51 protein-coding genes and 4 pseudogenes are annotated in these 47814 nt (G+C 69.4%); 27 read left to right on the forward strand and 28 right to left on the reverse strand.

What is annotated here, in order from left to right; all coding sequences use genetic code 11:
• From ABZV91_RS05465 to ABZV91_RS05490, 6 genes and pseudogenes are all read right to left on the reverse strand, one after another.
• Positions 1-201, reverse strand: a pseudogene (locus ABZV91_RS05465) (hypothetical protein); the annotation flags it as partial.
• 244 nt (positions 202-445) lie between these two features.
• The gene (locus ABZV91_RS05470; RefSeq protein ID WP_355235818.1) at positions 446-1768 is read right to left on the reverse strand and encodes a hypothetical protein; all 1323 of its coding nucleotides are present in this window, start codon (positions 1766-1768) and stop codon (positions 446-448) included.
• Entirely contained in the window at positions 1765-2154 is a 390-nt protein-coding gene (locus tag ABZV91_RS05475) for a hypothetical protein (protein ID WP_355235821.1), read from the reverse strand. Before ABZV91_RS05475 ends, ABZV91_RS05470 begins: the two co-directional genes overlap by 4 nt.
• A complete protein-coding gene (locus tag ABZV91_RS05480) occupies positions 2154-2333 on the reverse strand; it encodes a hypothetical protein (RefSeq protein WP_355235823.1) in 180 nt (59 codons plus the stop codon). The genes ABZV91_RS05475 and ABZV91_RS05480 overlap by 1 nt, the downstream gene beginning before the upstream one ends.
• Positions 2330-4102 carry a hypothetical protein gene (locus tag ABZV91_RS05485; protein WP_355236194.1) on the reverse strand — a complete coding sequence of 591 codons (1773 nt, stop codon included), beginning with the start codon at positions 4100-4102 and terminating at the stop codon, positions 2330-2332. The genes ABZV91_RS05480 and ABZV91_RS05485 overlap by 4 nt, the downstream gene beginning before the upstream one ends.
• Before the next feature lie 321 nt (positions 4103-4423).
• On the reverse strand, positions 4424-5362 hold the full coding sequence (locus tag ABZV91_RS05490) for an undecaprenyl-diphosphate phosphatase (RefSeq protein WP_355235826.1): 939 nt from the start codon (positions 5360-5362) through the stop codon (positions 4424-4426).
• A gap of 184 nt (positions 5363-5546) precedes the next feature.
• Between ABZV91_RS05490 and ABZV91_RS05495 the strand changes: the two genes are divergently transcribed.
• From ABZV91_RS05495 to ABZV91_RS05505, 3 genes are read left to right on the forward strand one after another with little or no spacing between them, the layout of a single operon-like run.
• The gene (locus tag ABZV91_RS05495) at positions 5547-5972 is read left to right on the forward strand and encodes a hypothetical protein (protein ID WP_355235829.1); all 426 of its coding nucleotides are present in this window, start codon (positions 5547-5549) and stop codon (positions 5970-5972) included.
• Between the two features lie 6 nt (positions 5973-5978).
• Positions 5979-6689, forward strand: coding sequence for an HAD family hydrolase (locus ABZV91_RS05500; protein ID WP_355235832.1), 711 nt, complete (start codon positions 5979-5981; stop codon positions 6687-6689).
• A gap of 41 nt (positions 6690-6730) precedes the next feature.
• Positions 6731-7906 carry a pyridoxal phosphate-dependent aminotransferase gene (locus ABZV91_RS05505; RefSeq protein WP_355235835.1) on the forward strand — a complete coding sequence of 392 codons (1176 nt, stop codon included), beginning with the start codon at positions 6731-6733 and terminating at the stop codon, positions 7904-7906.
• Between the two features lie 27 nt (positions 7907-7933).
• On the opposite strand, the pseudogene ABZV91_RS05510 reads toward ABZV91_RS05505, so the two are convergent.
• Positions 7934-9640, reverse strand: a pseudogene (locus ABZV91_RS05510) (penicillin-binding transpeptidase domain-containing protein).
• A 185-nt stretch (positions 9641-9825) separates the two neighbouring features.
• On the opposite strand from ABZV91_RS05510, the gene ABZV91_RS05515 reads away from it, so the two are divergent.
• Complete coding sequence (locus ABZV91_RS05515) at positions 9826-10071, forward strand: hypothetical protein (protein WP_355235838.1); 246 nt, start codon at positions 9826-9828, stop codon at positions 10069-10071.
• Positions 10072-10087: 16 nt separating this feature from the next.
• On the opposite strand, the gene ABZV91_RS05520 is transcribed toward ABZV91_RS05515, so the two are convergent.
• The 4 genes from ABZV91_RS05520 to ABZV91_RS05535 form a co-directional block, all read right to left on the reverse strand.
• A complete protein-coding gene (locus tag ABZV91_RS05520) occupies positions 10088-10828 on the reverse strand; it encodes a dienelactone hydrolase family protein (protein WP_355235841.1) in 741 nt (246 codons plus the stop codon).
• Between the two features lie 63 nt (positions 10829-10891).
• A complete protein-coding gene (locus tag ABZV91_RS05525; RefSeq protein ID WP_355235843.1) occupies positions 10892-11377 on the reverse strand; it encodes a CinA family protein in 486 nt (161 codons plus the stop codon).
• A gap of 298 nt (positions 11378-11675) precedes the next feature.
• Positions 11676-12311, reverse strand: coding sequence for an NUDIX domain-containing protein (locus ABZV91_RS05530; RefSeq protein WP_355235846.1), 636 nt, complete (start codon positions 12309-12311; stop codon positions 11676-11678).
• A 47-nt stretch (positions 12312-12358) separates the two neighbouring features.
• Positions 12359-14107, reverse strand: coding sequence for a DUF3556 domain-containing protein (locus tag ABZV91_RS05535; RefSeq protein WP_355235849.1), 1749 nt, complete (start codon positions 14105-14107; stop codon positions 12359-12361).
• A 433-nt stretch (positions 14108-14540) separates the two neighbouring features.
• Between ABZV91_RS05535 and ABZV91_RS05540 the strand changes: the two genes are divergently transcribed.
• The 4 genes from ABZV91_RS05540 to ABZV91_RS05555 all read left to right on the forward strand — a co-directional run bounded on the left by ABZV91_RS05540 (position 14541) and on the right by ABZV91_RS05555 (position 19103).
• Entirely contained in the window at positions 14541-15416 is an 876-nt protein-coding gene (locus tag ABZV91_RS05540; RefSeq protein ID WP_355235852.1) for a MerR family transcriptional regulator, read from the forward strand.
• Positions 15417-15492: 76 nt separating this feature from the next.
• A complete protein-coding gene (locus ABZV91_RS05545) occupies positions 15493-16611 on the forward strand; it encodes a polyprenyl synthetase family protein (RefSeq protein ID WP_355235854.1) in 1119 nt (372 codons plus the stop codon).
• 12 nt (positions 16612-16623) lie between these two features.
• Positions 16624-18141, forward strand: a complete 1518-nt coding sequence (gene crtI, locus ABZV91_RS05550) for a phytoene desaturase family protein (protein ID WP_355235857.1) — start codon at positions 16624-16626, stop codon at positions 18139-18141.
• A complete protein-coding gene (locus ABZV91_RS05555; protein ID WP_355235860.1) occupies positions 18141-19103 on the forward strand; it encodes a phytoene/squalene synthase family protein in 963 nt (320 codons plus the stop codon). Before crtI ends, ABZV91_RS05555 begins: the two co-directional genes overlap by 1 nt.
• A gap of 69 nt (positions 19104-19172) precedes the next feature.
• Here the strand turns inward: ABZV91_RS05555 and ABZV91_RS05560 are convergent, their stop codons facing one another.
• On the reverse strand, positions 19173-19367 hold the full coding sequence (locus ABZV91_RS05560; protein WP_355235863.1) for a hypothetical protein: 195 nt from the start codon (positions 19365-19367) through the stop codon (positions 19173-19175).
• Positions 19368-19541: 174 nt separating this feature from the next.
• Here ABZV91_RS05560 and ABZV91_RS05565 point away from each other — a divergent pair, with 174 nt between their 5' ends.
• The 3 genes from ABZV91_RS05565 (at position 19542) to ABZV91_RS05575 (ending at position 22164) form a co-directional block, all read left to right on the forward strand.
• A complete protein-coding gene (locus ABZV91_RS05565; RefSeq protein WP_355235866.1) occupies positions 19542-20333 on the forward strand; it encodes a GTP pyrophosphokinase family protein in 792 nt (263 codons plus the stop codon).
• Positions 20334-20717: 384 nt separating this feature from the next.
• The gene (locus tag ABZV91_RS05570) at positions 20718-20978 is read left to right on the forward strand and encodes a hypothetical protein (protein ID WP_355235868.1); all 261 of its coding nucleotides are present in this window, start codon (positions 20718-20720) and stop codon (positions 20976-20978) included.
• A gap of 49 nt (positions 20979-21027) precedes the next feature.
• Entirely contained in the window at positions 21028-22164 is a 1137-nt protein-coding gene (locus ABZV91_RS05575; RefSeq protein ID WP_355235871.1) for a Rieske 2Fe-2S domain-containing protein, read from the forward strand.
• A 37-nt stretch (positions 22165-22201) separates the two neighbouring features.
• On the opposite strand, the gene ABZV91_RS05580 is transcribed toward ABZV91_RS05575, so the two are convergent.
• Complete coding sequence (locus ABZV91_RS05580) at positions 22202-22789, reverse strand: TetR/AcrR family transcriptional regulator (RefSeq protein WP_355236197.1); 588 nt, start codon at positions 22787-22789, stop codon at positions 22202-22204.
• Between the two features lie 109 nt (positions 22790-22898).
• Here ABZV91_RS05580 and ABZV91_RS05585 point away from each other — a divergent pair, with 109 nt between their 5' ends.
• The 3 genes from ABZV91_RS05585 (at position 22899) to ABZV91_RS05595 (ending at position 23686) form a co-directional block, all read left to right on the forward strand.
• Positions 22899-23123, forward strand: a complete 225-nt coding sequence (locus ABZV91_RS05585; protein WP_355235874.1) for an SDR family NAD(P)-dependent oxidoreductase — start codon at positions 22899-22901, stop codon at positions 23121-23123.
• Between the two features lie 67 nt (positions 23124-23190).
• On the forward strand, positions 23191-23577 hold the full coding sequence (locus ABZV91_RS05590) for an SDR family oxidoreductase (RefSeq protein WP_355235877.1): 387 nt from the start codon (positions 23191-23193) through the stop codon (positions 23575-23577).
• On the forward strand, positions 23564-23686 hold the full coding sequence (locus ABZV91_RS05595) for an SDR family oxidoreductase (RefSeq protein WP_355235880.1): 123 nt from the start codon (positions 23564-23566) through the stop codon (positions 23684-23686). The genes ABZV91_RS05590 and ABZV91_RS05595 overlap by 14 nt, the downstream gene beginning before the upstream one ends.
• On the opposite strand, the gene ABZV91_RS05600 is transcribed toward ABZV91_RS05595, so the two are convergent.
• The 4 genes from ABZV91_RS05600 to ABZV91_RS05615 form a co-directional block, all read right to left on the reverse strand.
• Entirely contained in the window at positions 23637-24458 is an 822-nt protein-coding gene (locus ABZV91_RS05600) for an IclR family transcriptional regulator (protein WP_355235883.1), read from the reverse strand. The two genes, ABZV91_RS05595 and ABZV91_RS05600, sit on opposite strands and share 50 nt — an antisense overlap.
• Entirely contained in the window at positions 24451-25143 is a 693-nt protein-coding gene (locus ABZV91_RS05605; RefSeq protein WP_355235886.1) for a helix-turn-helix domain-containing protein, read from the reverse strand. The genes ABZV91_RS05600 and ABZV91_RS05605 overlap by 8 nt, the downstream gene beginning before the upstream one ends.
• A 157-nt stretch (positions 25144-25300) precedes the next feature.
• Positions 25301-26212, reverse strand: coding sequence for a biphenyl-2,3-diol 1,2-dioxygenase (gene bphC, locus ABZV91_RS05610; RefSeq protein ID WP_355235889.1), 912 nt, complete (start codon positions 26210-26212; stop codon positions 25301-25303).
• A gap of 29 nt (positions 26213-26241) precedes the next feature.
• Positions 26242-27414, reverse strand: a complete 1173-nt coding sequence (locus ABZV91_RS05615; protein WP_355235892.1) for an acyl-CoA dehydrogenase family protein — start codon at positions 27412-27414, stop codon at positions 26242-26244.
• A gap of 241 nt (positions 27415-27655) precedes the next feature.
• Between ABZV91_RS05615 and ABZV91_RS05620 the strand changes: the two genes are divergently transcribed.
• A complete protein-coding gene (locus ABZV91_RS05620) occupies positions 27656-28138 on the forward strand; it encodes a nuclear transport factor 2 family protein (RefSeq protein WP_355235895.1) in 483 nt (160 codons plus the stop codon).
• 46 nt (positions 28139-28184) lie between these two features.
• Here the strand turns inward: ABZV91_RS05620 and ABZV91_RS05625 are convergent, their stop codons facing one another.
• The 3 genes from ABZV91_RS05625 to ABZV91_RS05635 are packed head-to-tail and all read right to left on the reverse strand — an operon-like array spanning position 28185 to position 30378.
• The gene (locus tag ABZV91_RS05625; RefSeq protein WP_355236200.1) at positions 28185-29327 is read right to left on the reverse strand and encodes a 12-oxophytodienoate reductase; all 1143 of its coding nucleotides are present in this window, start codon (positions 29325-29327) and stop codon (positions 28185-28187) included.
• Between the two features lie 5 nt (positions 29328-29332).
• Complete coding sequence (locus tag ABZV91_RS05630) at positions 29333-29854, reverse strand: nuclear transport factor 2 family protein (protein ID WP_355235897.1); 522 nt, start codon at positions 29852-29854, stop codon at positions 29333-29335.
• A gap of 20 nt (positions 29855-29874) precedes the next feature.
• A complete protein-coding gene (locus tag ABZV91_RS05635; protein WP_355235900.1) occupies positions 29875-30378 on the reverse strand; it encodes a flavin reductase family protein in 504 nt (167 codons plus the stop codon).
• A gap of 438 nt (positions 30379-30816) precedes the next feature.
• Here ABZV91_RS05635 and ABZV91_RS05640 point away from each other — a divergent pair.
• Positions 30817-31018 (forward strand): annotated as a pseudogene (locus tag ABZV91_RS05640) (2Fe-2S iron-sulfur cluster-binding protein); the annotation flags it as partial.
• Here ABZV91_RS05640 and ABZV91_RS05645 read toward each other — a convergent pair.
• A complete protein-coding gene (locus ABZV91_RS05645) occupies positions 31002-31568 on the reverse strand; it encodes a TetR family transcriptional regulator (RefSeq protein ID WP_355235903.1) in 567 nt (188 codons plus the stop codon). The pseudogene ABZV91_RS05640 and the gene ABZV91_RS05645 overlap by 17 nt on opposite strands.
• Positions 31569-31728: 160 nt before the next feature.
• Between ABZV91_RS05645 and ABZV91_RS05650 the strand changes: the two genes are divergently transcribed.
• Together ABZV91_RS05650 and ABZV91_RS05655 are read left to right on the forward strand one after the other, a co-directional pair.
• Positions 31729-32307, forward strand: coding sequence for a hypothetical protein (locus ABZV91_RS05650; protein WP_355235905.1), 579 nt, complete (start codon positions 31729-31731; stop codon positions 32305-32307).
• A gap of 225 nt (positions 32308-32532) precedes the next feature.
• Positions 32533-32961, forward strand: coding sequence for an organic hydroperoxide resistance protein (locus ABZV91_RS05655; RefSeq protein WP_355235908.1), 429 nt, complete (start codon positions 32533-32535; stop codon positions 32959-32961).
• Here the strand turns inward: ABZV91_RS05655 and ABZV91_RS05660 are convergent.
• The 3 genes from ABZV91_RS05660 to ABZV91_RS05670 all read right to left on the reverse strand — a co-directional run bounded on the left by ABZV91_RS05660 (position 32948) and on the right by ABZV91_RS05670 (position 34489).
• Positions 32948-33469 (reverse strand): DinB family protein, encoded by a 522-nt coding sequence (locus ABZV91_RS05660; protein WP_355235911.1) that lies wholly within the window; start codon positions 33467-33469, stop codon positions 32948-32950. The genes ABZV91_RS05655 and ABZV91_RS05660 overlap by 14 nt on opposite strands.
• Positions 33470-33720: 251 nt before the next feature.
• Complete coding sequence (locus ABZV91_RS05665) at positions 33721-34182, reverse strand: hypothetical protein (RefSeq protein WP_355235914.1); 462 nt, start codon at positions 34180-34182, stop codon at positions 33721-33723.
• Between the two features lie 67 nt (positions 34183-34249).
• Positions 34250-34489, reverse strand: coding sequence for a hypothetical protein (locus ABZV91_RS05670; protein WP_355235917.1), 240 nt, complete (start codon positions 34487-34489; stop codon positions 34250-34252).
• Positions 34490-34832: 343 nt separating this feature from the next.
• Here ABZV91_RS05670 and ABZV91_RS05675 point away from each other — a divergent pair, with 343 nt between their 5' ends.
• On the forward strand, positions 34833-35153 hold the full coding sequence (locus ABZV91_RS05675; protein WP_355235920.1) for a hypothetical protein: 321 nt from the start codon (positions 34833-34835) through the stop codon (positions 35151-35153).
• 315 nt (positions 35154-35468) lie between these two features.
• Here ABZV91_RS05675 and ABZV91_RS05680 read toward each other — a convergent pair whose 3' ends face one another.
• Entirely contained in the window at positions 35469-35597 is a 129-nt protein-coding gene (locus ABZV91_RS05680) for a hypothetical protein (RefSeq protein WP_355235922.1), read from the reverse strand.
• 540 nt (positions 35598-36137) lie between these two features.
• Between ABZV91_RS05680 and ABZV91_RS05685 the strand changes: the two genes are divergently transcribed.
• The 5 genes and pseudogenes from ABZV91_RS05685 (at position 36138) to ABZV91_RS05705 (ending at position 39885) form a co-directional block, all read left to right on the forward strand.
• On the forward strand, positions 36138-36650 hold the full coding sequence (locus ABZV91_RS05685; protein WP_355235925.1) for a DUF2231 domain-containing protein: 513 nt from the start codon (positions 36138-36140) through the stop codon (positions 36648-36650).
• 36 nt (positions 36651-36686) lie between these two features.
• Complete coding sequence (locus ABZV91_RS05690; protein WP_355235928.1) at positions 36687-37106, forward strand: hypothetical protein; 420 nt, start codon at positions 36687-36689, stop codon at positions 37104-37106.
• A gap of 2 nt (positions 37107-37108) precedes the next feature.
• Positions 37109-37701: pseudogene (folE, locus tag ABZV91_RS05695) on the forward strand (GTP cyclohydrolase I FolE).
• A 1007-nt stretch (positions 37702-38708) separates the two neighbouring features.
• Positions 38709-39206, forward strand: a complete 498-nt coding sequence (locus tag ABZV91_RS05700) for a pyridoxamine 5'-phosphate oxidase family protein (protein ID WP_355235930.1) — start codon at positions 38709-38711, stop codon at positions 39204-39206.
• A gap of 193 nt (positions 39207-39399) precedes the next feature.
• Positions 39400-39885 carry an LOG family protein gene (locus ABZV91_RS05705; RefSeq protein WP_355235933.1) on the forward strand — a complete coding sequence of 162 codons (486 nt, stop codon included), beginning with the start codon at positions 39400-39402 and terminating at the stop codon, positions 39883-39885.
• Here ABZV91_RS05705 and ABZV91_RS05710 read toward each other — a convergent pair.
• Positions 39882-40415 (reverse strand): helix-turn-helix domain-containing protein, encoded by a 534-nt coding sequence (locus ABZV91_RS05710; protein WP_355235936.1) that lies wholly within the window; start codon positions 40413-40415, stop codon positions 39882-39884. The two genes, ABZV91_RS05705 and ABZV91_RS05710, sit on opposite strands and share 4 nt — an antisense overlap.
• A gap of 205 nt (positions 40416-40620) precedes the next feature.
• On the opposite strand from ABZV91_RS05710, the gene ABZV91_RS05715 reads away from it, so the two are divergent.
• Together ABZV91_RS05715 and ABZV91_RS05720 are read left to right on the forward strand one after the other, a co-directional pair.
• On the forward strand, positions 40621-41346 hold the full coding sequence (locus ABZV91_RS05715) for an LLM class flavin-dependent oxidoreductase (protein ID WP_355235939.1): 726 nt from the start codon (positions 40621-40623) through the stop codon (positions 41344-41346).
• 583 nt (positions 41347-41929) lie between these two features.
• Positions 41930-42103, forward strand: a complete 174-nt coding sequence (locus ABZV91_RS05720; RefSeq protein WP_355235942.1) for a hypothetical protein — start codon at positions 41930-41932, stop codon at positions 42101-42103.
• Between the two features lie 51 nt (positions 42104-42154).
• Here the strand turns inward: ABZV91_RS05720 and ABZV91_RS05725 are convergent, their stop codons facing one another.
• On the reverse strand, positions 42155-43465 hold the full coding sequence (locus ABZV91_RS05725; protein ID WP_355235945.1) for an alpha/beta hydrolase-fold protein: 1311 nt from the start codon (positions 43463-43465) through the stop codon (positions 42155-42157).
• Positions 43466-43708: 243 nt separating this feature from the next.
• Between ABZV91_RS05725 and ABZV91_RS05730 the strand changes: the two genes are divergently transcribed.
• A complete protein-coding gene (locus ABZV91_RS05730) occupies positions 43709-44398 on the forward strand; it encodes a rhomboid-like protein (RefSeq protein WP_355235948.1) in 690 nt (229 codons plus the stop codon).
• Positions 44399-44423: 25 nt separating this feature from the next.
• Here the strand turns inward: ABZV91_RS05730 and lysX are convergent, their stop codons facing one another.
• Positions 44424-47741: a bifunctional lysylphosphatidylglycerol synthetase/lysine--tRNA ligase LysX gene (gene lysX / locus ABZV91_RS05735; RefSeq protein ID WP_355235951.1), complete on the reverse strand. Its 3318-nt coding sequence runs from the start codon at positions 47739-47741 to the stop codon at positions 44424-44426.
• Between the last annotated feature and the right edge of the window lie 73 nt (positions 47742-47814).

Raw genomic sequence — 47814 nt, forward strand, 5'->3', positions numbered from 1 at the left:
CGGCTGGCCCGGCTCGGGGGGCCCCGCCCCCCTCTCGCCGGTCTTACCTATGGATTCGTCACGTGCGAGCGAGTCGCGCGGCTCGATGAGGGTGGCGCGGCGCTCGGAGGCGTTCCACGTGAAGATCGCGGCGAGCGCCAGCGGCAAGATCGCCATCGCGGGCTCGCCGGCGATGAACGCCTGGGTCCCGGCGGCGAGCACGGAAAGACTCCCGGTAGCGAGGGCACTCGACCCCGGCACCAGCAGACCGATACCGCCCCGCGACCTCGGCCGATCCGATGAAGGCCGGCATTCCGAGCGGGCTGGCCAGATTCTGGGCCACGTTGTCGGCCAAGGCGTCGGGCATCACGAGCTTCGGCCCGCCGGAGGCGATGACGAAGAACCCGCCCCCGGAGTGCCGCGAACATGGACGACCTACGGGGGCCGGTACACAGCGACGACGCAGCTAGGCGTCGAAGAGCAGGTAGAGCCCGGTGAAGGTGAATCCGACCATGAGCAGCACGAGCGCGAGCTGCCCGGTGAGCCGATGCGCGCGCGGCAGCAGCTGCAGACAACGATCGTGCGCGGCGGCCACACCGAGGATATGGCCCAACACCACCGCGAGCACCTCGAGCGTGCCCAGCACCGCCGGCTGCGCGGAGAGCACATAGGCGACCTCGCGATCGGCCAATCCGCCGAGGTTCCAGCCGTACCCGAACGGGTCCGCGAACAAGATCACCGTCGCCTGGCCCTTCTCCACCAGGAAGCTCAGATAGTGGGCGATCACGTACCCGGCGATGATCGGCGTCAGCGTATAGGCGAGTACACCGGGTAACCGGCGGCGGTCGGCGCGGGAGAGACCTCCGGTGGCTGCCGCGGCGAACCGGAAACTCACTCCGACCACGCCGATGAACGCCAGCAACCCCAGCGTGGACATCAGCGTGGGTGGCGGCCCGGCCTCGGATACCAGGCTCCGCCACCACGGGAACAGAGAGAAACTGTCGAATGCCGTGGAGCCCAGCAGGGTCGCGGCCACCGCCACCGAACCCGCGCCCACCGGTGTTCCCGCGAGATTCGCCAGCGGTGCGCGCAACACCAGTGCGCCCGCATCGCCTCGGCCGATCGGGCTCAACCGCCCGAGCAGGCTGCTGTACACCTCGAGCGGGTCGGCCCGCTCGGCCCAGACGGTGCCGAAGACGAGCAACCCGGCCACGGTGAGAACCAGGTATCCGGCGAGCCACAGGGTCACCGCGGTGACCGAACCGGGATTCGGCGCGGCGAGTTCCAGCCAGACGAAGCCGAACAACCCCAGTGCCGCCGGCCATCTTCCCCACGCGTCGGGGTACCGCAGCAGGCCGGTCCCGGGCCGGCGGCGCGCGACCGCGCAGTACCCGCGATACACCGCCCGCGCCGGGGAGAGCACCTTCCACACCGGCCCTACCACGAGCGAAGCGAGGGGCACCCCGACCCATACGAAGACGTACAGGACACCCGGGACCGGATTCCGGGCCGGATCGGCGGGCCCGAACGCGCCGATCGCCAGGACCGCGCCGAAGGCCGCCACGCTCACCGCCGCGATCCCCGCGCGCACGACCGGCGCGTCCACGATCGACCGCACCGCCTGGGGTATACCGATGCCGGGCGAATCCGGGTCCAGTCGCGGTTCCCGCCAGGCGAAGGCGATCACCGCGAACGAGAAGGTGAGCGCCCAGGCCGCGCCGATCAGCGCATAGGTCAGCGGAATCGGCAGGTCGGTGGCGCCGCCAAGGCCGTGGGCCAGCAGTGTCATTCGCGCACGAGCAGGGTGGCCACCGTACGACCGGCGTGGTGCAGTTCGATCTCCACCCGCCCCGGTATGTCGACGGTGAACCGGAAACGCTCGCCGGTCCCGGGTGTGATCGCGAAGGTGTGGTCCGGCTCGGCGTGCACGTGCAGCTCGTCGGCGGTGTCACTGTCGACGACGATTTCGATCGGCCGGCCCACCCGGACCTCGAGCCTGGCGTCGGCCGGGGTCACCGTGCCGCCGGCGATTCGAACCGGGAGGACCACGGCCGCGGCGCTCGGTGCCGCACTCGCGCTGCTCGCCGCGGGTTGTTCCGGTTCGCTGCTCGCGCAGCCGGCGGCGAGCAGGCCGGCGGCCAGCACCGGAACGCACAGGCGGGAGACGGACGGCATCAGTCCTCCTTGTCGGTATCGGGGTCGGCGGGCGGATCCTCGTCGTCTCCGCGCCGGCGGTCGCGGACGGCGATGACGATGACAACCGCGGCGATGAGGAACGCCGGGAGGAACGCGGGCACCGCGAGCAAGATCGAATGGTCGGCGAGCAGATCCACGCCGTCGTATCGATCGGTCATCGCGCGGGCGCCCGTTCCTTCTCCCCCGCGGGCGTGTCGCGCAGATACCGGTCGTTGATCCGGGCCGCGCCCCACGACAGCGCGGCGACCAGGACAAGGCTGCACCCCAGCACGACCAGCGAGGCCGCCGCGAACAGCCAGGCCGGATGATCGAACGACCGCTCCCGCTGCAGCACCGTGATCTCGGAGACGAAGGGTCGCGTGAACGAGTCGAGCGCCGGGATCTCCGCCGCGCCGATACCGGGGTCGGCGGCCATGAAGATCGGCAGCGCGGTCAGTGTCCGGCCGTCCTGGACCCGTAGCAGCGTTTTCCACGAACCGTGCACCGGTACGGGTTTCGTCGAGACGTAGTGTCCCGCGTCCTCGCGCCGGAGCTGGTCGACCACCAGGCCCCGGCCGGGGCTGTCACTACCCACACCGCCCTGCCAGGACAGGATCTCGACCCATTCCGGGTCGGTGCCGACAAGGTCCGCCGGGGTGATCCGGATATCCGCGTACACCATCCGGCCGCCCTGTCCGGGGGCGTCTCGCAGTTGCACCGCTGCCCGGGCTCCTTCGGGGACATCGATCATCAAGCCGTTGGTGGTGGCCGCGGCCACCACCGCGACCGCCACCGCCACCAGCGTCCGGCGCACCGCGGGCCGCGGCAGCGGTTCCGCGAGCAGCACGACGGCCAGCATGGCCCCGACGACACCGCCCGCGATCCCGGTGGGCACCGCCATGGCCAGCAGTTCCGGCCACATCCCCGCGGGCCACGGGTTCACGAACATCGCCCCGACCCAGAGTGATTCGAGCCAGAGCCCGAGGGTGGCCGCCAGGAGACCGCAGACCGCGCCCCAGACAATCCGGTGCCGGACCCACGGCAGCAGGGCCAGCAGTTCCACCACGACCGCCACGCCGAGATACAGCGGGAACACATTCCGCGGCGCATCGATGATCGGGCCGCCCACCAGGACGGCGACGACGGCCCGCACCACCGCGGCGAACCCGACCACGACCAGCGTGCCGCCCGGGCCGAGAGTCAGTCGCGCGGCCACCAGTGCGATCGTGGCCGCCGCGACGATCAGCATCGGCTGCAGCACCAGCCGGAACTGTTCCACACCGAAGTCGTATTCGACCTGGAACACCGACAATCCGATGAGCAGGCCACCGAAGGCGAAGGCGCGCAGCAGCCACATCCGGCGTGTCTCCGGCTCCTGTGGTTGCGGCCGGTTGTGCCTGCCCTCGAACTCGAGCAGCAGCACACCGATCAGCGAGAATCCGGCGCCGCCGATCAACATCAGGTGCGTGGGTCCCCACAGGGTCACGTCCTGACCGAAGATCCGGTGCCAGACGTCGTCGAGCGGGAAACCGATCAGGGCGTAGAGGCCGGCTCCGGCCAGCAGGATGCCCCCGACGGGCGCGTACCAGGTGCGGGTGATCCGCACCGCCGCGGGACCGGGTTTCTCGTCCCGCGGCAGCACGATGGCCGCCATCCCGGCCGCGAAGAGGAAGAACAGCCCGGCGAGGATGAAATAGTGCGCCGGATTGGCCAGCGGTCCCTCGTCCCGGCCGTTGCCGATGTGCAGGCTCACGTCCCAGATGAAACCCAGGAGCGCGGTCAGGATGGTCGCCAGGAACATCGCCAGTGGCAGCGCCACCCAGCCGGGCCGGTTGAACACCCGGCCCAGCCGATCGGCGAGCCGCTGCAACCAGGTGATCCGGCCGGTGCGGTGCAGGTACCCGACCCAGAGGAGTCCCAGTGCGATGACCCCGGCCGCCCCGGTCATGATCGCGACCTGATCCAGCGCCGCGCCACCGCCTTCGCCGGCGGGCGCCGCCGACCACCCGAACAACTCGTACGTACCGTCCGGCACCGAACCTCCACACCCTGATGGAATATGTGTGACGAAAAGTAGCATGAATTTTTGCCGGAGCGGGCGGGTTACCCGACATGTCCCGATCTCACTGCGACACGCCGATTCCGCTCGTGGCCGACCACAGCGGCCTGTGCCCCGCCGGGCCCGATGATCGACCACGGTCCGGTGGGTGCGAGCGTACGCCCGAAGTGTCCACGCCGACGGCGCCCGGAAGTACCGATCGGATCGCGGTCAGCAGAACCTGATGACCGAAGCGATACCGGCGATCAGCGAATACACGGCGAAGGGCAACAGGGTGCGCGTCTGGAAGTACCGCTCCAGAAACCGGACGGCGAACCAGGACGAAGCGCCTGAGACCAGCGCGCCCACCAGGATCGGCCCGTGGATACCCTCGGCCTCCGGTCCGAGGAGTTCGGGAAGCTCCACCAGGCCCGCACCCAGGATGGCCGGGGTGGCGAGCAGGAAGGCGAATTTGGCCGCGTGCACGTGTTCCAGCCCGCGCCACAGCCCACCGACCATGGTCAGGCCCGCCCTGCTGAAGCCGGTGAGAAGGGCGCCGAGCTGGGCGACACCGATACCGAGGGCGTCGCGCATATCGAGGGCGGCCAGCCGCCGGTCGGCCTGGCGGCGCGCGCTCTCCGTGCCGGCCGCCGGCCGGCGTCCCGATCCCTGCAACGCGAACCGCCGCCCGTACTCCGCGAGCGTGGGCTCGTTACGCCGCCGCAGCCCCTCCCCCAGCAGCAGGACGAGCCCGTTGAGGGTGAGGAAGAAGCCCGCGCAGACCGGTGCGGCGAACAATTCGTGCAGGGTGTGGACCAGCAGCGGGCCCAGGACAGCCACCGGAACGGAAGCGATCACGATCAGCCACGCCAGCCGCTGCGCCACCGTGGCCGCGCGCCTGGTCCGCAGTGTGGTGAGGAAACCGGCGAGGATGGCGTACCAGTCCCGCCGGTAGTGACAGAGCAACGCGACCGCGGTCGCCACGTGCAACGCCACCACGAAGGCCAGGTACGGCGTTTCCGCTTCGGATTCCTGCGCGCCGATCAACGTCCGCCAGTCGCCGCCGAGCCAAGCGGCGATCAGCACCGAGTGGCCGAGGCTCGACACCGGGAACAGTTCGGTGACGCCCTGCACCACACCGATCACCGTCGCTTGAACATAGGTGAGCATCGCGACGATTCTTACACGGTCCCGAGCGAATCCCGCGCGCGACCGAAACGTCCGAAATCGCCCGTTCGCAACATGTTTGGTGCCCGGTAGCCGCGGCCCGAGGAGTGCCCGGCGAGCCGGCGACCGCGGGGACACGGCGCTGCGCGGCACCGTCACCACCACCGCCGCGGGTAGGCTGCGGCGCATGGCCAGTCACGAATCGGGGAGTGCGCCCACCACACCGGCTCGTACGATCGCCCGCTACCTCTTGGCGGCGGCGCTGGTGTTCGCGGGCCTGAGCCATCTGTTCTGGGCCCGGCGGGAGTTCCAGGCCCAGGTGCCCGACTGGGTACCGCTGGACAAGGACGGCGTCGTGATGGCCTCGGGCGGTGTGGAGATCATGCTCGGCGCGGGATTGGCCGTCATGACCCGGGATCGGGTCCGGATGGGGCGGATCGCCGCGCTGTTCTTCGTCGCGGTATTCCCCGGCAATATCGCCCAGTGGCGGGACCACCGACCGGCCTTCCGGCTCGACACCGACGAGAAGCGCTTCGTGCGACTGCTGTTCCAGCCGGTCCTGATCCTGTGGGCGCTGTGGTCCACCGGTGTCCCCCGCGACGCCAGGAGCTGAGCGCCCGTGCCCGAGACCGATTCCGCAGGCGCCGTGCTGTTCGATATCGACGGAACGCTGGTCGATTCGAACTATCTGCACGTCCACGCCTGGACCCGGGCGTTCCGGGAAGTCGGCGCCGAGGTGGACGCCTGGCGGGTGCACCGGAGTATCGGTATGGACGGCTCACTGCTGGTGAGCACCCTGCTGCCCGATGCCGACGACGACACCCGGGACCAGGCGAAGGATCTACATCTGCGCTACTACCTGGATTCCGGGTCGCTCATGCGCCCGGTCGACGGGGCGCGCGAACTGCTCGAACGGGTCGCGGCGGCGGGGCTGACCGTGGTACTGGCGACCTCCGCGCCGGAGGACGAACTGTCGGTACTACGCGAGGTCCTGGGCCCATCGGAGGTGGTATCGGCACAGACCTCCAGCGAGGACGTCGGCACCGCCAAACCGCGCCCCGATATCGTGCGCACCGCGCTCGACCGGGCCGGCACCGGGGCCGGGTCGGCCCTCTTCGTCGGCGACACGGTATGGGACGCCGAAGCGGCCCGGCGAGCGGAACTGGACTTCATCGGCTTCCGGTCCGGCGGCATCAGCCGCGCGGAACTCCACGAGGCGGGCGCGGTCGCGGTCTACGACGACCCTGCCGACCTCCTCACTCGGTTCGAGGGCAGTCCGCTCGCCGAACTGGCCGGATCGACAGGAAGCCGGCCCGGCGGCGAGGCGTGAGCGGGCCCGCCGCGACGGTGTGGGCCGTCTAGGCTCGTGTGATGCGTGACCGAGCCCCCACCGTCGACCGGCTGCGGCCCTTCGCCGCCACGATCTTCGCCGAGATGACCGAACTCGCGGTCCGGCACGAGGCGATCAACCTGGGGCAGGGCTTTCCGGACAGCGACGGGCCCGCGGGCATGCTCGAGGCCGCCCGTGCCGCGATCGCCGAGGGACTCAACCAGTATCCGCCCGGCCGCGGTATGCCGGTGCTGCGGCGGGCTATCGCCGCCGACCGTGCCCGCCGCTACGGGACGCGGTACGACCCGGACACCGAGGTGCTGGTGACCGTCGGCGCCACCGAGGCGATCAGCGCCGCGGTCCTCGGCCTGGTCGAACCCGGCGCCGAAGTGGTGCTGATCGAGCCCTATTACGACTCCTACCCGGCGGCGGTGGCCCTGGCCGGAGCACACCGGCGCACCGCCCGGCTGGTCCCCGACGGGGACCGCTTCGTCCTCGATCACGACAGTCTGCGCGCCGCGATCACCCCGGCCACGCGGATGCTGATCCTGAACTCACCGCACAATCCCACCGGCACGGTCCTCGACCGCGCCGACCTGGCCGCCCTCGCCGAGATCGCCTGCGCACACGACCTGCTGGTATTGACCGACGAGGTGTACGAGCACCTGGTGTACGACGACGCCGAACATCTGAGCATCGCCGGGTTCCCCGGGATGGCCGACCGGACACTGGTGGTGTCGAGTGCCGCGAAGACCTTCAGCGTCACCGGCTGGAAGATCGGCTGGATCTGCGGAGCGGCTCCCCTGATCGACGCGGTCCTCGCCGCCAAACAATTCCTCACCTTCGTGGGCGGCGGGCCGTTCCAGCCCGCCGTGGCGCACGCGCTCACCCAGGAACTCGACTGGGTGGCCCGGCTGCGCGCCAGGCTCTCCGAGCAGCGGCTGCGCCTGTCCGCGGCGCTGACCGAGACGGGGTTCCGGGTGCATCCCAGTGCGGGGAGTTACTTCGTCTGCGCCGATATCCGCCCCACGGGTGAGGACGACGGGATCCGGTTCTGCCGGGAACTGCCCGCACGACTCGGGGTGGCCGCGGTGCCGGTCAGTGTGTTCACCGACGATCCGGCCGCGTGGCGCCATCTCGTCCGCTTCACCTTCTGTAAACGTCCCGAGACCTTGGACGAGGGCGTCCGGCGGCTACGAAAAGCGAGCGCCCGTTGATCGACGGCGGGCCGGAGGCCCCCGCGGTCAGCGCGGTGCCCGCAGCATCCGCCCCGCCGCGTCGACGGCGGGGCCGGAACTACCCGCGTCGGCGACGAACACCGCGAAGGCCAGATCGTCCTGGATTCCGATGAACCAGCCGTGCGCGCTGCTGTTGTCACCGTATTCCGCGGTGCCGGTCTTCCCGAGCAGACCCGGGATATCGGCCAACCGGGTGGCCGTACCCGCCGTGACGGTTTCCCGCATCATGGTTTTCAGATCGCCGGTGACCGTAGCGGGTAGCGGCTGCGGCGTCCGGTCGGGTACGCCCGGCGAACCGGTGACCAGTACCGGAGCCGGGGTGGTCCCGTGGGCCACGGACGCGGCGACCAACGCCATACCGAACGGTGAGGCCGTCACCTGCCCCTGCCCGATACTGGCCTCCACTCGCTCGGCCGGACTCTGCGCGACCGGCACGCCGCCGGTCACGGTGGTCAGCCCGGGCGTCACATAATCCACGCCCAGCCCGAGCCGCTCGGCGGCGCCCTTCAGCGCCTCCGGCGGCAGTGTGACGGCGAGCCCTGCCATGGTGGTGTTGCAGGAGTGCGCGAACGCGGTGTGCAGCGGGACCTGCCCCAGATCGAAACTGTCGTCGTTGGGTATGCGGCGACCCTCGATATCGGCGACCCCGGGACAGGGCAACACGGTGTCGGGGGTCGCTCGGCCCGCGTCCAGCACCGCGGCGGCGGTGACCGTCTTGAAGGTCGAGCCCGGCGGATACAGACCGGTGAGCGCTATCGCCCCTTCTCCGTCGGCGGCGGCGTTCTGCCCGACCGCCAGGACCTCGCCGGTCGAGGGCCGCATCGCGACGATCGCCGCGGGGGTGGCGACCGGGTCCAGTGCGGCTTCCGCGGCCCGTTGCAACCCGATATCGATGGTGGACCGGATATCGGTGCTGGACCCCGGGTCCGCGCCGGCGATCCGCACTGTGCCGTCCGCGGTCTGCGCGCGCACCGCCCAACCGGCGGCGTCGTCGGCCTGCTGTTGCCACAGTTCGCTCAGTCCGGACAGGGTCGGCGCGGATATCGCCTTGTCGGTGGTCAGCAGCCGCGTCTGCGGGGCGAGGGTCACCCCGCGGACAGCGGTCAGCGCGTCCCGGACCGGTGCGATATCGGCTTCGCGCAGACTGATCGCCGTCACCGGTCGGCCCTGCGCGGCGGCCAGTTCGGCATCCAGCGAGGCCGGGGTGATCCCGGCGGCGAGCGGGGCGAGCAGGGCGGCCGCGGCGGCGGTATCGGCGCCGGGCGCCAACTGGACGAGGGTCACCACCTGCTCGGTCATGAGCTCACCGCCCGCGGCGTCCAGGACACGGGCGGGCCGCGGGTACACCGGTGCGTAGCTCAGCGGTCCGGTCTCGAGCCCCGGCGCGACGGTGGCCGGGTTCCAGTGCACTTTCCAGCCGTCGTCGGTCTCGCCGGCGGTCCCGGTGGTCGTGTACTTCCATTCCTTGCCGCCTTCGGCCCCCAGTTTCTAGGTCACCTCGAGGGTGAAGGTGTCCTCGTGTACCCCGGCGACCGCGAAGGTCGCCTCCTTGCCCAATCCGTCGTAGAGGGAGCCGAGCGCTTCCCCCGCTCGTGCCGGATCATCGGTGAGTGCCGCGGCCGCACCGATATCGTCGCTGTTCAGCGCCTCGGTGAAGCGTTCGGCGACGGTGTCCGGTTCGGGCGGTGCGGAGGAGCAACCGGCCAGCGCCAGACCCAGGGCGGCCGTGAGGACGACGAGTTTCCGATCGGTGCGCACCGTTTCGACTGTATCGACCGGGAACGCGGCAGGCGCGGATGGTCCGTGCTCCGGTGTTGCGGACCGCGTCGCCGGGCACGACCGGGACCGCCCAGACAAACCGGTTGCCCGGTGCCCGCCGGTGTCGGGATGACGGCGAGGTGGATACCACCCACCCGCCCGCACTGGCTCCGGGAATCGTTCCGCCGCAGCGGTTCGACCTCGGTGACCTCGTGGTGCGGCGCTGGGAAACCGGTGATCCGGCAGCCCAGTGCGAAGCGGTCAATGCCTCGTTCGATCATCTCTGTCCCTGGATGCCCTGGCTGCCCGCGCCGCGCACCACGGAGGAACAGCGCGCCTTCAACGATGTTGCCTGCATCGGATGGCCGCACGCGACCGGCGGCTGATCCGCGGCCGTCCCGGCTACCGCGGCAGCGTGCGGGCGAACAGCTCGCGCAGTTCGCGATAGTGCCGTTCCGCGCCCGCCTCCTGGTAGGCCGCCGTATCGGCCATGGTGTAGCCGTGTGCCGCGTCCGGGTACACCGCGGTGCGGTAGTCGAGCCCGGCGTCTCGCAGCGCGGCGTCGAACACCGCGATCTGTTCCGGAGTGTTCGACCCGTCCTTGTCGGCATGTCCGGCCAGCACCGCTGCCCGGATGCCGGGGACCTCGAGATGCGGGCTGTCCGGCTCGTCGACGACGATGCCACCGGTGTGGAACAGGCCGATCGCGGCGACCTCGGCGGGCCGGTGCGCGGCCAGCCGCAGCGCGGCCCGTCCGCCGAAGCAGTAGCCCGTCACTCCCACCGCCGACCCGGTCACGCCGGCGAGGCCGTGCAGCGCGGACAGCCAGGCGTCGCCGTCCGCCCGCAGTATCTCCGGCGTCAACCCGGCCACGCGATCCATGACACCGGTGGCCATGAAGGCCTTTCGGCTCTCCGGATCGCTCAGGTCACCCTTCGGCGCCAGCTCCGCGGCCCGCCCGTCGCGCCAGAACACGTTCGGCGCCAGCACCACATAACCCCACGAGGCGATCCGGTCCGCTATCCGCTCGATCTGGGGACGCAGACCGATCGCGTCCTGATAGAGCAGAACACCCGGGCCGGCCGCTCCGGCCACGTACGCTTCGGCGGATCCACCGGGCATCTCGATCTCGACTGTCGCCACGGTCGTTACCCTACCTAATAGTTTCCCGGCGAGTAGAGCGGCGCACGCGGCGGCGCCGGCAGGTCAGCCCTGCAGGTCTCGCGCCGCGTCGAGCAGCAGCTCGACCGCGTGATCGACCACCTGGTCCAGGATTTCGGCGGGTTCGCCCTCGAACAGCCGGAACGTCGCGGTGACCCGCCCCTCGACCGCGACGGCGAACCACACCGACCCCGGCTCCTGTCCGTCCTGCGGGTCGGGCCCGCCGGCACCCGTCACTCCCACGGACAATGTGGCGTCGAACAGCGTCCGCACCCCCTCGGCCATCGCCCGGGCCGCTGCCTCGCAGACCACCGGCCCGTCCGGTACCCCGAGTACGCGGTGCTTCACCTCCCGGCTGTAGGCCACCACCGCACCGCGGAACCACTCCCCCGAATTACTCGCCGCACCCAGCGCCGCCGCGACCTGGCCGGAGGTCAGCGATTCCGCCACCGCCACCTGGATACCCGCACGGTCGGCGAGGGCCGCCAACTCCTCGGCGCGGTCATGGGCTCGCCCCAATACAGCCGGCACCAGCACTCCCTCGGATTCGGGCCCCGTCGACATCAGCACCCCACTTCCGTATACCGGACCTCATCGGAGACACCGCCGATCGCCTCCGCGATGCGATGCCGCGCGGCCCGGGATCCGATCATCTCGTTCTGCCACACGCGGGTCAGTGTAGACACGCGGACGCGCCGGCCATGTGGACGACGGACCTGCCGCGCGGTCTCCCGCCCCGATCTCCCGGCTCCGCGCGCACCGGCCGCCACCGCGCCCGTCGTCCCGGCCCGGAAGTCGCCGAAGTCCCCGGTGGTTCTTGCGCACCGCCTCATGGATCCGACGGTGACCACGGAATATCGTCGGCCACCGGCCGCATCGGATACCGCGACGGCCCGCCGGCAGCAAGGACGCGCCGCAACTTGGCGAGGAACCGGGGGAAGTGCGGATCGAACCCGGCCGGCTCCGCACCGGCCACCTCGTCCATGCCCCACCACCGGCCGGCGTGGAACTCGCCCGGGTCGAGGGTGAACTCGGTGCTCCGATCGGCGACGAGAACGTACCAGAGGCTGACATCTTCGTGGCCGCCGTCGATTCCGACGGTGGTGGTGATGGTGAGGAACAGCGGGTCGTGGTGGAGACCGGGAGCGGCGGTCACACCGAGTTCCTCCGCGGCTTCCCGGCGGGCGGTCAGGGCCGGATGTTCGCCGGGTTCGACATGGCCGCCCGGCGGGAGCCAGCGGCCGGCCTTGATGTGGTGCACCAGGAACACCGCGTCCCCGGTCGGATCGACCACCACGACATAGGACACCAGATGCCGCCCGAACGTGGCCGGTCTCGCACGGCGGAATATGTCGTCGGTGCGGGCCACCCAGTTCGCGGCCTCGGCCAGCTGGGCGCGTTCCAGCTCGTCGATCGGGGTGATCGCGGTGACGATCTCGTGTACCGCGCGGACAGCGGACCTCATCGGCTCAGCCTGACAGCGGGGACCGACAGAAACCGCCGTGCGCCCCCTCAGACCCGGCGGTCCGGGTACACCGGCACATCGTCGTCCCACGGCTGGCGTACGACCATATCGGCGACCCGCACCGAACCGGTCTCGAATTCCCCGGTCGCGGCGTCCACGAGCCGGTAGCGCTGGGTCTGCCGGTGGATCGGCTGCGCGTCCAGCAACACCACCCGGACCTCCCCCGGCTCGAACCCGCAGCGCTCTTGCAGGGCGGCGATCAACTGTTCGCTGTGCAGGTGACCGTCCCCGAAGTTCCAGCCGAGCGCGGTGGAGCAGATGCGCTCACCGTCGGTAAGGACGTACTCGGACTCGTCGTGATCGGCCATCGCGCGGTGTGCGAGCGTGAACAACGCCTTGCCGTGGGTGTTGAAGGCCCGGAAGGCGTAGCCGAGGTACAGCGGGATCTGCGCGGCCTCCGGGCTTCCGTAGAAGCGTTGCAACTGCGCGGCCGGCATGGTCGCGACGGCGACGATCCCCTCCCGGATCTTCGCGTCGGCCGAAGGCCGGATACACCAGAGCGTGGTGTCCCAGTTACCCGCGTAGTAGCGCATTCCGGGGAGGAACGACACCTTGCGTGGGAACAGGTTCCCCAGGACGACCACCCCGGCGAGAAGGATGAACAGCAGCACCACCGGCAGTGGGTCGCTCACCGCGGACAGGCCCATATCGGCGTGTGCGACGAAGAGCGTCAGCACTCCGAAGATCATGAAGACGTTCCACTCCAGTGGTACGCCCATCGGTATCGCGGTGAGGATCACCAGGTGGAAGCCGATCAGCGCGGTGGCGGCGACGGCCGTGGGCCAGCCCCCGTGCGCGAAGAACAGCACCAGCGGCGCGCCCATCTCCACCGCGGTACCGCCGTGCGCGAACCACCGCGACAGCCGACCCGGCCGCAGATCGTCGGGAAAACGTTCGAAGAACAGACGTTTGAGCGCCCGGGGCCGCACCACCGGGCTGTTCGACATCATCGTCGACACCACGAAGGGGAAATGTTTGTTCAGCTTCGATACCGCCGCACCGATCCAGATGACGACGAAAACGATTTTTGCGCCGACGATCAGGTCCACACCGCCGAAGAGGAACGTGACCGCGAGTGCCGCGTATACCTCACCGCGCGCCGCCAGGAAGATGGTCTTGTCGCGCAGCCCGAGCACGGCGAGCAACCCGAGCACCGCCGCGATCTGCCAGACCGGCAGGACCCCTACGGTTGTGTCGAGCGCCGCGTCCGGCCCGGTTCCGTCCGACACCAGCGCCACCACCAGCATGATCAGCAGTGCCGCGTACAACACCACTTCGAACAGGGTGCGGCGGGTGCCCCGGGTACCCGGCACCCGATCCGGCCAGGGCGGCAGGCGGATGGTGCCGGGACGCAACCAATACAGGACGGAACCCATGGGCGGGAAGAACCGGTTGTTCAGCGGCCCGAACCCGCAGCCCAGCCCAACCACTTCGAAGAGCATCGTGAACAGCACGACCTTCTGGAAGACGATCGGCTCCGACCACCAGTCACCGACCGCGGTGAACCCGTCGATACCTTCGGTCGTCAGCGCGAACAACCAGCCGCCGAGCACGTAGAGGCCGATTTTGACGACGTAGCACAGGTGCAACAGCACCGGTGTGCCGAATCCGACCTCCGCCCAGTGCCGCGCCATCGGACGCAACTTCTCCGCCCGGGTGCCCCTGCTCCATTCGTCGAAATCGACCACCGGCAGGCTCGGCCGGAGGATGCCGAACAAACGATCTGTTCCGCCCACTACGCTCTCGTTCCCTACGCCGTTCGATCAGTTGCGGGAACACCGCCGGTAGCGGATACACGTTCCCGCCGGTGTCCCTTCGCCGTTCGGTGACCACCGTCCCCGGACGCCGTGACAGACGGCGGTCACCCTCGTGACCCACCGGCCGACGACCGAGATCATCGCACCCCCGCGGCCACCACCGAGTGAAAATCGGCGGGCTCGTGCCGGGCAACTCGCGGACGGGCCCGGCCGGGAGCCGGTGATCGGGTCGGCGCCGGCCACCGCCGAACGAGTGAATCGATTTCGCATCATTGAGCGAGTAGCGTGAAGCCTCACCGGTGGAATCCCGGGATCGATCCCGAGACGTCGAGGGTGGCCGAGCGGCCCCGGAACCGCCCGCACAGGAGAGGAGACACAGGCATCCGTCCAGCGCGGAAAGGTGTGTGAAGCCGTGCGCGAGACCGACCCGACAGACGATTCGGCGATCGGGTTCACCGTCGGCACGGTGGCCCAGGCCCTGGATATCCCGGTGGCGACCCTGCGCAGCTGGAACCAGCGTTACGGTCTGGGACCTCCGCGGCACAGCCCGGGCGCACACCGGTACTACACGCCGAGCGACGTGGCGGTACTAGGCCGCATGGTCGATCTCGTCCGCGCCGGTGTCGCCCCCGTCGCCGCCGCGAAGGCCGCGCGTTCCGCGGCCGAGCCGGCGCCGACATTCGGCGACGTGGGACCGGTCCTGGAGGCCGCCGATCGGCTCGACGCCGCCGAACTACTGGCGCTGTGCACCGCCCATATCGCGCATTTCGGTGTGGTGAGCACCTGGAACCGGCTGTGCCGCCCGGCATTCGCCGATATCGTCCGCCGGCAGACCGACGCACCGGGGTCCGTCGAAGTGGAACATGTCCTGTCCTGGGCGACCACCGCCGCACTGCATCGGGCGGTGCCGCCCATCCGGTACACGGTCGGGCGCGCGCCGGTACTACTGGCCTGCACCGCCGGCGAGGACCATGTCCTGCCTCTGGAAGTACTGCGGGCCGCGCTGACCGAAGCCGGCATACCGGCCCTGCTTCTCGGCGCCGCACTCCCCGCCGACGCACTGGCCGCCGCCATCACCCGGCAGCCGCGCGAACCGGTGGTGGTGCTGTGGTCGCAGACGGAGCGGACGGCACCGCCGGCCCCGATCCCGCCGGGCTGCCCCACACCGGCCCGACTGCTGTTGGCCGGGCCCGGCTGGCCGGCGACCGCCGCGTTCCCCGGCGCCCGCCGGGTCGACTCGCTCGAGGACGCGCTCGGCGACGTCGTCCGGTCCGTGCATATTCTCTGACCCGCATCGTTTATGCATCGAAAAGGGTTTAGAATGAGATGTGATCCACACCATGCAATGGAGTCGAGGAGCTGTGATGGACACACAGATCGTGGGATCCCGGCGCGCACAGCCCACCAGGACCCACGGGAGGGCCGGGCAACCCGAGCGACCGGCAGCCGAGTGGCAGCAGAAGGTCCGCGCCCGGGTGCTGTCCGAGCTGGCCGAGTTCGTACAGAAACAGTCCGTCGAGTCGGGAGTACGGCCGACGGTGCAGCACGTGCTCTGGCAATACGTCGGGGGTGGCAAATGCGTGCGGTCGGCCTTCATGTACGCGGGCTGGTTGTGCGGCGCCACCGAAGACGACACAGCGCTACGGGCCAGCGCGGCACTGGAACTGTTGCACGCGTTCGCGCTGCTCCAGGACGACGTGATGGACGAGTCCGCCCGGCGCCGGGGCGAACCCACCGCGCACCGCCGGCTCGCCGACCGGCACCAGCGCAACGGACTGCCCGGCTGCCCGCGCCGCTTCGGCGAGTCCGCGGCCACGCTGCTCGGTGACATATGCCTGGTCTGGGCGGAGCAGATGCTGCGCGAGAGCGGAATGGACGAACTCGCGTTGACCCGGGTCCGGCCACACTACGACCGCATGCGCATCGAGCTGGCCATGGGTCAGCTCGCCGACCTGGGCAACGACATCCGCAGCACTCCCACCCTGGAGGGCGTCCTGGCCATCGCACGCGCCAAATCCGGCGACTACACCGTGAAATGGCCCCTCGTCCTGGGTGCGGCGATGGCGGACTGCGACCGGCACGTGACGGCCGCGCTGACCGAATACGGCCGAGCGATCGGCGAAGCGTTCCAGCTGCGCGACGATATCCTCGGCGTCTACGGACTCCCCGAGGTCACCGGGAAACCCGATAACGACATCGCCCAGCACAAGGCGTCCACCGTGATCGTGGCGGCGATCGACATGGCCGGCTCACGCCTGCACCGTGAGCTGTGCGACCTGCTGCACGCGCCGGCACTGGACATGTCCGAGGTCGCCAGGGTCCGCACCCTGATCACCGCCACCGGCGCCCCGGCGCGGATCGAGGCCATGATCGACAACCGGGTCACCGAGGCGCGCCACGCACTGGCCGCCGCGCCACTTCCCGACGACCGGCGCGACCTGTTGGACGGCCTGGCCGCCCGGTGTACCGTCCGCGAATTCTGAGAGGAGAAGACAATGCGCGGCGTCGAAGGTCGCTGTGATCATGTCGTGGTGATCGGCGCGGGGCTGGCCGGACTATCGGCCGCCATCCACCTGGCCGGCCGCGGGGTCGCGGTCACCGTCCTCGAACGTGAACCGGTCCCCGGGGGGCGCGCCGCCCGCGCCGATATCGGTGACTACCGCCTCGATCTGGGGCCGACCGTGCTCACCATGCCCGACCTGATCGACGAGGTGTTCGCCGCGGTCGGCGCCGATACCGACGAGCATCTGCGCCTTGTCCCCATCGACCCGGCCTACCGCGCCCATTTCGCCGACGGCCGCAGCCTCGACCTGCATACCGGCCCCGAACCCATGGCCCGGGCGATCACCGAATTCGCCGGCGCCCGGGAGGCAGACGGCTACCTGGAATTGCGGCACTGGCTGACCCACCTGTACCGCACCGAGTTCGATCACTTCATCGCCGCCAACGTCGATTCACCGCTGTCGCTACTGACCCCGGCGGCCGGGCAGCTGGTCCTGGCCGGCGGGCTGCGCCGCTGGGACAGGGCGGTCGCCGGCCACCTGCGCGACCCGGACGTACGCAAACTCTTCACCTTCCAGTCCCTCTACGCCGGAGTCCCGCCGCAGCGCGCGCTGGCCGCCTACGCCGTGATCGCCTACATGGACACCATCGGTGGAGTGTTCTTCCCGCTGGGCGGAATGCGCGCACTACCCGACGCGCTGGCCGCCGCGGCGACCACGGCCGGGGTGCGTTTCCACTACGGTGTCACCGCGGAATCCACCCGGCGTTCGGGATCCCGGATCCATGCTGTCACCACCACCGACGGACGAGAATTCGAGTGTGACGCGGTCGTCGTCACCACTGAGCTGCACCACGCCTACCGGCTGATCGGCCACCGCTCACGACGCCCGCACCGGCCCGTCGCGTCTCCCTCGGCCGTGGTGGTGCACCTCGGCAGCGATCCCGCCCCGCACCTCGCACACCATTCGCTGCTGTTCGGTCGCGCCTGGCGGCAGACCTTCGACGACATCCTCGGCCGGGGCCGGCCCATGCGGGACCCGTCGCTGCTCGTCACGCGCCCCACCGCTACCGACACCCTGCTGGCTCCGGCCGGGCGCGAGCTGCTGTCGATCCTCGCGCCCGCCCCCAATCTGGCACGGGCACCACTCGACTGGGACCGGCTCGGGCCCGCCTACGCCGAGGAACTCGTCGACACGGTGAACCGGCGCCTGCCCACTCCGTTGACCGGCGTGGAGATCCTGCATGTGCGCACACCAGCGGACTGGGCGCGCCAGGGCATGCTCGCGGGCACCCCTTTCGCACTGGCGCACACGCTGTCCCAGACCGGGCCGTTGCGACCGGCCAATATGATCCGTGGCCTGGACAATGTCGTCCTCGCCGGCGGCTCGACCGTGCCCGGGGTCGGCGTGCCGCCGGTGCTGATCTCCGGGCGGCTGGCCGCCGACCGCATCACCGGTACGTTTGCCGCCGCCCGCGCTACTTCGCCTGTCGAGACAGGGGGATTCCGGTGATGATCGGTAGTGAACTCGACGCCGCGGCGATCACCGACCCGATACTGCGGCAGGCCTACCGGGACTGCCGCGACCTCAATGCCCGCCACGGCCGCACCTTCTTCCTCGCCACCCGCCTGCTCGCCCCCGCCCAACGCCCCGCGATACATGCCCTCTACGGCTTCGCCCGCTGGGCCGACGATATCGTCGACCTGCCCACGCCCGGCGGCGGAACCCCACAGGCACGCCTGGACGAGTTGACCCGGCAACTGTCGGCCGGTCTCGACTCCCCCGGGCAGGGCGAGCCGGTCGTCGCCGCGGTGGGTCACACGGTGGCGCGATACGGTCTCGACAGGAGCCTCTTCCGGGCGTTCCTGGACTCGATGCGCATGGATCTGACCGTCACCGATTATCCCGACCGCGCGGCCCTGGATCGCTATGTCTACGGATCGGCCGAAGTGATCGGTCTGCAAGTGCTACCCGTTCTCGGCGCAGTCTGCCCGCAGCCCGAGGCCGCCCCGTATGCCGCCGCGCTGGGTAAAGCGTTCCAGCTCACCAACTTCCTGCGCGATGTCGCCGAAGACCTCGACCGCGGCCGGGTATACCTGCCGGCCGATGAACTGGCCGCCTTCCGCGTCGACCGGGACCTGCTGCGCTGGTGCCGCGAGCACCGGCGCACCGATACCCGGGTCCGGGCCGCCCTGGCCGCTCAGCACGCCGTCGCCCGCCGGTGGTACGCCCGCGCCGAACCGGGTATCGCACTGCTGCATCCGATCTCGCGCCCCTGCGTGGCCACCGCCGCCGTACTCTACGGCGAGATCCTGGACCGGATCGAGCGATGTGACTTCGCGATATTCTCCGAACGCGCCACCGTCGGGCGTGCTCGTCGGGCGCGGGTCGCCGGATCGGCGCTCGCCCGGGCGCTGTGGGCCCGCCGCAAGGGGCGGGCCGACGCCCTCACCACCGCCCCGGCGCCCGTCTGACAGCCAGGAGCCGAATACGCGGTGCCCGGCGCGGTATCGGCTCCCGGCGCGGGCCGGCAGCGGGACAGATCATTGGCGGGGAAGTATTTTCGAGGTCAGCCATATCCCTACGGCCAGTGCCGCCGTCACGGTGACAGCGGTGATGACCGAGCCGGCGAGAACGGTGATTCCGATAGAGAACACCAGGCAGGTGAACACGGCCAGGACCGCGGTTCCCCGTTCGACACCGACGACCCGGGACGGCCGGTTTCGGATCGCTGTCATCTCTCTTGCATTCCCACCACGGCATTTATGAAACCGTTACCGGCGGTCCCGGCCGAACACTTCGTTTTCCGGATACCCTCCGCGGCACCACCGGATCGATCGAGTGCCGCACCGGTCGTGGCGTGCCTCACCCGGCGTGGCGGCGAAACCGCAGGCCACGGCACAATGGAGCCAATGAGACCTTGGCAGCCGAGCTCGTCCGCCGACCCCGACTCCCCTGGTGTGCCACCGATCGGTGTCGACGACGTGCGCGTGCTCCGCGAACAGTTCCTCGACTTCATGCTCGGCTACAAATTCGCGATCGACGAGATCACCACCAAGATCAATATCTTGCGCGAGGATTTCAACAGCGCCCATGAGTACAACCCCATCGAACATGTCGGGTCGCGACTGAAAACCCCCGAGAGCGTCATGGAGAAGGTCCAGCGCAAGAAGTACCCGATGACCCTGGCGTCCATCCGGGACAACATCCTCGATATCGCCGGAGTCCGCGTCGTGTGCAGCTTCATCTCCGATATCACCGTGATCAGAGATATGCTCGCCGGCCAGGAGGACATCACGGTCCTGGAGGAACGCGACTACATCACCCATCGCAAACCGAACGGCTACCAGAGCCTGCACCTGATCGTGTCGATCCCGGTCTTCCGTTCCCACGGCACCGAGCACATTCCGGTCGAAATCCAGATCCGCACCATCGCGATGGACTTCTGGGCCAGCCTCGAACACAAGATCTATTACAAATACCGCGGCGAGGTACCGCCGAATCTGCGCAGCGACCTCGCCCAGGCCGCCGAGGTCGCCACCCAGCTGGACGAGAAAATGGAAGCCCTGCACCGCCAGGTCGACCGCACCGAGCGCACCCAGGCAGAGCCGGCCGACACACTGGACCTGCGGCGCCTGTACCACAGCCTCGTGGCGGACACCTCGTCCGGCGTCCGGGCACGCCGTCACCCACCTGAGCGGTAGACCGGCCGGCACGGCCCCCCAACGGACCAGCGCGGCCCGGCCCGGCCCCGGAACAGCGCGGCGTGGCCGCCCGGTGCGCTCGAGCCGGTCCGCGAAATCCGCACGGCCCCTGGCGTCACCGGCACGGCGGGCCGCGCCCTGCCCACGATTGTCCTGCTCGGTTCCGATTCACACGGCGGCGCCCTCGTAGTCACCGGGCCCACAGCGACCACCGCGGGGTGACGCCGACGCGACCCCGGTACACCGCCCCGGCCGAAGCCCGCGGGTTTCGATCACATGACCATTCGATGTGGGCCGCGCAGAAGTTCCGCTGGGCTGAATTCCTGTGGTCCCCGCCACATCGCGGTTTCTAGTCTCGGTTCAACCGAGGTAAGGAGCCGGAAATTGCAGCCACTCGCCTGCCGTTCCTGTGCGGCTCGCGTATCCGTCGCGAAGTACAGCCCCGCGCACACGAGCGTCCAATGGACCGCCGACGCGTCCCGTGCCTGCCGGGAAATGGCCGCCGGCCACGGTGACTACCTGCCGCGCTGCACGTCGCTGGACCGCACGATCGACGACGCCGTGGCGCACGGCGAGGTCGCGATGACCACGCGGTCCGAACCGGTCGTCGCGCCCCTCGCGGCGCCACACGCCGCCCCCCGATGACCGGAGATCCGTCTCCGGCCGTTCGATTCACCTACCCATTGGAAAGCCCATGACTGTCGAGCAAGAGCGGATCGAGATCCGCACCATCGAAGCCGGAAACAACCCGGCCCGTTTCGCACGTGGCTGGCACTGCATCGGTTTGGCGAAGAACTTCCGGGACGGTAGGCCGCACCAGGTGCGGGCCTTCGGCACCGAACTCGTCGTGTTCGCCGATTCCGCCGGCGAACTCCACGTACTCGACGCCTTCTGCCGGCATATGGGCGGCAACCTGGCCCGGGGCGAGATCAAGGGCGATACCATCGCCTGCCCGTTCCACGACTGGCGGTGGAATGGCCAGGGACGGTGTGAGTCGGTTCCCTACGCGCGCCGCACCCCCAAACTGGCCCGCACGCGGACCTGGATCACGATGGAGCGCAACGGCGTGCTGCTGGTCTGGCACTGCCCCCAGGGCTCCGAGCCGACACCGGAGCTGGCGATCCCCGAGATCGAGGGCTACGCGGACGGGCAGTGGAGCGATTGGACCTGGACATCGATCCGGGTCGAGGGATCGCACTGCCGCGAGATCGTCGACAACGTCGTCGATATGGCCCACTTCTTCTACGTGCACTACCAGATGCCGGAGTATTTCAAGAATGTCTTCGCCGGCCATATCGCCGGGCAGCATATGCGCTCGTACGGTCGCGACGACATCAAAACCGGTGTGCAGATGGATCTTCCCGAAGCGCAGACCATCTCCGATGCCTTCTATTACGGGCCGTCGTTCATGCTGGACACGATCTACACCGTCGCCGACGGCACCACCGTCGAGTCCAAGCTTATCAACTGCCACTACCCGGTCACCTCGAACTCGTTCGTCCTCCAGTTCGGCACGATCGTCAAGAAGATCGACGGGATGACCGACGAGCAGACCGCGGAGATGGCGACCCTGTTCACCGACGGTCTCGAAGAACAGTTCCAGCAGGATATCGAGATCTGGAAGCACAAAACGCGGATCGAAAACCCGCTCCTCACCGAAGAGGACGGTCCCGTGTACCAGCTCCGCCGCTGGTACAGTCAGTTCTACGTCGACCTCGACGAGGTCACCCCGGAGATGACACAGCGTTTCGAGTTCGAGGTCGATACCGGCCGCGCGCTCGAATCGTGGCACCGGGAAGTCGCCGACAACCTCTCGTCCTCGACGCAGTGATGCCGGCACCCGCCCGTCCCGTCCGGGGTGGGCGGGTTCAGCCGTTGCGAGGCCGCATCCCGTCGACGAATACCGAGATCATGGTCCCGGCGAGGTCGGTCAGCGTGTGCTCGGGGTCCGGCCGGAACCAGCGTGCGGCGTGCCAGACCGCGTCGTAGAGAAGTTCGCGGAAGGCCTCGGGGTCGATATCGGCGCGGAGGTCACCGGCCGCCACACCGTCCCGGATGGCCTCGCGCCACGCGTTCTCCATGGCATCGGCGGTCGCCGCCATATCGGCCTCGACGACGCGCGCCCGCATGTACTCGCCTTCGCGACGCCAGATCGAGGTCGCGCCGTGATACTGCTCGCCGGTCGCCAGCGCGATTTCGGCGAGCGCTTCCAGCCGTCGGACCGGCGGTAGGTTCCGCGCGAGCACCTCTGCGCAGCGCGCCGACAGATCCTCGATGTACTCGCGGATCAGCTCGGTGACAATCGCTTCCTTGGACGGGAAGTAGTGGTAGAGCGCACCCGAGTACACCCCGACCGCGTCGCCGATCTCCCGGATCGTGGTCGCGGACACTCCCTTACGAGCGAATATCTCGGCCGACCGGTCGAGAATGAGCCTTCTGCGCTCCTGCGGATCCACGGTCGTCCCCCTGTCGGATTCGGTGTGGCCGGCCCACCGCGCCGATTCTGCCATACCCATTGATCAATCGGTCAATGGGCTTGCCACTGCCCCTCACCCGGGAGGGATCATGCCTGCTTCCCCGCTCGATCGACCCGTTCCCGCGGCAGCCCTGGCCGGCGAGATCGCCGTGGTCACCGGGGCCGGGCAGGGGATCGGACGGGGTATCGCGCTCACGTTGGCGGCGGCCGGGGCCCAGGTCGCCCTGGTCGGCCGGACGGCCGCGACGCTCACGGCCGTGGCCGAAGAGATCATGGCCCGCGGGGCAGGGCGGCGCCCTTCGTCTGCGATGTGACCGACCGCCACGCGATCGACCCGCTGATCTCCGCGATCACCGGCGAGTCGGCGGGCTCACCCTCCTGGTGAACAACGCCCAGACACCGGCGCCCGGAACGCTTCTGGAGATCGATGAAGAAACCTATCGGGCGGGTATGGAATCTGGCCCGACCGCGACCTGGCGAATGATGCGGGCATGCCATCGGCACCTGACCGGCGGCGGGTCGATCGTCGATCTGGGCTCCGCGGCGGGTATCCGGTGGGATCCGTCCGGGACCGGAGCCTACGCGGCCGCCGGGGAAGCGGTCCGAGTACTGACACGTACCCCGGCCTGCGAGTGGGCCGGCGACGGGATCCGGGTGAATGCGATCCTCCGCTGGCGAATTCCCGCGCCATGGAGCAGTGGGCGCGGCACGAACCCGATGCTGCCGCCCAGTATCTGCGCACGGTGCCGCTGGGGTGACTCTGGGTGACCCCGAGACCGATATCGGCCCCGCGGTGGTCTTCCTGTGCAGCGCTGCCGCGCGCTACATCACCGGTCATACGCTTGCGGTCGACGGGGGGCAAGCGCTCGTTGGCTGACGATGCCCACGTGCTCCGACCCGCCCGCCCGCGACGGCGATCCGCAGTCGTCGAGGACCTGCCGGATGGCGTGCGCCGCGGACCGGACCGGCCGCGCCAGGGCCACGGGGTCCACCCCCGCGACCGGGCCGGTCACCGAAACGGCGCCGACGCAGGTCCGGCCGTTACCGATCGGCGCGGCCACGCAGGCGATACCCGGAACCGCTTCGTCGCGTTCGTACGCCACATGCTGCCGGCGGATATGCGCGATTTCGTGACGGAGCCGGGCGTGGTCTCCCGCCCGCGGCAGCGGCGCCCCGGGCGGGCGGGCGCGGCCCGGATCGGCTCCCGAATGGGCGATGAGCGCCTTGCCCAGGGCGGTTCGTAATGCCGGTTGCCGGCCGCCGATCCGGGAGGGCACGACGAGTGGCCCACGACCGACCTTGTCGAGGTAGTGCACGTCGCTACCGTCGAGAACCGCCAGGTGCACGATCAACCCGCTCGCCGCGTGCAGTTCGTGCAGCACCGGGCGCGCGGCCCGGTGCAGGGTGTCGTGCCGCTGAGCGAGCGCGCCCCATTCGAACATCGCGCGACTCAGCGAGTAGACCTGACCGTTCCTGCTGACCCAGCCGGATTCGACCAGCCGGGAGAGCAACCGGTGGGCGGACGATCGCGGTAGCCCGGTCCGGCACGACAGCTGCGACAGGGTGAGTTCGCTGCCGTCGCGGAACTCGTCGAGCAGACCCGCGACACGGTCGATGACAGCCGGCGAGAAGTCGTCACCGTTACGCACTCGGACCTCCCGCGGCGAGCAGGCCGGACGGGGCGCCGAGCCGCGCGGCCACCAGTCCGGCCGCCGCGACCAGGTCACGAACAGCACTCTCCGGCATCCGCCCCGCGGGCCCGGTCAGCGAGAGCGCGGCGATCTCACCGTGCCCGGCGTTGAAGGCGACGGCGACGCAGTGCACCGGCTCGCCCCGGTCCTGCCCGGCGACGTGCTCCCGGACGGCCGGCGCGCCGCCGTCCCGGCAGGCCAGGAGCGCGGCCCCGTCGGTGGTTTCCCGCGCGGAACGGCGTTGACCGGCGTGGGTGGGCAGCACGGCCGCGGCCCATCTCCCACCGATCTTCTCGAGGTAGAGCAGTTCATCGCCCTCGAGGACTGCCAGGTGTACGGCCGAACCGGTCCGTCTGTGCAGCTGATACATGGCCGCGACGGCAGCTCGGTGGACCCGGTCGTAGTTCTGCGCGAGAGAGCCGAGTTCCACCATCTTCGGACCGAGGTGATAGGTCGCGCCGTGGCGACGCAACCAGCCGACCCCCACGAGCTGCAGCAGCATCCGGTGGGCCGACGATCTGGGCAGACCGGTGCGCGCGGCGAGTTCGGTCAACGTGAGACCGGCGGATTCACGAAACGGTTCGAGAAGCAGCAGCACCCGACCCATCACGGTCTGCGGGTGGTTGTCGTTTGTAGTGGGCACGGAGACTCCGAAGCGAAGGGTCATTGATTGATCGGACAATCAATGACTTGGATACTACTCCAGCGTCGGAGGGGCCGGAAGGGGGAAGCGGTTTCGGGAACACGTAGAGCACCGCGACAGATGTCGCGGTGCTCTACGGTCGCGGGTGTACCAGAGGTCAGCCGGCGGGCGGGACGAAGGCCTTCAACGGCTCGGAACCCGACTGGTCGTGGCCCCAATACGCGTCGGCGGTGATCTCCTCGGACGTGTAGTGGCGCTCATCCACGAGCATGCCCTCAGTGCCGAACTCGAGGTCCCAGCCGCCGGGAGCACGGACGTAGAAGGAGATCATCTTGTCATTGGTGTGCCGGCCCAGCGTCGAGGAGATGGAGAACTTCTGCCGGCCGACCCGATCCAGCGCCCGGCCGACGGCGTCGAGACTGTCGACCTCGGTCATCAGGTGGACCAGGCCGGGTTCCTCCGTCGGCGGCGCCGGGCACAGCGCCAGGCTGTGATGGCGCTGGTTGATACCGAGGAATCGCACCCGGCTCAGCCCCTCTTCGTCGAGCCGGATCGAGCCACGCGGCAGGAAGCCCAGCACCTCGGTGTAGAACTCGTACGATTCGGCGAACTTCGCGGTCGGCAGCACCACATGACCGAGACCGTGCGCACCGGTCACCCATCGCCCGGCGAACGGGGTCACCAGCGGGCTGTGGTCGAGAACCGGCCCGAAAAACACCTCGAGGCGGGTGCCGCCGGGGTCGTCGAACGCGATCGCCCGCTCCACATCCAGATACGAGCTCTCCTGCCGCGACAGCACCTCGACGGTCCGCCCGGACTTCTCCACCGCCTCGCGGACCCGTTCGAGCGCGAACTCGTCCCGTACCTCCCACCCAACAGCCAGTGCGCGATCGGAATCACCAGGAAGGACGGCGATGCGGGCACGGCGTTCGTCCACGCGGGCGTACAGCGCATCCGGGTCGGGCCCGGAACCGACGGCCATACCGAGGCCGTCGATGAGCAGCTCGCGCCAGCGCACGACGTCCCGGGTGCGGATCCTGAGGTAGCCGAGACCTCGTAGTTCTGTCATTTGTTTGCTCCTCGAAACGCGACAGGGCGTCAGATCATCGCCCGGTACGGGCCCTGCGGGTCGCCGCCGAGCTGCGCGAGTGCGGCCGAATGGTAGGTCGTGCCGGGTACATGGATGGCGTGCGTCAGGCCGACGTGGGCGTCGCGCCAGAACCGCTGCATCGGCGTCCGCAGATGCACCGCCGCGCCACCGGCCCGGGCGAACACCTCGTCCATCGCCCGTACTGCGCGCCACGCCGCCGAGATCTGGGTGCGCCGGCCGCTCGCGCGCTCCTCGAATCCGACCTCCTCGCCGCGATCGGTTTTGTCCCAGAACCGGTCGACCGTCTCGAGCAGCGCGGTACGGGCCGCGGAAATCTCCGACGCCGCCTCGCTGAGGGCGAACAGGACGTAGGGATCTTCCTTGATGGGAACGCCGGTGACCTGGACGCGCTGCTTCTGCGCCGCGATATAGCAGGCCAGCGCGCCCTCGGTCATCCCGATCAGCGATGAGGTGATACCCAGGGGGAACAGGCACGAGAACGGGAAGCGGTACAGCGTCTCGTCGCGGCCCGCATGCCGCCAGCCGTTACCGCCGAGCACGATCTCCGCGTCGAGCGTGCGGTACTCGGGCAGGAACGCGTCCGTCACGATCAAATCCTTCGAACCGGTCCCCCGCAGACCGATCACGTTCCAGCTGTCGTGGTCGATCCGGGAGTCCGCGCGCGGGAGCACCACGTGCAGGACCCGGTCGGTGCGGTTCCCGGCCTTGTCGCCGACGGCGGCACCGATCATGACCCACCCGCAGTGATCGGTACCGGACGAGAACGACCAGCGGCCGTTCAGGATGTAGCCGCCCTCGACCGGGACCGCGACTCCCATCGGTGCATACGGCGACGCCATCCACATATCGTTGTCCGGGCCCCAGATGTCCTCCTGTGCCCGGGGATCGAAGAACGCCAGTTCCCACGGATGAACGCCGACGATTCCGGCGACCCAGCCCGCCGCGCCGTCGAGCGCCGCGAGCGCCATGACGGTTTCGGCGGCCTCGCGGGGGTGACATTCGAGGCCGCCGAATTCCCGCGGCTGGAACATGCGCACAATGCCGGAATCACGCAGGTGCTTCGCGGTCGTATCGGGAAGCCGCATGAGCGACTCGCCTTCCGGGGCTGCGGCGCGGATCTCCTCCGCGTGCTGGATGATGCTGTCCAATACCTGGCCCATGGTGTGACTCTTCCTGGGATTCGGCCCCGTGCGGGGCCGGGAACCGGTGATGTTCCGCGTCGGAACGGCAGACCCGCGCCCGCTGCGGGCGTGGCGTGACAAACACTCGCAGCGCCTACGTCCGGGCACAGCCGCGTTTCCGTTGAACGGAAAGCCCCGGGGTTCGCGGCGCCCGCTACCGGTAGAACGAATCGGGCGGCACCGCCGGTACGGGTGCCGCGAACTTCCGGGAAGGAGCGAGATGACCGACACCACCGACCTGGTGGCTTCGTTGCTCGAGCGGGTGCGGATCCTCGAGGACAAAGCCGCCGTCCACGAGTTGCTCACGGCCTACGGTCCCGCCGTCGATGCCGGTGACGCCGACGCCGTCGGTCGGTTGTGGGCCGAGGACGCCGTATACGACATCGATATTCGCGTGATGGAGGGCCGCGACGCCATCACCGAGATGGTGCGCACCCCGCCGCATCAGGACTACATCCACGAGGGGTGCGGGCATCTACTGGATCCGGTCCATATCCGGATCGACGGCGATACCGCGGTGGCGACGTGCCATTCGCTGTTGCTGCGCCGTACCGACGACGATTCGTTCCGGGTGTGGCGGGTGACCGCCAACCGATTCGAACTGGCCCGGATCGACGGAGCATGGCTCATCCGGCGACGGACGGCCCGGCTGCTCGACGGTAGTGCGGCCGCCCGGGAACTGCTCGGTCGCGCCGACCGCTGATCCGGCGAGCCGCTGCCGATCGCCGGATCCGCGCGGCGCACGGCGATCAGTGCAGACGTCCCTCGTGGACAACACGGTCGAATGGCGTCAGCGGCGCTCCGGTACGCAGTGTCGTCGCCAGAGCCGGGTCGGCGAGGTGCAGGCGCCCGATCGCGATCAGGTCGAACTCGCCGGCCTCGAGGCGGCGCGCCACCTCGCCGATATTGTCGACGACCTCCGCGGCTCCCTCGGCACGGCTGTCGCGCAGCGATTTTCCGAGACCGACGCTTCCCACCGCCATGGCGTACGCGCCGGTGAGCTTCTTGGCCCAGCCCGCCAGCGACAGATCGCTGCCCTCGAACGCCGGAGCGTCGAAACGACGGATACTGGCGTCGAAGACATCGACCCCGGCATCGGCGAGCGGGCCGAGGATCGCCTGTAGTTCGTCCGGGGTCCCGGCGATGCGGGCCCGGTAATCCTGCTGCTTGTGCTGGGAGAAGCGGAAGAAGATGGGCAGCGCGTCGCCGACCGCGGCCCGGATGTCCCGGACCACCTCCGCGGGAAACCGGCTGCGCGCCACCGCGTCGCCGCCCCACCGGTCCTCGCGGGTGTTGGTGTCGTGCCACAGGAACGAATCCAGCAGGTAACCGTGACCGCCGTGCAGGGCGATACCGTCGAACCCGAGTTCGGCGGCGGCGACCGCGGCGCGCACATAGGCCGCGCGGATATCGGCGATATCCTGTTCGGTCATCGGCGCGACAGGGCGTGCCGCCCGCGCGATGTACTCGCCGGAATAGGACGTCACACCCGGCGTGCCCCACCGGCCGGAGGGTCGCATCGGCCTGATCGCCGGGTCGACCGCGCTCATCGCGCCCCACAGCGGTCCCACATGCCACAGCTGCGGCACGATCCGGCCACCCGCGCCGTGCACCTCGTCGAGGACGGTCCGCCACCCGGCCAGGACATCCTCACCGTGCATGCGGGGCACCCGCGGGTTGTCGACCGCGGCCGGGTGGTCGATGGCGACCCCTTCGGTGACGAGCAGACCGGTACCGCCGGCGGCCCGGCGCCGGTAGTAGCCGGCCACATCGGGTCCGGGGACTCCGCCCGGCGACGCCGACCGGGTCATCGCGGACATGACGATCCGATTCGGCAGCTCCAGGGAGCGGACGGTCAGCGGCCGGAACAGCTCGGCGTGATGATCGGCCATCGTGGTCACAGCGCCTTCGTGAATCGGAAGAAGTCCGCCGGGGCGTCGACGCGCAGCCGGGTGAGTGTGCGGTAGCTGATCAGCCAGCGGCCGTCCACCCGGCGATACTCCTCGTGGTAGTGGCCGTATCCGTGCAGGTGCAGTTCTTCGTCACCGTCGGACCACCAGAGCAGATCCTCCATCGCCCAGATCCCGCGGGCGGTGGTGGCCGAGGTCAGCTCGATCTCGGGAGTGTGTCCGTGGTGCACGGTGGTCACCCGGACCGGGCCGTCGAGCAGCCGGCGGATCGTATCGGCCAGCAACTGGTTGCCGACCACACGGTTCGCGGTGTCGCCGGTGCGAGGCTGTGTGTCGCCGGGGAGTCCACCCCACGTCTCACTGACCACGTCTTCGGTGTGCAGGGCGGCGTACCTATGCCACTGTCTGGTGTCCATACACCGCAGGCGGGCCGCGAAAACACGCTCGATCTCGGCGGTCGCCAGTGCGGCGTCGGCCGCCGACAGACCCGGCGGGAGAGAATACGACATGGACGGGAAGACCTCCACTTTCAGGCACTGAGCAGGGTTGCGGGTGTATCGATGCCGAACGCGCCGCGGAAGAAGATCAGCGGGCGCTCCCCGGCCAGGGATTCCAGGTCGAGCACCCGGCCGATCACCACATCGTGGTCGCCGGCCGGGTGCGTCTCATGGGTCTCGGCGTGGACCCGCATCAGTACGCCGGGCAGCGCCGGCGTCGCCCACTTCGAGATCTCCCAGTCGAGTTCGTCGAACTTACGACCGTCGCGTGATCCGAACCGGGAGCAGAGATCGGTCTGGTCCTCGTGCAGCACATTGATGGTGAAGCGCCGGGACGCGCGGATCCGCGGCCAGGATCTACCGCGGTGATCGGCACAGAAGAGGACCAGCGGCGGGTCGAGCGAGACCGACGCGAACGACTGGCAGGCGAATCCGACCGGGTCCGCGCCGTCCATTCCCGTCACCACGGTGACCCCGCTGGCGAACTGGCCCAGTGCGTTGCGCATCTCGGCCTGCGACATCGACTCGATGGACATCCCGTCCACCTCCGTTTCGTTGTGTGGGCCGGCGCCCGGCTGCCTCGACGCTGCGAGCGTATGGCCGCTCGGCCGGGATTCCCCTCCCGTGTTTCGCTCAATGGAAGCCGGCGTCGTATCGGTCCGCGTTCTACTCGCCGGGAGCCCGGCTGTGCGGCGCGGCGCGGCCTGGCAGCCTCCCCGGCATGACCACCGACGTGAGCAAGGGACAGCGGCCGACCTCGGGACAGGTCTGAGGGCCGTGCCGCCGGTACCGCGGCCAGTGGGGCGCCCGCCGACTCGGGCGTGAGGCCGACGATGTCCGCGACCCCCATCCGCTCGGTCGTGGTGACCGTCTCCCGGGGCGTGGAGGAAACCGCCGACGCGCGGTCACTGGTGCTCGAGATCCCGGCCGATCACCGTGCCGAGTTCGACTACGCACCCGGCCAGTTCCTCACGCTGGACGTACTGCTGGCCGCGGGCCTGCGAGTGCCGTACTCGCGCCGCGAGGGCGAATGCGGTTCGTGCGCCTGCGTTCTGACCGAGGGACAGGTCGAGATGGGCGATGCCTCGATCCTCGACGGGGAGGAGGATCGCGGCAGGGTACATCCTGGCCTGTCAGGCCCGGCCGGTCAGCGAGAACCTCAGCGTCGAGTTCTGAGGCGGGACTCCAGGAGATCCTCGACTCCGAGCAGAAACGTCTCGCAGATCGGGTCGGGGTCGGAGAGGCAACCGGCCGCCATCGCGCCGTCGCGCAGCATCACGAAATGCCGGGCGGCGGGCGCCGGGTCGGAATCGCCGACCGCGGCGAGGATTTCGGTGACCGTGCCCAGGAACCACTGCCGGTGCGCGAGAACGGTGCGGTGGACCGGGTGGTCGGGGTCGGGGTACTCGGCCGCCGCGTTGAGAAAGGCGCACCCGCGGAACCCGGGTGACCGGATGCTGTCGGCGATGGCCCGCCCGACGGCTCGGACGGCGTCGACGGCGGCCGGATTCGCGCGGCGCGCGGCATCGACCCGGGCACGGATCATGTCGTCGGCCTGTGCCAGGTAGGCGACGACGAGGTCGTCCTTGCCGGGGAAATGCCGGTACATGGTCGCCCGCGTCACCTGGGCGGCCGCGATGATGCGCTCGACGCCGACGGAATGAAGCCCTTCGGAGTAGAACAGCCCACTCGCGGTGTCGAGCAGTCGCGCGCGCGCTTCCGACATCCGACTTCTCCTCTCCCACAGCTTTGCGCTGCCAGCGTAGCAGAAAGAACGATCGGTCTTGACAAGATGACCGGACAACCACCAGACTCCCGGTATACCGATCGTTCTTTCTCCCACCGGGACCCCACCTCGGCCCCAGCGATCATCGAAAGAGAGTCTGATGTCCAGTTCCATCGAGACCGGCGTGCCCGGCTCCGTCGCCGATACGGCCGGCAGCGCCGAGGGATTGCGCAACCTCTACTACGCCCGCTTCGGCTTCGCCCTCGTCTGGGCGGTTCTGATGTTGCCGGCCGCCGGGACGCTCACCCCGGCCGGTATCGCCCTGCTGGTGCTCTACCCACTGTTCGATACGGCCGCCGCGGTGATCGACTTCCGCACCTCGGGCGCCGCCCGGCCGCGGGCACCGCTGTACGTCAACATGGCACTGAGCCTGCTCACCGCCCTCGGCCTGGCCGCGGCGGTCACCTCCGGTATTCCCGACGTCCTGCGGGTGTGGGGCGTCTGGGCGATCACCGCGGGCATTGTGCAGTTGATCGTCGCGATCCTGCGCTACCGGCTCGGCGGCCAGTGGGCGGTGATCCTGAGCGGCGGCATCTCCACCCTCGCCGGCGCGAGCTTTTTCGCGGGGGCCGGCGCATCGAACGCGTCACTCACCCCCCTCGCCGGGTATGCCACGCTCGGCGGCATCTTCTTCCTGATCTCGGCGGTCCGTCTCCACCTCCGCGCACGGACGAGCTGAGGTGCCCGAGCCGGTCGGCCGCGGCGGCGCGCGCCGTACCCGCCCGGTCGGACCGTTCCACTCCCGCCGGACCGCCGCCTCCCGGAAACTCCGCCGGACGGCATCCGGCCCACCACCCCGACCGCCACGGCCCGCAACCGGATCCGGTTGCGCCGCCGGGCGTGACCGCCGAATCACCACCGATCCACCCGCAGTAGGAACCACGCACCATCGAAGGAGAACACCATGTCCGAACCCGTCTACACCGCCATCGCCACCTCGACCGGAGACGGCCGCGCCGGAGGACGCGCGGCCAGCAACGACGGCCTGATCGACGTCACCCTCGCCATCCCCCGTGAAATGGGTGGGCCGGGTGGGGCGACGAACCCCGAACAGCTCTTCGCCGCCGGCTGGGCCGCCTGCTTCCACTCGGCATTGAAGGCCGTCGCCGCCGGGCAGAAGATCACTTTCAGTGATTCGGCCGTTGTCGCCGAGGTCGGTGTGCACCGCACGGAGCAGGGCGGTTTCGGCCTCTCCGCCGCACTGCACGTGGAAATGAGCGGTATCGAGCAGGACAGTGCGGAGTCCCTCGTCGCGGCCGCGCACGCGGTATGTCCCTACTCCAACGCCACCCGCGGCAACATTCCCGTCACCGTGGACGTCACCGTCGACTGAGCTGTGCCGGTGGATCCGCCGAAGCACCGCTCTCGGCCGCGATCTGCTCGCGCAGGATGTCACCGTGGCCGGCATGCCGGGCGAACTCGGCGGTCATGGCCAGGTAGATCCAGCGCAGGCTGACAACTCCCACACGCGGGTGCTCGCGCGTCTCGTCCAGCGGAATCCCCGCTGCGACAGACCTCGCGCGAGCACTCGCGCGTTCGAATTCCGCGATCACCTCGGCCACGGTCTCCTCCTCGCCCACCCGGAAACCACCGTGCGCCCACAGCGGACCGTCGCAATCGGCGTCGGCGAGCCGCCCCAGCGTGCGCTGGAACCACATTCGTTCCGCGTACGCGGCGTGTTTGATCAGGGTTATCGGGGTGGTGAGCGACCGTACGAGCCGACGCCTGGCGTCGGTTTCGGACAGTCCGCGCACCGTGTCGACGAGATCTGCGCGCGCCTGGTCGAGCATGGTCTCGAGCAGTTCTCGTTCGGTGCCGATGGTACGGGTCGGAATAGTCATCGAAGGTCGTCCTTCCACGGTCCGTCCGGCGCGCGGAACAGACCGATGTGTTCGTGGTGGTTCGGAATCGGTTCGCCGGAAGAAACGGGCGCCGGGTGATCGCCAGTGGCGATCGTGAATCCTGGCTCGGCCGTGAGAAAACGCAGCCCGCGTCAGAAGCGGGCGGGACGAGCAGATGACGAATCTACCACCCGCCGCGGTGTGCGGCGGCGGATCGGATACTCACCGTGGACACCGCGGTCGGGTCCGGCTCAGAATTCCTCCGGCGGCCGCGCCTCGTGCCCTGGTCGGCCGTGGGTGCGACGCGCTTCCTTCATCTCCGCCTCGTAGACGTGACGCCGGCCCTGGAGCAATTCGTCCCGGACCTCGCGTTCGAGATCGCGGAACAGGCCGTAGTAGCCGTCGTCGTACTCCTCGACGATCTGGAAAGTCCACCGGCCCGCCAGGACGTTGCGGCCTATCAGGCCTTCGGTGAGCCGATCGGCGAGGTGGTGGTGGCCCGCGTCGCGTAACAACTCCACCGCCCGGCCCAGGGCGAAGTCGGCGCGGCCGGTCAGTTGGTGGAACGCGTACAGATGCCCTCGGGCCCGCTCGGCGATCTCCAAGGCCTCGGACACTTTGCCCACGGCCTCGACGGTCGTGTCACCGGCCCCGGCCGGCCGACGATGACGCTCCGCGGGAATATCGCCGTCGCCGCCCTCGGTCGCTGCCATTCCGACAGGCTATCGACTCCCCGGCGCGATTCCGCCCCGGTGCGCGCGGGCGAGTCGGCTTGCGGCGTCATTCGCGCCGGCCGGTCGCGGCGCGCGTTCCGGCCAGCGACAGCGGTGCCACAAGGCGCCGGTCGGCGCAGCGACCGGCCGGCGTCCGCGTGAGGAGCCGACCCCGGCCGCGAACGACGAATACGCCCGAGCCGTGCTCGACCGCGGTGCGCAGCCGCTCACGCCACACCACGCCGGCGACCGTGCCGCTGAGCGGTCCGCTCTCCCGTAGCCCGAAAATGTTTATCAGAATTCTCAAGATACAAGCCCATACCGACTCGCTTCCTCCACGTCTCGGCCACGCGATTTCACACACCATGGCTCTGCTGGGCGAAAATCTTCGTGGATAAATGCCCACTTTCGGCAGATCGTCGCGTCCGGCTCGATCAAGGACAATTCGACGGACGGCACTGGTAAGTTATCAATAATTCTCGACTGGTTCCGATGCCGGGCGGGGCCGATCCGACTCGATGAGGAGCTGGGGACGATGGACCGACTCGACAGGCGCACCGCGTCGAAGCCACCGCCGGCCGAGGACGTCGTTTCGCACGCGTGATCCGCACCCGCCCACCACTGTTCGTCGACCATCCGAAGGAAGACCGATGATGCGCACTCCCCTGCACCTGGCCGCCACCTCGATCGCGGCGGTCGGACTGATCGCCACCGCGGCCGGCGCGACAGCCGCGCCCCCGGCTGCCCCGAACACCGCCCCGGTGGCCGCCGCCGAAGCCGGAACCGGCTCCGCCATGGTGGACTCGGGGTCGGCCGCCGCGCAGTCGGCGGTCGAGACCGTCCAGCGCGGCGATATCATCGGGATCATCGTGCTGCTCGCTCTCACGCCGTTCCAGATGCTGACCGGCGGCGTCTGCGACCTCGCCACATTCTCGGCACTACCGAATCCGTGCGCCCCGAGTACCTACTGAGACCCGCGGGCGACCACACCGCGCCGACCCGTGACACGCGGAACGCCGCCGGGCACGAAGCCCGGCGGCGTCCGGTCGGGGTGTCGGCGTCCCACAAGCGCCTCTCGGCGAGTGGTCGCTCGTAGCGACGAAGGGGATGCGGCCCGGGGCTGTCCGGACGCCGACACGGGGTTCAACAGGATCGGCCGAGATTCTGTTCCCCCGGGGGCGTGATGCCGACGACCCGGTATCTCATCGACTCACGCGGCCGCCACCCCTGCCACGATTCCCGGCCGACCAGTCCGTCTCCGAGCGGGAAATGATCGCCGCGGCCGATCAGGACTCGGGGCCGACGTTGATCTCGACGCAGCATTCGCCCGCGGCGGGGGCGAGGTCGGCGTGGACGGCGTCGGCTTCCAGTCCGTCGAGCAGCCCGGTGAGGTATGCGTGGTTGAGTGAGCACACCAGCTCGGGCGCCCGAGCCGCCAGCGGATGGAAAGGGCAATTGCGCAGCCGCAGACAGGCCGGGGCGGTCCGGGCGGGCTCGAAACCCTGATCGCCGAGCGTGCCGCCAGAATGGTGATCGCGCGTTCGGCCCCGAGCCGGCCCGGCCGTAACCGTTCCCGGATCTCCCGACCGGCGGCGGTACCTCGGTCCCCCGCGACGCGCAGGGTGGCGTCGCGCGCGGATTCCCCGGTAGCCTCGGTGAGGACGGCCTGCATCAATATTTCGGCGAGGATCTCGTGGCGGCGTTCGGGAATGCTGACCCGTACTTCGACATCCGCGGGTTCGTACACCTTCGGCGCCCGTCCGACGCGCCGGATCTCGCCGGCGTGTTCATAGTGGGCTCGCAGTAGCCCGGTGCCGACGAGTTTGTCGAGGTGGAACGCGGCGAGTTTGCGGGACATCCCGACGTGTTCGGCGGCTTCGTCACGGGTTACCGGACGTCCGGCGCGCCGGATGAACTTATTGGTGTAATTACTTCCGGATGGTGCGGAGGTCGGCATGACCGATGACTGGCGGCAGGCCAAACACCCGGTCAGCGCGGCGCTGGCCGGGCCGTATGGGCACCCGTTCCACCCGATCCTGGTCACCGTGCCGATCGGCTCGTGGCTGGCCAGTGTGGTCTTCGATATCGGCTCGCACCTGGTCGACGACCCCGGATTCCTCACCCGGGGTGCGCAGTGGCTGATCGCGATCGGGGTGCTGGGCGCGCTCGCCGCGGCGACGGTCGGATTCCTCGACCTGTTCGCCATCCCGTCCGGCACGGCCGCCTTCCGGACCGGCCTGGTGCATATGAGCCTGAATGTGGCGGTCACCGTGGCGTTCGCACTCGATTTCTGGTGGCGCGCCGCCGGCACCGAGGCCGACGGCGCCGTCGCGGGTGGCCCGCTGGCCCTGTCGATCGCCGCCGTCGCGGTACTGGCGGTATCGGGGTATCTCGGCGGCAAGCTCGCCTACCACTACGGCGTACGGGTTGCCGACGAGCGTACCCAGGCCAGCGGTTTCCGGCGCTGAACTCACTGTTCGTCCCTTCTCTCCGCAGGAGTCATCATGGGCATCGCAGCTCTGATCCTCTGGCTGCTCACCGCGGTCGGCGGCTTCGTCCTACTGGGCACGTGGATCGCCAAGGGCGGTGCGCGTGACCGGGATTCCAGCCATCTTCCTGTTCCGGTGGTGTTCGGGCACTTCCTGCTCGCCGTGGCCGGGCTGGTGGTGTGGATCGTCTATCTCGCCGTCGACACCGACGCGCTGGCCTGGGTCGCCTTCGGACTGCTGATTCCCGTGGCGGCGCTCGGGTTCGTCATGCTGGCGCGCTGGCTGCCGGTCTACCGTTCCCGTACCACCGGACTGGTGGGCAAGACGCCGCCCGAGCGGCACTTCCCGGTGGCGATCGTCGGCGGGCACGGTGTCTTCGCGGTCGCCACCCTCGTACTGGTGCTGCTCACCGCGCTCGGCGTCGGGGAGAGCTGATCATGTCCCAGCCCGCCCTACGCGTCGTCCACGACAGCGGCGCAGTCGACCTGGCCGCCGCCGAGGACGCCGCCCGCACCTTTCTGACCGCCCTCGGCGTACACCTGGACAGCGAACATCTGCAGGCCACACCGGGACGGATGGCCCGGGCCTACGCCGAGTTGTTCACCCCGCGCGCCTTCGATCTGACCACCTTCCCGAACGAGGAGGGCTACGACGAACTCGTGCTGGCCCGCCGGATCCCGCTGCGCTCGGTATGCGAACATCACCTGCTGCCGTTCGTCGGCGTCGCGCACGTCGGCTATCTCCCCGGTGACCGCATTCTCGACTGTCGAAACTGGCCCGGATCGTCGAACACTTCTCCCGGCGGCCGCAGGTCCAGGAACGGCTGACCAAACAGGTCGCCGACTGGCTCGACCGGCATCTCCAGCCCAAGGGCGTCGGCGTGGTCATCGAGGCCGAGCACACCTGTATGACCCTGCGCGGAGTGCAGGCCGTCGGCACCACCACCGTCACCTCCACGCTGCTCGGCACCCTGCGCGAGGACGCCCGATCCCGCCAGGAGTTCTTCTCCCTCACCGGGATCGGTCCGTAACCCTGCCGAACGCGGGATCCGGGTGCGCCCGGTCATGGTCACCGACGGCATCACCGATACCGAACGCCTCGACACGCTGCGCCGCAACGCCGAAAACGGCACTCTCACCCTGCACGTCGCCGAGGCGCTCCCCGCCGAGACGGGCTTCATCCGGCCCCGCCCTCGCCGACGACGAGGACACCACCGAGTCGCGCGGCCGGTCCGGGAAAGCGGCCGAAGCCCACCGCATACTCGAGCGTGGCGGACTCCGCGGCCGGACAGTGCGACGGCTGGTATCGATCAGTACGCGCCCGGACATCACGGCAGGACAACGCGAGCAGCGGGATTGTCGTATCGCAGCCGGTTGTACGGCAGCGAGAACTCGGTGTAGTTGAACATTGCCCGGGATCGAGGCTGTCCCGGAGTGGACCGAGAACTCGCTCCCCGTACGCGGTTCCGGCCTCATTGGTCGGAAAATGTATGAATCCGTCGCGAGTCGGCAGATCGGCATGGCGTCTCGAATCCCGACCGTGTCGCGTCGGTGTCGGAGGATCGCCGGTACCCCAACGGATCTTCGGCGCCGCCCGGGTGATCTGTACAGTCGCGTTCCGCAGTCCGTCACCGAGACCTTCGCTTTGCCGGCGCTGGGCCACCAGCCGAAAATCCTGGGCAAGCCGAGCAGCTATCGCACGAAACTCCGCCCCGACTCTCATACGCGTAACCACGTGATCGAGTTCGGCCGTCGAGGGCGACCGTGCGGCCCACACAGGGTCGGTGATCGCACGACCGACTCGGGACCGAGCGAGCCGTCACACACCGGAAGAGTGGTACGCAAACGCTCAGCGGACCGGGCAGTTCACGGGATGGGCCACCGGGCAGGATCACTCTGCCGGTGGATCGATCGGCGGCGTCCCGGCCGGATCCGGAAATTCGTGCGCCGTGGATGTCGAGAATGCTCGGGCGGCTCCGTCCCAGGGATACGAGCAGCCGAACGGGCCTCGACGAACACCGACGAAGGAGCGACCATCATGCAGCCCGACGAGATCACCGGTATCCTGAGCCGTCCGATCAGCCAGGAGCTCCTGGCCCGTGACCTGCTCCGCATGGCCTATGTCGCCAAGGACGGCACGCCCCGCACCATACCCATCGGTTTCACCTGGAACGGCTCGCAGATCGTCGTCTGCACCACGAAGAACGCCCCGAAACTGCCTTCCCTGCGCCACCGCCCCGAGGTCGCGCTGACGATCGACACCGAGATGCATCCGCCGAAAATCCTGCTCCTCCGCGGCCGGGCGGAGCTGGACGTGGTCGACGGCATCCCGGAGGAGTTTCTCCAGATGAACGGCAGCTATGAGATGGCACCCGAGCAGCGCGTCGAATGGGAGGCCGAGGTCCGCTCGCTCTATGACGGTATGGTCCGAATCGTCATCACTCCGACCTGGGTGAAACTCATCGACTTCGAGACCACCCTGCCCACCGCCGTCGAGGAACTGGTCCGCCGGCGGGCCGAACGTCAGCGCGCCTGAACCGATCACCCCGGCCGGAATCGGCCGTGACGAACCCGAGGAGAAGATCGTGACGGTGCACCGGATGGATCACCCCGGCCGATCCGATCCCGTAGCGGCCGAGCCCGCGAACACGGCCCTGCGCCGAACGCCCCGCCACCGAAACTGCGCTGGTCGAGTCACTCGGCCGCCGCCACTACCCCAGGAGTCGAGGTTGCCACCGATCCAGATCGCCGTCTGCGGGCCCACCGATTGCACCGACACCGATGCCGCCCACGCTCGGGAAGTCGGCAGACTGCTGGCCCGAGCCGGGGCGACCGTGCTGTGCGGTGGCGGCCGCGGAGTCATGGCCGCGGTGGCGGACGGGGCTTCGGCCGAGAACGGACTGGTCATCGGGATCCGGCCCGATGCCGATCCGTCCGGGATCTGCGAGGGCCTTTCCGCGGTCTTGTACACGAATATGGGAGAGGCGCGTAATACCATCCTGGTCCGGTCCGCCGACGCGGTCATCGTCGTCGGCGGCTCCTGGGGCACCCTGTCCGAACTCGCTCTTGCCAACCACCGCGGTGACACTCCGGTGATCACGCTCGGCGGCTGGAAGATCCTCGACGCCGACGACAACCCCATCGACGCGGCCATCGCGGCGACCAGCCCGCTGGTCGCCGTGCGGACAGCTCTGGCGCGGGCCCGGGGCGCCTAGCTCTTCGGTGCGCGCAGACCGTCCAGCAGGACACGGGTCAGGTGGTCGTCGACTCGGGCACCGCAGCGGCACACCGCCACATTCAGCACCCGGACCACCTCCGTCGGCGGTACATCGGCGCGCAGATCGCCCTCGCGCTGCGCGGCGGCCGCGATCTCGGCGATCAGCGCGGTGGCCTCTGCCTCCAGCTCGGGTAGATCGGGGCCTCCGGGTTCGTCGGTGACCAGTGACTTGGTCAGCGCCAGCGGCAGAGTCACACAGAGTTCCACCACCCGCAGCAGCGCCTCCCATGCCGGGGCCCGGCCGACCTCCGCGCGCGTGGCCTCGATCAGTTCGCGCAACGTGTCGACCGCGATGTCCTCCAGCAGGGCGCGCCGGTCCGGGAAGTGCCGGTACAGCGTGCCGACACCGACTCCCGCCGCCCGCGCGATGTCCTCCATCGACACGGCCTCGCCGCGCTCGCCGGCCAGCCGCAGGGCGGCGCCGGTGATCGCCGAACGATTGCGCCGCGCGTCTGCCCGCACTTCCACGCTCCCATCAACCGGAATCTCTGATTCAGCTTATGCTACCGTCGCTGAGCGGAATCCAGAATTCACCTTGGAGGGGCAATGCGGATCGGCCTGTATGCCGGAGATCAGAGTGATATCGAAACCCGGATCGAGCAGGTGCGAACGGCCGCCGACCATGGGCTGAGCAGCGTGTTCTTCAATCAGGTTCTGGCGTGGGACCCGCTCATTGTCGCGGCACTCGCCGGGACGGCCGTGCCGGGAATCGAGCTGGGCACGGCCGTCGTGCAGACCTATCCCCGCCATCCGATCTCACTGGCCGCAGGCGCTCACGGTCACCTCAGCTGTCGGAGACCGGTTCACTCTCGGCGTCGGACCGAGCCACAAGCCGTTCGTCGAGGGGATCTACGGCATGTCCTTCGACCGGCCCGCCCAGCACATCCGCGAGTACCTGACCACGCTACGCATCGAACTCTCCGGTGCCGGTCACGTTCGGCTGCCGGGCGTGCAGCCACCGCGGGTGCTGCTCTCCGCACTCGGCCCGGTGATGCTCCGCATAGCGGGCGAACTGGCCGACGGCACCATTACGGTGTGGGCGACACCGGCGACGATCGCCGACCACATCCGCCCCCGGATCGACGCCGTGGCAAAGGCCCCGCGCGTCGTCGCGTCGGTGATGCTGAGCGTGACGAGCAGACCGGGCGCCGTCCGTGACGAGATCGCCGGAGCGCTCGGCTTCGCTTCCGATTTCGCCAGTTACCGAACGCTTCTCGATCGCCAGGGCCAGCGCAATGTCGCGGAAACCGTCGTCGCCGGAGACGAGGAGACCGTCGCCGCCGCCGTCCACGCCTACTCCGCCGCCGGCGCCACCGACCTGCTGGTCAGCCCGGTCGGCGACGCCGCCGAAAAGGCGAGAACACTGGAACTGGCCGGAGAATTGTCCCGTTCGCGGTAAGCGCACGAGCGAAGCGGTCGACAAGCGGCCGTCTACCCCATTTCGCGGCGTCCCCTCCGGACGCCGCGGGGCAGCAGCGCCTTGCCGCCGGGTCCGGTGGGCTTCGGCCAGGTCCGCGTGCCGCTGCCGCTACGCTGGCCACGAGTCCTTTTCGCGATCGCCGGGCGCGGACCCGCGGAGGAACGAAGGAGCCGACTTCCCCTGGAAATGGGAAACCGGTGGGCGAAACACGCCGAACCCCCACCGGGCCACGGCATCGTTTCCTGGCAGCTGTTGATGAGGCGGTACCCGCACGTATGCGACGCTGCCGCGGAGGCGCAAGGAGCTTTGGGTTGTTTCCCAGGGCTACAGATGACGCCGACCGAGTGGCTTCATATAACAACGCTCCTGGCCGGGCCCACCGAGGCCATCACTCGGGAACAGATGTCCGCGATGGTCTCGGCCGCGCGAGCCCGTCTGCGCGAGGTCCCGCCCACCCCGGTATTCCTCGGGAAAATCCGCTACCACCCCGAAGCGATACCGCTCGGCGGGCAACCCGCACAAGCACTGGTTCCCATCCGAATGCCTCGACCATCTGCGAGGTGTGGGCCGCGAAGCCGTCGACCGATCCGCCGTCGACCGGACGCCGGCCTCCGATGTGACGGCCGACGACATCGCCTACCAGTTGCTCGGCCTCTTCCGTATCGCACAGCTCGTGCCCGGGCCGGGCACGATCGAGCATCAGGTCGAACTGGCCCTGCGCGGGTCGGCCGCCTGAGCCCTATCGGTGTGCCCGTTGTATACACCGACGCCGCGTCATCGGTCGCCGTCACGACGAGTCGAGACCGAGCCGCTGGCCGAGCCACGGCATCTCCTTCTCGAGGCCGGCAGACCATACGGTGAAGCTGTGCGAACCCGGCACCTCGGTGAGGTGGACGTCCATGCCCGCGTCCCGCGCCGCGGCGGCGAGCCGCTCCACCGCACCGCGATATTCGGTGTCCCGGAGACCCACCACGAACCCACCGGCCGAGCCGGGATAGGTGTGGTGTGCCAGCAGCTCGGCGGGATCGTTACGGGCGAAGGCCGCCGCGTCACCGCCGAAGATCTCGTCGAGGCCGGGTTCGGCCTGCCCGGACATGTCCAGGAAGGTGGGATAGACCTCGGGCCGCGTGGTCGCCAGCTGCAGAGCACAGGTACCGCCGGAGGAGAGACCACCTACGGCCCACGCCCGCGGATCCGGGTCGACCTGTAGGTGGGTGCGCACCCATGCCGGCACGTCGACGCTCAGATACGTCGCGGCATTGCCGAGACGCGAATCGACGCAGAGCGGGTTGCGCAACTGGCCACCGGTACCGTCGGGGAGGACGACGATGGGCGCGAGCCCGCGGTGCCCGGCCGCATACGCATCCATGGTCTCGGTCAGCCTGCCCCCGACCAACCAGTCGTCGGTACCGCCGGGTTGGCCCGCAAGGAGCACGAGCACCGGCAGGTCGGGTCGTGGCGTGGCGAAGTAGGCGGGCGGAAGATAGATCCGCGCCTCACGCGCGGAGAACCGGGAGACGTCCCCGGGAATTGCGGTTTTGGTCACCGCACCGGACTTCGGCAGCTCGGCGGGAGGCGTCCAACTCGCGAGCGGCGGAACCGCTGCCGATTCCGGACCGGGCCCCAGGGCGGCATCGAACGGAACCGTGCGGAAGTCGCTGATACCGAGGACGGTACGCACCGTCGGATACGCGACGTAGACCGCGTTGATCCCGCCGGCAGCGCAGAGCACCACCGCCGCAGCCACGCCGAGGAGTCCGGCGGCGGCCAGCGGCCGCGACCGATCTCGCCGCCGCACCACATACCGGCCGGCGAGCAGCGCGACCGCGAGAACCGCGACCACCGACCATACGTAGACGACCGCGGGCAGGCGGTCGGGAAAAGGCCGCCACACCTTCTCGACGAACACCGCGGCGAGCGCTACCACTGCCACACTCGCCAGCACCACCGTGGTGAGCCCGACGAGCAGCCAGCGGCGCTGCACCCGGGTGACCAGCGTCGCCAGGCCCACAGCTGTGACGACGACGAACGCGAAGACCGCTCCGGTCGTCGTCACCGGCAGGTCGAGCAACCCATCGAGGAGCCCGGTCCACGACATAACGTCCAGTATGCGGCGCGCCGCGCCCGGGCACCCGCTCGGCCGTATGTCCGCCGTAAACCTTTCGCTGCTGTCTACGATAAGGGCCTGATCTGCGGGTAACGTCGTACCCGAAGGCTGCTGGACAAATGGTCCGTACCGCCGTCCGGCCGCGCCGGGGAACGTGGATTCGCGGAACCGGTGGCGCTCGAATGGGCGATCGCAGCCCCTCATGGCGAAGGACTTCCACCGGGAGGACCGCCGATGAGCGACACCGCCGAGACCGGCCACGCCGTGCACCGTGGCACAGCCTACCTGTGGCATTACGTGCGCAGCGCGCCATGGACCTTCGCCTGGCTGACACTGCTGTTGGTGACCACGATCATCCAGCATCTCCTGCCGCTCGACGATCTACAGCGAGTCCTGGGTGAACGGTCGACCAACCTCCGTCATCTCGAATCCGACCCGGTGCATGTTCTCGTGGCCAGTCTGCTGTGGGTCGCCGGCTACTTCTGGTTCCCGTACCTGCTGCTGTTCTGCGTCTTCCATGCCCCGGCCGAACGGTGGCTCGGCTCGTTACGCTGGGCGATCGTGGGTCTCACCGCGCACGTCGGGGCCACCTATATCAGCCAGGGCATACTCGCCCTCGCCATTCATCGCGGTCACGCCGATCCAGGAATGATCGACGTCCGCGATATCGGCGTCAGCTATTTCCTCGCCGGCATCGTCGGGGTCCTCACCTATCACGTGGCGCGCCCGTGGCGGTGGCTGTACCTCGCCGCAAGCCTCCTGTGGTTCGCCGTTCCGCTGGTGACCGACCCCAACTTCACGGCGATCGGGCATTTCTCGGCGCTGTTGATCGGACTGGCCGCCTTCCCGCTCACCTGGGGACGAACCGCACCGCAGTGGGATCCGGCCGCCGAGTGGCGGCGGCACCGGGCCCGTGCACCCTGACCTGAGCGGATACCTCGGGTCTCGGCTATCCGTACGGTTTCGCCAGCGGGAACGCCAGCGATTCCCGGATGCTGCCGCCGGTGATGAGCATGACGACCCGGTCGACGCCGAGACCGAGCCCGCCCGTCGGTGGCATGGCATGTTCCAGCGCCTGGAGGAAATCCTCGTCCACCTCCATGGCCTCCTCGTCACCGGCGGCGGCCAGCAGCGACTGCGCGGTGAGCCGACGACGCTGGTCGATCGGATCGGTCAACTCGCTGTAGGCCGTACCGAGTTCGACGCCCCACGCCACCAGATCCCACTTCGCCGCCACACCGGCGATGGTCGGATGCGGCCGGGTCAGCGGTGACATCGAGGTCGGGAAATTCGTATAGAACGTGGGGAACCCGGTGCGGCCCTCGACCAGGTGCTCGTACATCCTCTGCGCCAGGGCGCCGGCGTCCCAATTCGGCTGGTACGCGATCCCCCGCTGGTCGCACCACTGCCGCAGCACCGGCGCCGGGGTCTGCGGAGTGAGGGGGTGTCCGATGGCCTCACCGACCGCGTCGTGCATCGTCCGCACCGGCCACGGCCCGGAGATATCGATCTCGACCGGCGTGCCGTCCGGACCGGGGCGCCGGACGACCGGCCTGCCGTGCGCGGCGAGCGCGGCGGACTGGATCAGACTGCGGCACAATTCCATCATCTTCTCGTAGTCGCTGTAGGCCTCGTAGGCCTCCAGGATCGTGAACTCGGGGTTGTGCGCGAAGTCGGCTCCTTCGTTGCGGAATGCCCGGCCGAGTTCGAAAATCCTGGGTATCCCGGCGACGCACAGGCGTTTGAGATACAGCTCCGGGGCGATCCGCAGGTACAGATCGAGGTCGTAGGCGTTGATGTGGGTGCGGAACGGCGCCGCGTTCGCGCCTCCGTGCACCTGCTGGAGGATCGGGGTCTCGACCTCGAGGTAGCCGCGGGCGCCGAGCGTCTCGCGCATCGACCGGACGATGGCGCTGCGCCGCCGCAACAGGCTGCGGGCGTTTCCGTTGACCGCCAGGTCGACGTAGCGCTGCCGTACCCGGGCTTCGGGATCCACCAGCCCACGCCATTTGTCGGGTAGCGGGTGCAGACATTTCCCGTCCAGCCGCCACTCGGCGGCGAGGACGGATTCCGTACCGTTGCGGCTGGTCCCGACCATCCCGCAGACACCTACCAGATCGCCGAGGTCGAAACCGGCGAACTCGCGCACCCGGTCACGACCCACTCGTTCGGCGCCGACCAGCACCTGGATATCGCCGGACCAGTCCCGCAGCACCGCGAACACCACACCGCCGAAATCGCGCAGCCGAAGGATCCGGCCCGCGATGTGCACCGCGGTGCCAGAGGCTGTCGCGGTCGCCTCGGCGATCGTATGGGTCGGCGCCACGGCGACCGGGTACGGGTCGATCCCGGCGGCACCGAGCGCCGCTAGTTCGGCCATCCGGACCCGGACCTGTTCGGGCCTGCGGTGTGGGTGCGACGCCGGTGCGGGTTCGGTGAGGCGAGGTGGGCTGCCGTCGGCGTGCAGCACACCGGATTCCAGCACCGCAGCGGGCACCGCGATCCGCGTGCCGGTGTACTCGCGCGCGGCATCCCCGCGATCGTTGCGCCACGGCATCGTGACGAAACCCTCCGCAAGCGCGGCGGCCCAGCCGACTCGCGGCAGCGAGCGTGTGTCCTGGTAGCAGACGAACCGCGGTACCCATTGCGGCTGATATTTCGCGTTGGACCGATACAGGGACTCCAGTTGCCACCACCGGGAAGAGAACACCAGCAGCGACCGCCACAGCCGCAGGACCGGCCCGGCACCGATACGAGCGCCTTCCTCGAACACCGAACGCATCACCGCGAAGTTCAACGACAGCCGCCGCAGGCCGAACCCGTCGGCGGCGGCCGCGAGTTCGGTCACCATCAGCTCCACACACCCGTTCGGCGCGTGCGGGCCGCGCCGCATGAGATCCAGTGACGCGCCCGAGGAACCCCACGGCACCAGGGACAGCAGTCCGACGCACTCTCCTTCGTGGGTCCGCGCCTCGACGAGCAGGCAATCGCCGTCGAGGCGGTCGCCGAGCCGGCCCAGCGCCATCGAGAAACCGCGTTCGGTCCCGGTGTCCCGCCACTGGTCGGCCAGTCGAATGAGCTCGCCCATCTCGCCGGGTGGGATGTCACGATGCCGGCGCACCCGGACCCGCAGGCCGTGCCCGCGGGCCCGGGCGGCGGCCTGCCGCACGGCACGCATCTGCTGGCCGGACAGGGTGCGCAGCGCGCGGGTGGAGACGATCGCCTCGTCACCCAGATGCAGGACTGCCGCCCCGGCCGCCGCATGCGCGCGGGCGCCCGCCTCGCTCGCCCCCATCACCGCGGGTTCCCAGCCGTATCGCGCGCACAGTCGGCGCCATTCTGCGATCGCCTGTGGCCAATGGGCGGCGGAGCCGAGCGGGTCGCCGCCCGCCAGGCATACACCGGCCTCGACCCGGTAGGTGATCGCCGCGGTCGCGTCGGGCGCGAAAACCACCGACTTGTCGCGACGGGTGGCGAAATAGTCCAGCGAGTCGGGGTTGGCGGAGGTGGCGAGCAGGCCACGGAGGGCGGATTCGTCGGTGCCGGCCATCGCGTTGTCCGCACGCTGGGACCGGAACAGTACGAAAACCGCGGCCAGCACCGCGACCACGCCGAAGAGCCCGAGCAGAGTGTTCAGCCCCGCGCCGGGACGGCCGTCGAACACTTCGGATTCGCGGCTGATCGCCGCGGCGAGCGCGGTCACCCGCGCCAACGACCAGAGGAACCGTTGCCCGGGGGGCAGTGTCCCGGGAAAGAGCTCGACCAGACCCCAGCCGAGTAGCGTCCCGACCGACAGCAGGCCGACGAGCACCAGCAGCGCGCGCCGGCCCGCACCGCGCCGGACCCGGGTGCCGAATTCCCGGTGCGCGGCGATCAGGATTCCGAACGCCATGAGATGCACACCGAGAGCCACCCCGGCGTGCACATTGTGGTCGGTGATCACCTCGAACAGATTGAGCAGGGTGAACGCGGCCACATACACCGTCAGCAGCCACCAGGCGACTCGTTTGCGGCGCGCCAGCGCGGCGGCCAGCAGGCCGAGGACCAGTGCCCAGGTGACACTCGTATCCGGTGCGCCGAAGTAGTAGTGGTCGATGTACGCGCGGGGGACGTGTACCACCTTGCGTAATAGCGAGGACAGGCTCCACAGGGCGACGGCGGCGGCGAACACCCCGACCGTGAGCGCGGCGAAGTGCGGAACCCCGGCTCGGCGCTCCGCCCACCCGCGCCGGATGCGCGAAGGCGTCGGCCCCGCTTTCGTAGCCATCGGCGACCCCTCTCGGACATCGCTCCCGTCGCTGTATTCATCGAATCCCCGCCCCTGGCACACAGAAGGCTAC

It is taken from the genome of Nocardia sp. NPDC004568 (genome assembly GCF_040609955.1).
In the GTDB taxonomy this organism is placed as follows: Bacteria; Actinomycetota; Actinomycetes; order Mycobacteriales; family Mycobacteriaceae; genus Nocardia.

Coding starts and splice junctions, on each gene's coding strand:
- ABZV91_RS05480 (WP_355235823.1), bottom strand. CDS start 2,333: ATGACCGATCGATACGACGGCGTGGATCTGCTCGCCGACCATTCGATC.
- ABZV91_RS05565 (WP_355235866.1), top strand. CDS start 19,542: ATGAGACCTTGGCAGCCGAGCTCGTCCGCCGACCCCGACTCCCCTGGT.
- ABZV91_RS05490 (WP_355235826.1), bottom strand. CDS start 5,362: ATGCTCACCTATGTTCAAGCGACGGTGATCGGTGTGGTGCAGGGCGTC.
- ABZV91_RS05685 (WP_355235925.1), top strand. CDS start 36,138: ATGACCGATGACTGGCGGCAGGCCAAACACCCGGTCAGCGCGGCGCTG.
- bphC (WP_355235889.1), bottom strand. CDS start 26,212: ATGACAGAACTACGAGGTCTCGGCTACCTCAGGATCCGCACCCGGGAC.
- ABZV91_RS05675 (WP_355235920.1), top strand. CDS start 34,833: ATGATGCGCACTCCCCTGCACCTGGCCGCCACCTCGATCGCGGCGGTC.
- ABZV91_RS05650 (WP_355235905.1), top strand. CDS start 31,729: ATGTCCAGTTCCATCGAGACCGGCGTGCCCGGCTCCGTCGCCGATACG.
- ABZV91_RS05665 (WP_355235914.1), bottom strand. CDS start 34,182: ATGGCAGCGACCGAGGGCGGCGACGGCGATATTCCCGCGGAGCGTCAT.
- ABZV91_RS05495 (WP_355235829.1), top strand. CDS start 5,547: ATGGCCAGTCACGAATCGGGGAGTGCGCCCACCACACCGGCTCGTACG.
- ABZV91_RS05560 (WP_355235863.1), bottom strand. CDS start 19,367: ATGACAGCGATCCGAAACCGGCCGTCCCGGGTCGTCGGTGTCGAACGG.
- ABZV91_RS05725 (WP_355235945.1), bottom strand. CDS start 43,465: ATGTCGTGGACCGGGCTCCTCGATGGGTTGCTCGACCTGCCGGTGACG.
- ABZV91_RS05585 (WP_355235874.1), top strand. CDS start 22,899: ATGCCTGCTTCCCCGCTCGATCGACCCGTTCCCGCGGCAGCCCTGGCC.
- ABZV91_RS05475 (WP_355235821.1), bottom strand. CDS start 2,154: ATGCCGTCCGTCTCCCGCCTGTGCGTTCCGGTGCTGGCCGCCGGCCTG.
- ABZV91_RS05575 (WP_355235871.1), top strand. CDS start 21,028: ATGACTGTCGAGCAAGAGCGGATCGAGATCCGCACCATCGAAGCCGGA.
- ABZV91_RS05625 (WP_355236200.1), bottom strand. CDS start 29,327: ATGGCCGATCATCACGCCGAGCTGTTCCGGCCGCTGACCGTCCGCTCC.
- ABZV91_RS05730 (WP_355235948.1), top strand. CDS start 43,709: ATGAGCGACACCGCCGAGACCGGCCACGCCGTGCACCGTGGCACAGCC.
- ABZV91_RS05690 (WP_355235928.1), top strand. CDS start 36,687: ATGGGCATCGCAGCTCTGATCCTCTGGCTGCTCACCGCGGTCGGCGGC.
- ABZV91_RS05470 (WP_355235818.1), bottom strand. CDS start 1,768: ATGACACTGCTGGCCCACGGCCTTGGCGGCGCCACCGACCTGCCGATT.
- ABZV91_RS05615 (WP_355235892.1), bottom strand. CDS start 27,414: ATGGGCCAGGTATTGGACAGCATCATCCAGCACGCGGAGGAGATCCGC.
- ABZV91_RS05635 (WP_355235900.1), bottom strand. CDS start 30,378: ATGTCCATCGAGTCGATGTCGCAGGCCGAGATGCGCAACGCACTGGGC.
- ABZV91_RS05660 (WP_355235911.1), bottom strand. CDS start 33,469: ATGACTATTCCGACCCGTACCATCGGCACCGAACGAGAACTGCTCGAG.
- ABZV91_RS05645 (WP_355235903.1), bottom strand. CDS start 31,568: ATGTCGGAAGCGCGCGCGCGACTGCTCGACACCGCGAGTGGGCTGTTC.
- lysX (WP_355235951.1), bottom strand. CDS start 47,741: ATGGCTACGAAAGCGGGGCCGACGCCTTCGCGCATCCGGCGCGGGTGG.
- ABZV91_RS05555 (WP_355235860.1), top strand. CDS start 18,141: ATGATCGGTAGTGAACTCGACGCCGCGGCGATCACCGACCCGATACTG.
- ABZV91_RS05630 (WP_355235897.1), bottom strand. CDS start 29,854: ATGTCGTATTCTCTCCCGCCGGGTCTGTCGGCGGCCGACGCCGCACTG.
- ABZV91_RS05620 (WP_355235895.1), top strand. CDS start 27,656: ATGACCGACACCACCGACCTGGTGGCTTCGTTGCTCGAGCGGGTGCGG.
- ABZV91_RS05655 (WP_355235908.1), top strand. CDS start 32,533: ATGTCCGAACCCGTCTACACCGCCATCGCCACCTCGACCGGAGACGGC.
- ABZV91_RS05505 (WP_355235835.1), top strand. CDS start 6,731: ATGCGTGACCGAGCCCCCACCGTCGACCGGCTGCGGCCCTTCGCCGCC.
- ABZV91_RS05485 (WP_355236194.1), bottom strand. CDS start 4,102: ATGACCGGGGCGGCCGGGGTCATCGCACTGGGACTCCTCTGGGTCGGG.
- ABZV91_RS05700 (WP_355235930.1), top strand. CDS start 38,709: ATGCAGCCCGACGAGATCACCGGTATCCTGAGCCGTCCGATCAGCCAG.
- ABZV91_RS05545 (WP_355235854.1), top strand. CDS start 15,493: ATGGACACACAGATCGTGGGATCCCGGCGCGCACAGCCCACCAGGACC.
- crtI (WP_355235857.1), top strand. CDS start 16,624: ATGCGCGGCGTCGAAGGTCGCTGTGATCATGTCGTGGTGATCGGCGCG.
- ABZV91_RS05530 (WP_355235846.1), bottom strand. CDS start 12,311: ATGAGGTCCGCTGTCCGCGCGGTACACGAGATCGTCACCGCGATCACC.